Source organism: Anabaena azotica FACHB-119, assembly GCF_014697625.1.
Taxonomy (GTDB): Bacteria; Cyanobacteriota; Cyanobacteriia; order Cyanobacteriales; family Nostocaceae; genus Trichormus; species Trichormus azoticus_A.
In genome coordinates this window covers 1-54829 of record NZ_JACJSG010000029.1, presented here as the reverse complement: position 1 = coordinate 54829, position 54829 = coordinate 1, and the positions used below count along the sequence as shown (strand labels likewise).

71 protein-coding genes and 1 pseudogene (1 of these 72 cut by a window edge) are annotated in these 54829 nt (G+C 42.4%); 30 read left to right on the top strand and 42 right to left on the bottom strand.

The features are described from left to right. The 25 genes from H6G83_RS20585 to rplC all read right to left on the bottom strand — a co-directional run. Window positions 1–20, bottom strand: partial view of a DNA-directed RNA polymerase subunit alpha gene (locus H6G83_RS20585; RefSeq protein WP_190475719.1) — the 5' portion only. The gene continues 928 nt to the left of window position 1, outside the view; only the first 20 of its 948 coding nucleotides appear in the window; it begins with the start codon at window positions 18–20; the stop codon falls past the left edge of the window. 266 nt (window positions 21–286) lie between these two features. Next, window positions 287–682 carry a 30S ribosomal protein S11 gene (gene rpsK / locus H6G83_RS20580; RefSeq protein WP_096558115.1) on the bottom strand — a complete coding sequence of 132 codons (396 nt, stop codon included), beginning with the start codon at window positions 680–682 and terminating at the stop codon, window positions 287–289. A 54-nt stretch (window positions 683–736) separates the two neighbouring features. After that, on the bottom strand, window positions 737–1117 hold the full coding sequence (rpsM, locus tag H6G83_RS20575) for a 30S ribosomal protein S13 (protein ID WP_190475717.1): 381 nt from the start codon (window positions 1115–1117) through the stop codon (window positions 737–739). 115 nt (window positions 1118–1232) lie between these two features. Beyond that, entirely contained in the window at window positions 1233–1346 is a 114-nt protein-coding gene (rpmJ, locus tag H6G83_RS20570) for a 50S ribosomal protein L36 (protein ID WP_010998333.1), read from the bottom strand. A gap of 209 nt (window positions 1347–1555) precedes the next feature. Next, window positions 1556–1780, bottom strand: a complete 225-nt coding sequence (gene infA, locus H6G83_RS20565; RefSeq protein WP_006276978.1) for a translation initiation factor IF-1 — start codon at window positions 1778–1780, stop codon at window positions 1556–1558. A gap of 187 nt (window positions 1781–1967) precedes the next feature. Next, complete coding sequence (locus H6G83_RS20560; RefSeq protein ID WP_190475716.1) at window positions 1968–2522, bottom strand: adenylate kinase; 555 nt, start codon at window positions 2520–2522, stop codon at window positions 1968–1970. Continuing rightward, entirely contained in the window at window positions 2522–3835 is a 1314-nt protein-coding gene (gene secY, locus H6G83_RS20555; protein WP_190475714.1) for a preprotein translocase subunit SecY, read from the bottom strand. The genes H6G83_RS20560 and secY overlap by 1 nt, the downstream gene beginning before the upstream one ends. A 70-nt stretch (window positions 3836–3905) precedes the next feature. Then, window positions 3906–4352, bottom strand: a complete 447-nt coding sequence (gene rplO / locus H6G83_RS20550; RefSeq protein WP_190475712.1) for a 50S ribosomal protein L15 — start codon at window positions 4350–4352, stop codon at window positions 3906–3908. A gap of 67 nt (window positions 4353–4419) precedes the next feature. Beyond that, entirely contained in the window at window positions 4420–4944 is a 525-nt protein-coding gene (gene rpsE / locus H6G83_RS20545) for a 30S ribosomal protein S5 (protein WP_190475710.1), read from the bottom strand. A 174-nt stretch (window positions 4945–5118) separates the two neighbouring features. Next, window positions 5119–5481: a 50S ribosomal protein L18 gene (gene rplR, locus H6G83_RS20540; RefSeq protein WP_190475708.1), complete on the bottom strand. Its 363-nt coding sequence runs from the start codon at window positions 5479–5481 to the stop codon at window positions 5119–5121. Window positions 5482–5483: 2 nt separating this feature from the next. Next, complete coding sequence (rplF, locus tag H6G83_RS20535; protein ID WP_190475706.1) at window positions 5484–6032, bottom strand: 50S ribosomal protein L6; 549 nt, start codon at window positions 6030–6032, stop codon at window positions 5484–5486. A 96-nt stretch (window positions 6033–6128) separates the two neighbouring features. Beyond that, window positions 6129–6530, bottom strand: coding sequence for a 30S ribosomal protein S8 (rpsH, locus tag H6G83_RS20530; protein WP_190475704.1), 402 nt, complete (start codon window positions 6528–6530; stop codon window positions 6129–6131). Between the two features lie 20 nt (window positions 6531–6550). Next, window positions 6551–7099, bottom strand: coding sequence for a 50S ribosomal protein L5 (gene rplE / locus H6G83_RS20525; protein ID WP_190475702.1), 549 nt, complete (start codon window positions 7097–7099; stop codon window positions 6551–6553). Between the two features lie 98 nt (window positions 7100–7197). Next, on the bottom strand, window positions 7198–7551 hold the full coding sequence (rplX, locus tag H6G83_RS20520; RefSeq protein WP_190475700.1) for a 50S ribosomal protein L24: 354 nt from the start codon (window positions 7549–7551) through the stop codon (window positions 7198–7200). Continuing rightward, entirely contained in the window at window positions 7551–7919 is a 369-nt protein-coding gene (gene rplN / locus H6G83_RS20515; RefSeq protein WP_190475698.1) for a 50S ribosomal protein L14, read from the bottom strand. The genes rplX and rplN overlap by 1 nt, the downstream gene beginning before the upstream one ends. Window positions 7920–7931: 12 nt before the next feature. Continuing rightward, window positions 7932–8177, bottom strand: coding sequence for a 30S ribosomal protein S17 (gene rpsQ, locus H6G83_RS20510; RefSeq protein ID WP_190475696.1), 246 nt, complete (start codon window positions 8175–8177; stop codon window positions 7932–7934). Window positions 8178–8189: 12 nt separating this feature from the next. Continuing rightward, a complete protein-coding gene (gene rpmC, locus H6G83_RS20505) occupies window positions 8190–8411 on the bottom strand; it encodes a 50S ribosomal protein L29 (protein WP_190475694.1) in 222 nt (73 codons plus the stop codon). 3 nt (window positions 8412–8414) lie between these two features. After that, window positions 8415–8852 carry a 50S ribosomal protein L16 gene (gene rplP, locus H6G83_RS20500; RefSeq protein WP_190475692.1) on the bottom strand — a complete coding sequence of 146 codons (438 nt, stop codon included), beginning with the start codon at window positions 8850–8852 and terminating at the stop codon, window positions 8415–8417. Between the two features lie 81 nt (window positions 8853–8933). Beyond that, complete coding sequence (rpsC, locus tag H6G83_RS20495; RefSeq protein ID WP_190475691.1) at window positions 8934–9695, bottom strand: 30S ribosomal protein S3; 762 nt, start codon at window positions 9693–9695, stop codon at window positions 8934–8936. Between the two features lie 52 nt (window positions 9696–9747). Then, window positions 9748–10107 (bottom strand): 50S ribosomal protein L22, encoded by a 360-nt coding sequence (rplV, locus tag H6G83_RS20490; RefSeq protein ID WP_190475805.1) that lies wholly within the window; start codon window positions 10105–10107, stop codon window positions 9748–9750. Window positions 10108–10249: 142 nt separating this feature from the next. Further along, window positions 10250–10528 (bottom strand): 30S ribosomal protein S19, encoded by a 279-nt coding sequence (gene rpsS / locus H6G83_RS20485; protein ID WP_015113427.1) that lies wholly within the window; start codon window positions 10526–10528, stop codon window positions 10250–10252. Between the two features lie 97 nt (window positions 10529–10625). Beyond that, window positions 10626–11489, bottom strand: coding sequence for a 50S ribosomal protein L2 (rplB, locus tag H6G83_RS20480; protein ID WP_190475689.1), 864 nt, complete (start codon window positions 11487–11489; stop codon window positions 10626–10628). Window positions 11490–11495: 6 nt separating this feature from the next. Further along, entirely contained in the window at window positions 11496–11810 is a 315-nt protein-coding gene (locus tag H6G83_RS20475; protein ID WP_190475687.1) for a 50S ribosomal protein L23, read from the bottom strand. Further along, a complete protein-coding gene (gene rplD, locus H6G83_RS20470) occupies window positions 11803–12435 on the bottom strand; it encodes a 50S ribosomal protein L4 (protein WP_190475685.1) in 633 nt (210 codons plus the stop codon). The genes H6G83_RS20475 and rplD overlap by 8 nt, the downstream gene beginning before the upstream one ends. A gap of 57 nt (window positions 12436–12492) precedes the next feature. After that, window positions 12493–13128 carry a 50S ribosomal protein L3 gene (gene rplC / locus H6G83_RS20465; RefSeq protein ID WP_190475683.1) on the bottom strand — a complete coding sequence of 212 codons (636 nt, stop codon included), beginning with the start codon at window positions 13126–13128 and terminating at the stop codon, window positions 12493–12495. Between the two features lie 892 nt (window positions 13129–14020). Here rplC and ndhN point away from each other — a divergent pair. After that, entirely contained in the window at window positions 14021–14509 is a 489-nt protein-coding gene (ndhN, locus tag H6G83_RS20460) for an NAD(P)H-quinone oxidoreductase subunit N (RefSeq protein ID WP_190475681.1), read from the top strand. Between the two features lie 80 nt (window positions 14510–14589). On the opposite strand, the gene H6G83_RS20455 is transcribed toward ndhN, so the two are convergent. Then, window positions 14590–15417, bottom strand: a complete 828-nt coding sequence (locus H6G83_RS20455) for an ABC transporter permease (RefSeq protein WP_190475679.1) — start codon at window positions 15415–15417, stop codon at window positions 14590–14592. A gap of 141 nt (window positions 15418–15558) precedes the next feature. Between H6G83_RS20455 and H6G83_RS20450 the strand changes: the two genes are divergently transcribed. Continuing rightward, the gene (locus H6G83_RS20450) at window positions 15559–15879 is read left to right on the top strand and encodes a type II toxin-antitoxin system HicB family antitoxin (protein ID WP_190475803.1); all 321 of its coding nucleotides are present in this window, start codon (window positions 15559–15561) and stop codon (window positions 15877–15879) included. Window positions 15880–16126: 247 nt separating this feature from the next. Here the strand turns inward: H6G83_RS20450 and H6G83_RS20445 are convergent, their stop codons facing one another. Together H6G83_RS20445 and H6G83_RS20440 are read right to left on the bottom strand one after the other, a co-directional pair. Continuing rightward, the gene (locus H6G83_RS20445; RefSeq protein ID WP_190475677.1) at window positions 16127–16582 is read right to left on the bottom strand and encodes a pentapeptide repeat-containing protein; all 456 of its coding nucleotides are present in this window, start codon (window positions 16580–16582) and stop codon (window positions 16127–16129) included. Window positions 16583–16894: 312 nt separating this feature from the next. Then, the gene (locus H6G83_RS20440) at window positions 16895–17758 is read right to left on the bottom strand and encodes an alpha/beta fold hydrolase (protein WP_190475675.1); all 864 of its coding nucleotides are present in this window, start codon (window positions 17756–17758) and stop codon (window positions 16895–16897) included. 272 nt (window positions 17759–18030) lie between these two features. Between H6G83_RS20440 and H6G83_RS20435 the strand changes: the two genes are divergently transcribed. From H6G83_RS20435 to H6G83_RS20420, 4 genes are all read left to right on the top strand, one after another. Beyond that, a complete protein-coding gene (locus H6G83_RS20435; protein WP_190475673.1) occupies window positions 18031–18867 on the top strand; it encodes an endonuclease/exonuclease/phosphatase family protein in 837 nt (278 codons plus the stop codon). A 9-nt stretch (window positions 18868–18876) separates the two neighbouring features. After that, window positions 18877–20319, top strand: coding sequence for a cardiolipin synthase (cls, locus tag H6G83_RS20430; RefSeq protein ID WP_190475671.1), 1443 nt, complete (start codon window positions 18877–18879; stop codon window positions 20317–20319). Between the two features lie 225 nt (window positions 20320–20544). Then, window positions 20545–21582, top strand: a complete 1038-nt coding sequence (locus H6G83_RS20425; RefSeq protein ID WP_190475669.1) for an aldo/keto reductase — start codon at window positions 20545–20547, stop codon at window positions 21580–21582. A 95-nt stretch (window positions 21583–21677) separates the two neighbouring features. Further along, window positions 21678–22004, top strand: coding sequence for a hypothetical protein (locus H6G83_RS20420; RefSeq protein ID WP_190475667.1), 327 nt, complete (start codon window positions 21678–21680; stop codon window positions 22002–22004). Between the two features lie 391 nt (window positions 22005–22395). Here H6G83_RS20420 and H6G83_RS20415 read toward each other — a convergent pair whose 3' ends face one another. Continuing rightward, window positions 22396–24120, bottom strand: a complete 1725-nt coding sequence (locus H6G83_RS20415; protein WP_190475665.1) for a putative bifunctional diguanylate cyclase/phosphodiesterase — start codon at window positions 24118–24120, stop codon at window positions 22396–22398. Between the two features lie 856 nt (window positions 24121–24976). On the opposite strand from H6G83_RS20415, the gene arsM reads away from it, so the two are divergent. From arsM to H6G83_RS20395, 4 genes are all read left to right on the top strand, one after another. Continuing rightward, on the top strand, window positions 24977–25945 hold the full coding sequence (gene arsM / locus H6G83_RS20410) for an arsenosugar biosynthesis arsenite methyltransferase ArsM (RefSeq protein WP_190475663.1): 969 nt from the start codon (window positions 24977–24979) through the stop codon (window positions 25943–25945). A 15-nt stretch (window positions 25946–25960) separates the two neighbouring features. Further along, a complete protein-coding gene (locus tag H6G83_RS20405; RefSeq protein WP_190475661.1) occupies window positions 25961–26920 on the top strand; it encodes an inorganic phosphate transporter in 960 nt (319 codons plus the stop codon). 33 nt (window positions 26921–26953) lie between these two features. Then, window positions 26954–27961, top strand: a complete 1008-nt coding sequence (gene arsS / locus H6G83_RS20400) for an arsenosugar biosynthesis radical SAM (seleno)protein ArsS (protein WP_190475658.1) — start codon at window positions 26954–26956, stop codon at window positions 27959–27961. A gap of 833 nt (window positions 27962–28794) precedes the next feature. Beyond that, entirely contained in the window at window positions 28795–31176 is a 2382-nt protein-coding gene (locus H6G83_RS20395) for a phosphoketolase family protein (protein ID WP_190475656.1), read from the top strand. Between the two features lie 245 nt (window positions 31177–31421). Here H6G83_RS20395 and H6G83_RS20390 read toward each other — a convergent pair whose 3' ends face one another. Then, complete coding sequence (locus tag H6G83_RS20390; RefSeq protein ID WP_190475654.1) at window positions 31422–32750, bottom strand: GAF domain-containing sensor histidine kinase; 1329 nt, start codon at window positions 32748–32750, stop codon at window positions 31422–31424. Between the two features lie 279 nt (window positions 32751–33029). Between H6G83_RS20390 and H6G83_RS20385 the strand changes: the two genes are divergently transcribed. Both H6G83_RS20385 and H6G83_RS20380 read left to right on the top strand, forming a co-directional pair. After that, entirely contained in the window at window positions 33030–33347 is a 318-nt protein-coding gene (locus H6G83_RS20385) for a DUF3155 domain-containing protein (RefSeq protein ID WP_011318525.1), read from the top strand. Between the two features lie 60 nt (window positions 33348–33407). Beyond that, window positions 33408–33668: a hypothetical protein gene (locus H6G83_RS20380; protein ID WP_190475652.1), complete on the top strand. Its 261-nt coding sequence runs from the start codon at window positions 33408–33410 to the stop codon at window positions 33666–33668. A 232-nt stretch (window positions 33669–33900) separates the two neighbouring features. Here the strand turns inward: H6G83_RS20380 and H6G83_RS20375 are convergent, their stop codons facing one another. Next, window positions 33901–34431: a cofactor assembly of complex C subunit B gene (locus H6G83_RS20375; RefSeq protein ID WP_190475650.1), complete on the bottom strand. Its 531-nt coding sequence runs from the start codon at window positions 34429–34431 to the stop codon at window positions 33901–33903. Window positions 34432–34483: 52 nt separating this feature from the next. Continuing rightward, the gene (locus H6G83_RS20370) at window positions 34484–34831 is read right to left on the bottom strand and encodes a PadR family transcriptional regulator (protein WP_190475648.1); all 348 of its coding nucleotides are present in this window, start codon (window positions 34829–34831) and stop codon (window positions 34484–34486) included. A 662-nt stretch (window positions 34832–35493) separates the two neighbouring features. On the opposite strand from H6G83_RS20370, the gene H6G83_RS20365 reads away from it, so the two are divergent. The 10 genes from H6G83_RS20365 (at window position 35494) to rpsN (ending at window position 41355) form a co-directional block, all read left to right on the top strand. Next, the gene (locus tag H6G83_RS20365) at window positions 35494–36072 is read left to right on the top strand and encodes a DUF3611 family protein (protein WP_190475646.1); all 579 of its coding nucleotides are present in this window, start codon (window positions 35494–35496) and stop codon (window positions 36070–36072) included. Window positions 36073–36194: 122 nt separating this feature from the next. Next, window positions 36195–37499, top strand: coding sequence for a serine--tRNA ligase (gene serS, locus H6G83_RS20360; protein ID WP_190475644.1), 1305 nt, complete (start codon window positions 36195–36197; stop codon window positions 37497–37499). A gap of 215 nt (window positions 37500–37714) precedes the next feature. After that, complete coding sequence (locus tag H6G83_RS20355; protein ID WP_190475642.1) at window positions 37715–37951, top strand: type II toxin-antitoxin system Phd/YefM family antitoxin; 237 nt, start codon at window positions 37715–37717, stop codon at window positions 37949–37951. Beyond that, window positions 37927–38211, top strand: coding sequence for a Txe/YoeB family addiction module toxin (locus H6G83_RS20350; protein WP_313936590.1), 285 nt, complete (start codon window positions 37927–37929; stop codon window positions 38209–38211). The genes H6G83_RS20355 and H6G83_RS20350 overlap by 25 nt, the downstream gene beginning before the upstream one ends. 54 nt (window positions 38212–38265) lie before the next feature. Continuing rightward, a complete protein-coding gene (locus H6G83_RS20345) occupies window positions 38266–38463 on the top strand; it encodes a hypothetical protein (RefSeq protein WP_190475640.1) in 198 nt (65 codons plus the stop codon). A 38-nt stretch (window positions 38464–38501) separates the two neighbouring features. Continuing rightward, the gene (locus H6G83_RS20340; RefSeq protein WP_190475638.1) at window positions 38502–38744 is read left to right on the top strand and encodes a hypothetical protein; all 243 of its coding nucleotides are present in this window, start codon (window positions 38502–38504) and stop codon (window positions 38742–38744) included. Next, a complete protein-coding gene (locus tag H6G83_RS20335) occupies window positions 38737–39120 on the top strand; it encodes a PIN domain-containing protein (protein ID WP_190475637.1) in 384 nt (127 codons plus the stop codon). The genes H6G83_RS20340 and H6G83_RS20335 overlap by 8 nt, the downstream gene beginning before the upstream one ends. Window positions 39121–39214: 94 nt before the next feature. Continuing rightward, window positions 39215–40309, top strand: coding sequence for an RIP metalloprotease RseP (gene rseP / locus H6G83_RS20330; protein ID WP_190475635.1), 1095 nt, complete (start codon window positions 39215–39217; stop codon window positions 40307–40309). Continuing rightward, window positions 40306–40977 (top strand): endonuclease III, encoded by a 672-nt coding sequence (gene nth, locus H6G83_RS20325; protein ID WP_390822427.1) that lies wholly within the window; start codon window positions 40306–40308, stop codon window positions 40975–40977. The genes rseP and nth overlap by 4 nt, the downstream gene beginning before the upstream one ends. A 75-nt stretch (window positions 40978–41052) precedes the next feature. Then, window positions 41053–41355 carry a 30S ribosomal protein S14 gene (gene rpsN / locus H6G83_RS20320; RefSeq protein WP_190475631.1) on the top strand — a complete coding sequence of 101 codons (303 nt, stop codon included), beginning with the start codon at window positions 41053–41055 and terminating at the stop codon, window positions 41353–41355. 77 nt (window positions 41356–41432) lie between these two features. On the opposite strand, the gene H6G83_RS20315 is transcribed toward rpsN, so the two are convergent. After that, complete coding sequence (locus H6G83_RS20315; protein ID WP_190475629.1) at window positions 41433–41762, bottom strand: hypothetical protein; 330 nt, start codon at window positions 41760–41762, stop codon at window positions 41433–41435. Window positions 41763–41959: 197 nt separating this feature from the next. Here H6G83_RS20315 and aat point away from each other — a divergent pair, with 197 nt between their 5' ends. Together aat and H6G83_RS20305 are read left to right on the top strand one after the other, a co-directional pair. Then, window positions 41960–42535, top strand: coding sequence for a leucyl/phenylalanyl-tRNA--protein transferase (gene aat / locus H6G83_RS20310; protein ID WP_190475627.1), 576 nt, complete (start codon window positions 41960–41962; stop codon window positions 42533–42535). Window positions 42536–42795: 260 nt separating this feature from the next. Then, a complete protein-coding gene (locus H6G83_RS20305; protein ID WP_190475625.1) occupies window positions 42796–43035 on the top strand; it encodes a hypothetical protein in 240 nt (79 codons plus the stop codon). Between the two features lie 16 nt (window positions 43036–43051). Here the strand turns inward: H6G83_RS20305 and H6G83_RS20300 are convergent. Continuing rightward, window positions 43052–43355 (bottom strand): annotated as a pseudogene (locus H6G83_RS20300) (DUF2887 domain-containing protein); the annotation flags it as partial. Between the two features lie 1112 nt (window positions 43356–44467). On the opposite strand from H6G83_RS20300, the gene H6G83_RS20295 reads away from it, so the two are divergent. Together H6G83_RS20295 and H6G83_RS20290 are read left to right on the top strand one after the other, a co-directional pair. Further along, window positions 44468–44950, top strand: coding sequence for a papain-like cysteine protease family protein (locus H6G83_RS20295; protein ID WP_190475624.1), 483 nt, complete (start codon window positions 44468–44470; stop codon window positions 44948–44950). Window positions 44951–44980: 30 nt separating this feature from the next. Further along, window positions 44981–45628 (top strand): hypothetical protein, encoded by a 648-nt coding sequence (locus tag H6G83_RS20290; protein WP_190475622.1) that lies wholly within the window; start codon window positions 44981–44983, stop codon window positions 45626–45628. A gap of 415 nt (window positions 45629–46043) precedes the next feature. Here the strand turns inward: H6G83_RS20290 and H6G83_RS20285 are convergent, their stop codons facing one another. Continuing rightward, window positions 46044–46904, bottom strand: a complete 861-nt coding sequence (locus tag H6G83_RS20285; protein WP_190475620.1) for a PD-(D/E)XK nuclease family protein — start codon at window positions 46902–46904, stop codon at window positions 46044–46046. Between the two features lie 105 nt (window positions 46905–47009). On the opposite strand from H6G83_RS20285, the gene H6G83_RS20280 reads away from it, so the two are divergent. Further along, window positions 47010–48437, top strand: coding sequence for a phosphoglucomutase/phosphomannomutase family protein (locus H6G83_RS20280; RefSeq protein WP_190475618.1), 1428 nt, complete (start codon window positions 47010–47012; stop codon window positions 48435–48437). A 730-nt stretch (window positions 48438–49167) separates the two neighbouring features. Beyond that, on the top strand, window positions 49168–49443 hold the full coding sequence (locus tag H6G83_RS20275) for a LapA family protein (RefSeq protein WP_190475617.1): 276 nt from the start codon (window positions 49168–49170) through the stop codon (window positions 49441–49443). Between the two features lie 64 nt (window positions 49444–49507). Here the strand turns inward: H6G83_RS20275 and H6G83_RS20270 are convergent, their stop codons facing one another. Further along, window positions 49508–49786 (bottom strand): type II toxin-antitoxin system RelE/ParE family toxin, encoded by a 279-nt coding sequence (locus H6G83_RS20270; protein WP_190475614.1) that lies wholly within the window; start codon window positions 49784–49786, stop codon window positions 49508–49510. Beyond that, window positions 49776–50018 (bottom strand): CopG family ribbon-helix-helix protein, encoded by a 243-nt coding sequence (locus H6G83_RS20265; protein WP_190475612.1) that lies wholly within the window; start codon window positions 50016–50018, stop codon window positions 49776–49778. The genes H6G83_RS20270 and H6G83_RS20265 overlap by 11 nt, the downstream gene beginning before the upstream one ends. 92 nt (window positions 50019–50110) lie before the next feature. On the opposite strand from H6G83_RS20265, the gene H6G83_RS20260 reads away from it, so the two are divergent. Together H6G83_RS20260 and H6G83_RS20255 are read left to right on the top strand one after the other, a co-directional pair. Further along, a complete protein-coding gene (locus tag H6G83_RS20260) occupies window positions 50111–50401 on the top strand; it encodes a BrnA antitoxin family protein (RefSeq protein ID WP_242044713.1) in 291 nt (96 codons plus the stop codon). A gap of 98 nt (window positions 50402–50499) precedes the next feature. Continuing rightward, window positions 50500–50679 carry a hypothetical protein gene (locus tag H6G83_RS20255; RefSeq protein ID WP_190475609.1) on the top strand — a complete coding sequence of 60 codons (180 nt, stop codon included), beginning with the start codon at window positions 50500–50502 and terminating at the stop codon, window positions 50677–50679. 82 nt (window positions 50680–50761) lie between these two features. Here H6G83_RS20255 and H6G83_RS20250 read toward each other — a convergent pair whose 3' ends face one another. The 5 genes from H6G83_RS20250 to H6G83_RS20230 form a co-directional block, all read right to left on the bottom strand. Then, complete coding sequence (locus H6G83_RS20250; RefSeq protein WP_190475796.1) at window positions 50762–51541, bottom strand: MBL fold metallo-hydrolase; 780 nt, start codon at window positions 51539–51541, stop codon at window positions 50762–50764. A 1387-nt stretch (window positions 51542–52928) separates the two neighbouring features. Next, window positions 52929–53702: a 1-(5-phosphoribosyl)-5-[(5-phosphoribosylamino)methylideneamino]imidazole-4-carboxamide isomerase gene (gene hisA / locus H6G83_RS20245; RefSeq protein WP_190475607.1), complete on the bottom strand. Its 774-nt coding sequence runs from the start codon at window positions 53700–53702 to the stop codon at window positions 52929–52931. A gap of 119 nt (window positions 53703–53821) precedes the next feature. Beyond that, window positions 53822–54112 (bottom strand): DUF3593 domain-containing protein, encoded by a 291-nt coding sequence (locus tag H6G83_RS20240; protein WP_190475605.1) that lies wholly within the window; start codon window positions 54110–54112, stop codon window positions 53822–53824. A gap of 112 nt (window positions 54113–54224) precedes the next feature. After that, the gene (locus H6G83_RS20235) at window positions 54225–54527 is read right to left on the bottom strand and encodes a DUF2499 domain-containing protein (RefSeq protein WP_190475603.1); all 303 of its coding nucleotides are present in this window, start codon (window positions 54525–54527) and stop codon (window positions 54225–54227) included. A gap of 74 nt (window positions 54528–54601) precedes the next feature. Continuing rightward, window positions 54602–54829, bottom strand: a 228-nt coding sequence (locus H6G83_RS20230; protein WP_190475601.1) for a hypothetical protein, incomplete at its 5' end; no start/stop codon positions are given.

The following is a 54829-nucleotide window of genomic DNA, read 5'->3' as shown; positions in this document are numbered from 1 at the left end:
TCAATTTGAAACTGCGCCACGGAGTAGCCTCCCTTATTTAAGGTGCTGCTAGCAGGCAAACTTATTTGCCTCTCGAATTTACTTTATTGCCCTGAGCTTTATTAGTAGTATCAAACTGCCAACATCTCATGGCCGTACAGTTTGACTTGCTAATTAGCTTGGGGGTATTGATTATATTTGGGGTGATTTGGTTGATCGCAGCCCTCCCTTGTGGAAGAGCTGACACGCTTAATTGTCGTCCCAGCCGTCGGAAGTTCTCTTACTCTAATTGCTAGGGAATTTTGACCTATACGCGGCGGCGCTTGGGTGGACGGCAACCATTATGAGGAATGGGGGTAATATCGCGGATGAGGGTAATTTCTAGCCCAGCACCTTGCAACGCCCGAATCGCAGTTTCTCTACCTGCGCCTGGACCACTTACCATGACTTCAATTTGGCGCATTCCTTGGTCTATTGCGCGTCTAGCTGCGCTCTCAGCTGCGGTTTGGGCGGCAAAGGGAGTTCCTTTTTTCGCACCTTTGAAACCGCTAGAACCAGCACTAGCCCAGGAAATTACATCTCCGTTTTGATCGGTGATGGTGACAATGCTATTGTTGAAAGTAGATTGGATATAAGCCATTCCGTTAGGAACGTTCCGTTTCTGCTTCTTACTCCCAGTTTTCTTTGTTGGTTGTCTTGCCATATTATTTCAGTTAATCTAAGGTAAAACTTGCTAGTTGTAGCCAGCCGAGAAATATTACTTCCCTGGAGCCTTCTTCTTACCGGCTACTGTCTGTCTTCTACCGCGACGGGTTCTAGCATTAGTACGAGTTCTTTGCCCTCTTACTGGTAAGCCCATCCGATGACGACGACCTCTGTATGTACCAATGTCAATTAAGCGCTTGATGTTCATTGCTTCCAAGCGCCGCAAGTCACCTTCAACTTGATAGTTGCTTTCTACTTCGCCTCGCAGGGCTGCTACGTCGGCATCGCTGAGGTCTTTAACGCGGGTGTCTGGGTTAACCCCTGTAGCCGCTAGGATTTCTTGTGACCTTGATAGCCCAATTCCGTAGATATAGGTCAGACCAATTTCTACACGTTTGTCCCGTGGAAGGTCTACTCCGGCAATACGTGCCACGATGAATACTCCCTATTGTTGTCGCAGTTACTGATGGAAAAACGCGGTCAATCGCGTCAGTATTTTAGCTGGTGGTGATGTGGGTTAGCGTCAATACTCAACGCCCACGGTAATTTTATCCTTGACGTTGCTTGTGCTTGGGGTTGACGCAAATCACCATAACGCGCCCACGACGGCGGATCACGTTACACTTTTCACAAATCTTTTTGACCGAGGCTCTAACTTTCATGCCTTTAAAAATTGACTCCAAATGTTAGATTATAGCATTTCTAGGAATTTTTATGCAATTAAGTAAATGGGGTACACCCAAATAATTTGTTTTATGGTAAACTTCCTTAGATATATAGGGAAGAGGGGACAGGGGATAGGGTGAAAAGTAGCTTAGTGAATGTGTTTGTTCACTCAATTTGTACCTGATTTACCTGTAATTGGCTTTGTTTACTTCTTACGCAATCGGTAAGTGATTCTACCTTTTGTTAAGTCGTAAGGGGTCAGTTCTACTTTGACGCGATCGCCAGGCAAAATCTTGATGTAGTTACGGCGAATCTTGCCAGAGATGTGTGCTAAGACGTTGAAGCCGTTATCCAGGTCAACCCGAAACATCGCATTAGGCAAGGACTCGGTAACGGTTCCTTCCATTTCAATCAAATCTTGTTTAGACAAGTTTTTTCCTCAATTCAACAATTTTTTGTTCGGATGCAGCACTCATCTGCAAGAGAACATATTTTAAGAAATATATCAACCGTTTATTAATATATCTTAGCTAAATTAGGGACTGGGGATTGGGGACGGGGACTGGGAATTGAGCAAAATCCTTTAGTCTCTAGCCTTTATCCCCTAGTCTCTATTGTTATGAAGCTAAAGTGTGCTTCAATTCGTGGGTGACTTCTTCTTGGGATTGGTCGCCGTTGATGGTGACGAGTTTTTGGCGATCGCTATAATAATCAATCAAGGGTGCGGTGTCGTTACGGTAAATTTCCAAACGGCGACGAATTACTTCTTCAGTATCGTCTTTGCGTCCTCTGGACAATAAACGTGTCACTACAACTTCATCTGGCGCATCTAAATTGACTACCCTTTCGCCACCTTGACCAGTTTTTTGCAGCAATTCCTCTAGAAACGCCGCTTGTGTGACTTTGCGGGGGAAACCGTCTAATATCCAGCCAGATGTTGCATCTGCTTGTCCCAGCCGTTCCTCTACCAAGTCTTGCACTAACTGGTCAGGAACCAACTCACCGCTATCAACATAGCTTTGAGCTTTGATTCCTAAAGGAGTTTGCTCTTTCATGGCTTGGCGCAAAATGTCCCCAGTGGAAATATGGGGAATATTTAGATGCTGTGCCAAAATTTGAGCTTGTGTTCCTTTACCAGCACCAGGCGGCCCCAAGAAGATTAGTCGCGTCACTATTGTTTCACCATTCCTTCATAACGCTGAGAAATTACGTAAGTTTGGACTTGTTTTGCTGTTTCAATCGCCACACCAACGAGAATCAGTAAAGAAGTTGCACCTAATCCTCTAAATGTTGGTACACCTAAAGCTCTTTCTACAGCAGTAGGGATAATTGCCACCAAGCCCAAAAAGATTGCACCCAAGAAAGTTAGTCTGTTAATTACTCGCTCGATATATTCGCTAGTCGCTTTCCCTGGACGAATACCTGGAATACTAGAACCCATTTTTTTCAAGTTCTGGGCGACATCCACAGGGTTAACAATCAAAGACGAGTAGAAGTAGCTAAAGAAAACAATGGAAATTAAGTACACCAAAGCGTACACCCAAGAACCAGAACCACCTGGGCTGAGGTAGGTATTGACGATGTTCGCCAAATCTGGGTTTTTGGTGAAGTTAGCAATCAAAAGTGGCAAGCTGAGGATGGCTGCGGCAAAAATGATTGGCATCACACCACCGGAAATGAGGCGTAAGGGTAGGTAGCTACGTTGTTCTGCTAACACCCGACGACCAACTTGACGACGAGCAGAAATGATGGGGATGCGGCGGATACCTTCTTGCACGAAGACGATACCGACAATTGTGGCTAGAAATACCAGCACTAGCACGATGACGCGACCAACAATTTCTCTACCGCCGACCTGTACTAAATCGATGGTGTCACCCAAAGATTTCGGTAAGGAAGCAACGATATTGACAAAAATCAACAAAGATGCACCGTTACCAATACCACGTTCAGTGATCAGTTCCGATGCCCACATAACGAACATAGAACCAGCCGTGAGTGCGATCGCCGTTTCTGCTACAAATATTGGCCCTGGCTTTAAGGCAAATTGTTGCAGGAATAAAGCCGAGAAAGCTGTACTCTGAACTATTGCCCAACCCACAGTTACATAGCGAGTAATTTGGGAGATTTTCCGGCGACCAGCTTCGCCCTCATTTTTCTGTAAATTTTCTAAAGATGGTATTGCTGCCGTCAGCAATTGGATGATAATGGACGCATTAATAAAGGGCAGAATCCCTAAAGCAAAGACTCCCAAAGTTGAAAGTCCCCGCCCGGAGAATATATCCAATAAACCGAATATGGAATTATTGCCCGAAATGGCTTCGGCAAATCTAGGTCTATCAATTCCTGGGACTGGTAAAAAGATACCCAGGCGAACCAAAATTAAAATACCGACAGTTACAAGCAGCCTACCTCTCAGTCCGGCTGCTTGTGCCATCTGCATAAAAGTTTCTTGAGCCGTTGGGGCTTTATCTCGACTGATCATAGAGTGCTACCTTTATCGTTAAGCAGGCGCTGGAAGCGAGTTAGCTAGCTTGCAAGTGCGCTGTTAGGCTTCACCCTAAAACTTCACAACTGCCTCCAGCAGCCTCAATTTTGCTACGAGCTTGACCTGTGAAAGCTGCCGCTTTGACGTTGAGCGCTACGCCCAATTCCCCATTACCCAAAATTTTCAATGGGCCTTTAGCAGCAGTTAAAATACCTGCTTCTCTTAAAGACTCCAAAGTTACTTCTGTATTTGCAGGAAGTGAGGCTAACTTCTCTACATTAATCGTAGTGTAAACTTTGCGATTAACTAAAGGAAAGCCCTTCAGTTTAGGTATCCGGCGGTACAATGGCTGTTGACCACCTTCAAAACCCGGTCTAGTGCTGCTACCAGAACGAGATTTTTGACCTCTCATACCTAGACCAGCGCTAGCGCCTTGTCCAGCAGCAATACCTCTACCTACACGGCGGCGGCGTTTTTTTGAGCCTTTTTGAGGCTTAAGATCGTTGAGTCTCATAGTCTAAAATTTGTTAGTTGTTAGTTGTCAGTTGTCAGTTGCTTGAGAACTACAGATAAATGACAACTTAGATGTAGAGTTTTTCGATGGCAATGCCTCTGTCTTCGGCGACTTCAGCAAAGGTACGCAGTGTAGATAGGGCGTTAACTGCTGCTCTAGCGTTGTTGAGTGGGTTGTTAGAGCCGAGTTGCTTGGCGAGTACGTTACGCACACCAGCTAATTCTAATACTGTACGCACAGCACCACCAGCAATTACACCAGTACCAGGAGCGGCTGGACGCATCATCACTTTAGCACCGCCACCTACACCATCAATGGGGTGAGGGATGGAGTTAGATTTGGTGATGGGGATATCAATTAGGTGTTTTTTGCCGTCGGCTACACCTTTTTTTACTGCGCCAATTACATCAGAGGCTTTGCCTACCCCTACTCCTACTTGACCGCGTTCGTTACCAACTACCACGATCGCACGGAAGCTGAGTTTTTTACCACCTTTAACTACCTTGCTCACCCGTCGGATTTGAATTACCCGCTCTTGCCAGTTGGTTTCTTCTTTTTTTGCGCGGTTAGTTTTACGACGACCTGTTGCCATAATTTCTGCTCTCTATTTAGTCAATAGTGAGGTAGCGCGGTCTTGGGGGTTTCCCCCATAAGCGACTACCGTTCCCCGCAGGGGTTCTCGAAGAGTACCCGTAAGGGTCAATAGTCAATAGTCAATAGTCAATAGTCAATTACTTTTGACTTTTGACTTTGGACTTTTGACGATTTAGAAATCTAAACCAGCTTCGCGTGCTGCTTCGGCTAGTGCTTTGATCCGACCGTGGTATAAGTTACCACCTCTATCAAATACTACTTTGGTGATGCCTTTTTCGAGCGATCGCTGTGCAATCAATTTACCGATTTGGGCTGATGCTGTACAGTTAGCACCGGAGGACAAAGTAGACTTTACTTCTGGTTCTACAGTTGATGCTGCTACCAGTGTGTGATGCTGTGTATCATCAATTACTTGAGCGTAAATATGCTCATTAGATCGGAATACAGCCAAGCGTGGACGTTCTGGGGAACCATAAACTTTGCCACGAATGCGTCTATGGCGACGCTGTTTTGATTCTCTACGAGTAAGTTTCATGTTTACTTCTTACCACCCTTACCAGTCTTACCAGCTTTACGTCTCACCACCTCACCGGCGTAACGAATACCTTTACCTTTGTAAGGTTCTGGTGGACGAACGGCACGAATTTTTGCTGCTGTGTTACCAACAATTTCTTTGTCATAGCCAGTGACTATCACGTTGGTGTTGTTTTCCACAGCAAACTGAATCCCATCTGGTGGTTCAATTTGCACTTGATGGCTATAACCCATGTTGAGAACTAGGTTTCGCCCTTGAACTGCTGCCCGATAACCTACACCTTGAATTTCCAAGCGACGTTGGAAACCTTGGGAAACACCTTCTACCATGTTGGCAACCAGAGTACGGCTTAAACCGTGGAGTTGTCTGGAGGTACGAGTATCATCCCGACGGGTGACTTGTAAAGTATCACCTTCTTGGGTAACTGTGACGTTAGCAGGCAGTTGTCTTGAGAGTTCGCCCTTGGGGCCTTTCACCGCTACTTTTGTGCCGTCGATGGTGACTTGCACTTTGGCGGGTACTGTAATTGGACGTTTACCAATACGAGACATGATTTTTTATCCTTTGTCAGTTGTCAGTTGTCAGTTGTCAGTTGTCAGTTGTCCTAATGACTAATGACTAATGACTAATGACCAATGACCAATTAACTACCAGACGTAGCAAAGTATTTCACCACCCACGTTTTGCCGACGTGCTTCGCGGTCGGTCATGATGCCACTGGATGTAGAAATAATAGCGATACCAATACCGCCTAATACTCTTGGTAATTCTTTTCTGTTGGAGTAAACACGCAAACCGGGCTTACTGACACGCTTGAGAGCAGTAATCAGAGGTTGACGATTTTTACCTTTGTATTTCAGGGAGATTACTAGGTTACGTTTTACGCCATCTCCTTCTTCTGTAAATTCAGAGATGAAGCCTTCTTCTTGTAGCACTCTAGCAATGTTACGTGTCATTTTTGTGGCTGGCACTAGTGTAGTTTGATGCCTTGCCAAATTAGCATTGCGGATGCGCGTCAGCATATCTGCAATTGTGTCGTTAGCCGCCATCGTTCCCTCTTTAGATGAACTTATTGATCGCGAAAGGGCATTCCAAATTCTTTGAGTAAGGCGCGGCCCTCTTCGTCGTTTTTCGCTGTGGTGATGATAGAAATATCAAGACCACGGATTTGATCGATGCTGTCGTATTCGATTTCTGGAAAGATTAACTGTTCTCTTACGCCTAGAGTATAGTTACCACGACCGTCGAAGCTTTTGGGGCTGATACCACGGAAGTCTCTAATTCTAGGTAGTGCCAAGCTAATCAGGCGGTCGAAGAAGGAATACATCCTTTCGCCTCGCAGTGTCACCATGATACCTACAGGCATACCTTGACGAATTTTAAAGCCGGCGATCGCCTTCTTCGCTCTGGTCACTACTGGCTTTTGACCAGTAATTGTGGCAATTTCGGTTAAGGATGCTTCTAAGGCTTTAGCATTTTGAGCCGCTTCGCCCAAACCCCGGTTCACAGTAATCTTTACCAACTTGGGTACTTGATGTACGTTAGTGTATTGAAACTGTTGGGTCAGTTTGGGAACAATTGTCTCGTTATATATGGTTTTGAGTCTTGGTGTCGCCATAGTTTTTTGCCCTTCTCCCTGGGCTTGGTCAGGGATTTAATTCTGATTTTAGATTGTCAGTTTAATTGCGTATCTAAAATCTCAAGTCTGTTAATTCTCTAGCTATCGAGAATTTCACCAGTTTTCTTGAGTTTTCTGACTTTCTTGCCTTCGGCGGTGAAAGTGTAGCAGACACGACTAGCGACGTTTTGCTTGGTGGAATAAAGCATGACGTTGGAGCTGTGAATAGGTGCTTCCTGAGACACAATTCTGCCAGATTCGCCTTCTTGTTGGGGCTTAACGTGCTTAGTCTTAATGTTGACACCTTTAACGATGACTTTACTCAGTTGGGGTAGTGCTTTAATTACTTCCCCGACTTTGCCCTTGTCCTTACCAGCAATTACTTGCACAGTGTCGCCGGTTTTGACGTGCATTTTATGGAATTTAACGGTGGTGTCCTTCTTGGTAGCCATTACAGCACCTCCGGCGCAAGAGAAACGATTTTGGTAAAGTTTTTGTCGCGCAATTCCCGTGCCACAGGGCCGAATACCCTTGTACCTCTGGGATTACCATCTTTGTTGATGATGACGGCGGCGTTATCGTCAAAGCGAATTGTCATACCGCTATCGCGCCGGATGTGATGGCGGGTGCGGACGATAACCGCTTCCACCACATCGGATTTTTTTACAGCCATGTTAGGTGTAGCATCTTTGACGACAGCGATAATCTTGTCGCCAATGAAACCGTAACGACAGTTACCCGAACCTAAGACACGGATACACATCAATTTACGAGCGCCGCTATTATCAGCGACATTGAGATAGGTTTGGGGTTGAATCACAATTGGTCTCCCTTAAGCCTTGGTGTTGAGAATTTCTGCAACTTGCCAGCGCTTGGTTTTACTCAAAGGTCTGGTTTCTGTAATCCGCACGCGATCGCCCACTTTACATTTGTTTTCTTCGTCGTGTGCTTTATAGCGGCGGGTTTTAACTACAATCTTGCCGTACTTGGGATGGGGAGCGCGGTTTTCTACGGCAACTACTACCGTTTTCTGCATCTTATCGCTCACTACCAAGCCAACTCGTTCTTTGATTGCCATAATCTCCTACTTTTATTCTTGAGTCGCTTGACTTGCTGCCCTTTTCCGTTCACCTTCTACCGTTAACAATTGGGCTAGGCGATGGCGGGCATGGCGGAACTGGTGAGGCTTTTCTAGTTGTCTGGTTGCTTTTTGTAAGCGCAACTGAAACAGTTGTTTCTTAACAGCAGTAATTTCTGCTGCCAATTGTTCGTCGCTTAGTTCTCTAGCTTCTGAAATTTTGGGAAGTGGCATAACCTATTCCTGTTCCTGTTCCTGTTCCTCTATTTGAGGACGCACAATAAATTTGGTTTTGATAGGTAGCTTGTAAGCCGCTAGACGCATCGCTTCACGGGCGATTTCTTCTGTAACACCAGCGATTTCAAATAAAATCCGACCTGGTTTAACTACAGCTACCCAAAACTCTGGATTACCTTTACCGGAACCCATCCGGGTTTCCGCAGGACGCATGGTAACTGGTTTGTCTGGGAATATGCGAATCCAGATTTTTCCACCCCGGCGGATGTAACGAGTCATCGCCCGACGGGAAGCTTCGATTTGCCGAGAGGTGATCCAAGCTGGTTCTTGGGCTTGGAGTGCGAAATCTCCAAAATTCAGGGTACTACCCCGATGGGCTAACCCTGTCATCCGCCCGCGCTGTTGTTTGCGGAATTTAGTTCTTCTTGGACTTAACATGGTTTGTCAATTGGTAATTGGTAATTGGTAATTGGTAATTGGTAATTAGTATTTTTCCTATTACCCATTAGCCATGAGCTATTACCCTTCGTTGGATCTATCTTCAAACTGCTGGCGGCGGCGTTGTTGTTGACGACGGCGCGGTTCGCGTTCGCGTTCACGGGATGAGGGTGGCGGTGCGGCAATTTCTTGTCCGGGGATGATTTCGCCTTTGAATACCCAAACTTTGATGCCGAGAATACCGTAAACGGTTTTGGCGGTGCAGTAGGAGTAGTCAATGTCAGCCCGGAGGGTGTGTAGAGGTACTCTACCTTCTCTTGTCCACTCTGTCCGGGCAATTTCTGCACCGTTGAGGCGACCGCTAACTTGCACTTTAATACCTTGAATGCCGGCTTTTTGAGCGCGTTGAATGGCTTGGCGCACTACGCGACGGAAGGAAACACGACGTTCCAACTGTTGGGCGATAAATTCGGCAATTAGGTAAGCGTCAGCATCAACTCGTTGTACTTCGACTACGTTGATGCGAATTTGGCGATTTCCACCTAAGAGTGTTTGTAGTCCGGTACGCAGGGCTTCGATACCTTGTCCACCACGACCTACAACTACACCAGGGCGTGCTGTGCGTACTTCTAAATCGATTTGGTCGGCTTTACGCTCAATCCGTACTTCGGAAATACCAGCGTTATTTTGTGCGAGTCTACCCAGTTTTTGTTCTATATATTGACGCAGTTTGTGGTCTTCTTGTAGAAGTTCTGGATAGCGGTTAGGTTCGGCAAACCAACGGGATTGGTGTTCTTGGGTAATTCCCAGACGAAAGCCTACTGGATGAATTTTTTGTCCCACAAATGCTTCCTCTAAAATTTCTGACTTTAACGCAATTTTTTGTGTCTAGAACTTATTTAGCGTTGGCGTTAGCAGCCACAGCCAAGGTGATATGACACGTTGGCTTGCGAATTTGGTAAGCTCTACCTTGCGCTCTGGGTTGGAAGCGTTTCAACACTGGGCCTTGGTCAGCGTAAGCCTGGGTAATTACTAACTCGGTGCGGTCTAAGCCTGCGTTATGTTCAGCGTTAGCAGCAGCACTCCGCAGCAGTGTTAACACTGGCTCAGTGGCTCGATAGGGCATAAATTCTAGGATAATTAGCGCTTCCCGATAGGAACGCCCCCGGATTTGGTCGAGTACACGACGTACTTTAAAGGGAGACATTCTGATAAAACGGGCGATCGCTTTTACTTCAGTAGTATCAGTAGCCATAATTTTCTCCATTTGTCAATAGTCAATAGTCAATAGTCAATAGTCAATAGTTTTAACTGTTGACCCTTACGGGTTCGATAGTTGCTTTCCGACGCAAGGCTACAGGATCGCACTATCTCACTGTTGACTGTTGACTTAATGACTACCTACCTGCTTTTTTGTCAGATTTACCATGACCTCTGTAGGTACGTGTTGGAGCAAATTCTCCTAACTTGTGACCTACCATTTGGTCGCTGATAAATACTGGAACGTGTTGACGACCGTTGTGAACGGCGATAGTATGACCTACCATTTGCGGCAGAATTGTGGAAGCTCTAGACCAAGTTTTGATTACTTGTTTTTCGTTTCTATCGTTGAGCTTTTCAATTTTGCTTAGTAAATGATCGGCTACAAAAGGCCCTTTTTTAAGAGAACGACCCATAATTCAAAAAGTTTTGAGTTGACGTTTTGTGTTTTTAACTTTGAGTTTTGGGTGTTAATTTAGCTAACGCTACTCATCACTCAGCACTCAGCACTAATTAAGACTCACGACCACCACGACCGCGCTTAGATGATTTACGACGACGGCGTACAATCAACTTGCTGCTGGCTTTCTTGGGTTTGCGTGTTTTCTTACCCAAGGTAGGTTTACCCCAAGGAGTAACAGGCCCGGATCTACCGATAGGCGCTCTACCCTCACCACCGCCGTGTGGGTGGTCTACTGGGTTCATGACGCTACCTCTAACTTTGGGACGGCGACCTTTCCAGCGATTTCTACCAGCTTTACCAGCGCTTAAGTTTCTTGCGTCGGTGTTACCTACTTGACCGATGGTGGCGTAACATTCGCGGCGAATCAAGCGGACTTCACCAGAAGGTAGCTTGAGGGTAACGTAATTACCTTCTTTCGCCACAACTTGGGCTGTAGCACCAGCAGCACGGACGATTTGACCGCCCTTACCTGCTTTTAGCTCGACGTTGTGAACGCTTGTACCCAAGGGAATGTTTGCTAAGGGTAAAGCATTACCATCTTCAATGGGTGATTCTGGGCCAGCAATGATTGTTGTCCCGACTTTTAACCCGTTGGGATGGAGAATATACCGCTTTTCCCCATCTTCGTAGGAAAGTAGGGCAATCCGCGCGTTACGGTTGGGATCGTATTCTACAGCTATGACTGTAGCGGGAATCCCGCGTTTGTCACGCTTGAAGTCAATAATCCGATACAGTCTTTTGTGTCCACCACCACGGCGACGGCTGGTAATGCGGCCTTGGTTGTTGCGACCTTTTGCCCGATGTACGTATACCGTCAGTGACTTTTCTGGCTCGGTTTTGGTAATTTCCGCAAAGTCGGAAACTGTAACCTGCCTTGTACTGGGGGTATAAGGGCGATAAGAACGAGTACCCATGATAGTTTATACCTCTGGGAATAGAACTTGTCTGATTTTTTCTACATCCCCAGGTGCGACAGTGACGATCGCTTTTTTATATTGGGGTTTAAAGCCAATAAATTTACCAACACGTTTCTTTCTGCGTGGTGGCAATGCTGTATTGACTTTGACAACTTTGACTGCAAATAAGTCTTCAATTGCCGATCTAATTTGTGGCTTGGTTGCTTTAGGAGTCACTTCAAATGTATATTTGTTCTGCTCCATTAAGATGGTCGCTTTTTCTGTCAAGATGGGGCGACGGATCAAATCGGGCAGGTTGCGGGGGTCAAACTTAGCCATTGTAGACCTCCTGAATTTTTTCTAAGGCTGAGGTGGTGACAACGATTTTGTCAGCGTGCAGCAAGTCATAAACGTTGAGTTGATCAGCTGCAATGAGTTTTAAGTTCTCAATGTTACGAGCTGACAAATATACGTTCTCAGGAAATTCCGTCAAAATTAATAGGGTCTTGCTTTCCGGTTCTGCACCCCAGCGAGTTAGTGCTGCAACTAAATCTTTGGTTTTGGGACGGGATAGCTCGTTGCTAAATTCTTCTACTACAATCAAATCTTCCGCACGGCTAACAAATGCTGTCCGCAGTGCTAAACGCCGCTCTTTGCGGTTCATTTTTAAATCGAAATCTCTGGGTTTGGGTCCAAAGATTACACCACCACCACGCCATAATGGTGAACGGATAGAACCTGCACGCGCACGTCCGGTTCCTTTTTGCCGCCAGGGTTTACGACCACCGCCTCGGACTTCCGCACGGGTTTTGGTGCTGGCTGTTCCTTGACGGGCGTTGGTTTGTTGTCTTACTAGGGCGCGGTGTACGATATGTACTGCCGTTTCTTCTTTGGCAACACGCAACTCGAACGTTTTCTGTCCGACTTGCTCCCCTTGCCAATTTTTTACTACACTCTCTACCATTTTTTTGTCCTTTGTCAGTTGTCAGTTGTCAGTTGTCAGTTGGTTGTTGACTTGTGACTACTTGCCAACTTTTTTAGCAGGTACAATACTTAATAAAGCTCCTGGTTTGCCAGGAACAGCGCCTTTAATTAGTAGCAAGTTGCGCTCTGCATCAACGCGCACTACGGTGAGTTTGCGAATGGTAACGCGAGTACCACCTAAGCGACCTGCCATCCGTTTGCCGGGATAGACACGACCGGGGGTTGTACCTGCACCAATAGAACCGGGCGCTCTATGGTTTTTGGAACCGTGGGACATTGGCCCGCGTCCAAAGTTGTTACGCTTTTGGTTGCCTGCAAAGCCACGACCGATACTAGTACCGATCACGTCTACAAGTTGACCTGCACTAAAAATATCTGCTTTAATCTCTTGCCCTAACGCATAATCGCTAGAGGTATCTGTGTGATACTCTTTCAAATGCCGCAATGGGGGGGCGGATGATTTGGCTAAGTGACCTAGTAAGGGTTTGTTCAACGCCTTGGGTTTAACTTCGCCGTATCCTACCTGAATGGCTGCGTAGCCGTCGGTTGGTTTGGTTTTAACTTGGGTAACAACGCATGGCCCCACTTGCACGACTGTTACAGGAATTGCAACTCCTGCTTCGTCAAATATTTGGGTCATGCCCAGCTTGGTGCCGAGAATCCCTACAGACACAGTACTGGCTCTCCTTTATAGCAATCGGGTTTTCTAGACACACTGTGTGAACTCCGGTGATGTACGGACGAAATTAGGAATTTGTAAACGGCTTACGCCACGACAAATTCAACCGGACACAACAGGCGGTGTCTTTATTTGATAAATCTATTTAGTTGCACTCTCTTTCTTACCAGAACAGCCACAAGCATCTTCATTAAAAGAAGAGATAGCTTCTGGTATCAGGGCAAGCTTGTACAGCTTTGCGCTTTGTGCAGCAATGCTTTCGTCCGAGCATTTGCTTAGGCACTTTTCTGGCGGCAGTGCCTTGAGGGTTTCTCCCGATTTGAGACAACTGCCATTTAGTAGGGGACTTAAGCAGTTCTTACTACTCAGTATCCTTTAACTGAAGTCACGCTCAGTTTCTACTTCTCTAAACAAATTCAACCTTAATCTAAGGTGTTGCTTGTTTTTTGACTACAGGAGTGGGTGTAGTCGTTGCTTTGACCTAAAGCTTTTCTAGTTTATCAGTCTTTGATCACTTTTGCGAGTTTATCTACATAAACTTTTTGGCTTAGGCGATCGCGTCTTGATACTTTGATAGGCGATTTTGGTCACAATCTAATACTATAAACTATCTCATGGTTATTGTCTAGAAAATTTATAGATTGATTTTTCAACCACAGAGGCACGGAGTCACAGAGAGATGGATTTGAAGAAATTAACAGCCGATAATCAAGATTTGGAATATATATCGGTTCTTTTCCCTATCACTTGTCACCTGTCACCTGTCCCCTGCATAATTGAGGATTGCTTATCTCAGGTATAAGCTTCCTGATCTAACTTAATCTGACCTTTAAAGGTAAATAATAGAGATATCAAAGTGGGATAGGACAAAACCTCAAAAAACTATATGGCACTAATTACCACTGGCAACGGTTTCATTAAGGATCTGGAAAAATTTGGATCTTTAGGTGTTTATGTACCTCTGGAAGGAGGTTTTGAAGGTCGGTATCGGCGGCGGTTGCGTGCAGCTGGCTATACGACTTTGCAGTTTACCGCTAGGGGACTAGGCGATGTCGCTGCCTATCTTACAGGCGTTCACGGGGTTAGACCTCCCCATTTAGGGAAGAAAAGTTCTGGTAATGGTGCAGCAGTGGGTAATGTATATTATCTGCCACCAATTGTGGGTTCTCAACTAGAACAATTGCCACCCAAGTCTAAGGGGTTGGTGTTGTGGATTATTGAAGGGCATATTTTGTCTGATCAAGAAGTTGAGTTTTTGACAGAGTTACCGAAACTGGAACCCAAGGTGAAGGTAATTGTTGAGAGAGGAGGCGATCGCGCTTTCCGTTGGAAGTCTCTTAAAGATACTTTCTCTGATGCTTATCAGGCTGTGTAGGTGATAGGGGAGAGGTTACAGGTTACAGGTTACAGGTTAAATTTGCTGTCCCCTGTTCCCTGTCCCCTATACCCTAATTACTAGTCTTGTTGATGGGCGAATTTATAACCACCCCAGTAGGTAAGGGCGATCGCCATCACTAATAAAATCGGTATGCTATACCAGGGAAACTGAGATAAGGGAAAGTTAGCGGCGGCGCGTAAGCCTGTACTGGCGTAGGTGAGGGGGAGTAAATAAACTACGGCTTGGAATGCGGTTGGTAGGGTGCTGGGGTCAAAGAAGGTTGCGCCTAAGAAGGACATGGGGATAATGACAAAGTTGTTGTATAGCCCTACTGATTCTAGCGATCGCACTGATAAGCCGACAATTACACCTAACCCCGCGAATACGGCACAATTCAAAATTATGATCAGTAAAAATAAGGGATTAATAAAATTCCAGTTTCTCGTGATTATCAGCGCTACTAAAATTACCGAACAGGAAGTCATTAAACCACGCACCACTCCCGCCAGCATCTTACCAAGGTGCATTGCTAAGGGATTGATGGGGGTGAGCAATAATTCTTCAAAGGTTTTGCTAAACAGTCTATCTCCACAAATCGAGAATGTTGTCCCCGCAAAACTCACGGTCATGGATGATAAGGCTACCATGCCAGGCAACATAAACTCTAAATAACTATTGTAATTACCACTGATGCCAGCACCTGGTCTAATTGAATTACCTAGTCCTAGACCAAAGGCCAAGATATATATCAGTGGCGATATTAACCCAGACGCTGCTATTTGTGCTATTCTTACCCGCAATTCTAACCAATCTCCCCAAAAGATAGTTAAGGTATCGGCTAACAGGATTTGCAGTTGTGAATATTTAAATTTATTTCCCCAGATTAAAGATTTTTGAGATGTCACTTTTTTGAGTCAGGTAGGCAGTGTGTTGTAAATATTACTTTACATTATCTGACATCTCAATATCTGAGGGTGGAATTGAAGATAATTGACTGGTATATAAATCTTTTACTCTTAAGCTGGACAAGGGAGGCATGGGTGACGATGAGATATAAAGGATATGAAGCCGTTGTTGAATTTGACGATGAAGCCGAAATTTTTCATGGCGAAGTCATCAATATTCGAGATGTAATTACATTCCAGGGTGATAACGTAAAAGGACTGAAGCAAGCGTTTCACGATTCAGTTGATGATTATTTAGAATTTTGCCAAGAACGTGGCGAAGAACCTGAAAAACCATTTTCAGGTAAGCTGATGCTGAGAATTAACCCAGAGTTACATAAAACAATCGCTATCAAGGCAAAGAAAGAGGGTACAAGTCTTAATTCTTGGATAGAAAAATGCTTGTGTCAGTATGCTAGTTAACAGTAGGGTTAGTGTTTAATTTTTAAATATTCTATTTGCCGAAAAACACAAAAGACGGACAAAATGCCCGTCTTATTAAAGTAACAAGATTAACTTGCAAATATGCAGTGCTGAGATTTTGAAAACATTAAAGCAGGTTCTTATATCTCAATAATTTTGTAGGGATGGGTGATGACACCCAACTTTCTCTTACTTGTACTTACCCACCCCAATATGTGTTTCTTAAAGCCAGCTTGCTGAGTTTAACCTAATCCCAATCTGGAATTTGTGCGTCTTCACCACCAACCCCGATCGCCGTATTATAAATTTCTGCATCGGTGATGGTGAGGTTATCCATTGATGCACCATATACGTTGGAATCAATCACATGAGCGCGAGTTAGGTTCGCTCCATTGAGATTGGCTTTTTTCATGTTGACGTTGGTTAGGTAGGCTGAAGTTAAGTTAGCCCCTTTTAAGTTGGCGTTGGTTAAGTCAGCACCTTCCAGGTTAGCGCCCGAAAGGTTAGCGCCAGAGAGATTTGCTCCTCGTAAGTCAGCACCAATTAGATGAGCGCTGCTGAGGTTCATGCCTTTAAGATTACACCCGATACATTCCCCGGTGGATAGTAGCTTTTGTAAGTCTTGCGGATTTCCAGCGTTGACTGAGTTCGCCAAAAATAGGGGAGTTGCTAAGGCCACAGCCGCTAATAGCTTGAGTTTCATAAATATCCCCCTTTCTAGTTAAGTTGCGTCCGTTCTTTACCTCACATTTCTATTATCTCATTAAACTTCTGGAGAATGTTGATTTAAAGCACAGTTGCTTTTTATATATTAATTTTCTCATCACCATATTGGAACTACTATTGGGTATGGTTTTTAGCATTTTTTGGGGAAATAATTAGGCATAAATACTTGCATAAATTTTATGTTAAATCTTTTTAAGATATTACACCATTTAGTATATATGTATTAAGAAATAACTTAAGTATTTTCCTATTACTAAATGGTACAATATCAAACTTAATATTTAGTAATTTAAATTACCAGAAATTCCCGCATATACTGGATAACTAATTCGGGTTTTTCTTGCTGTACCCAATGCCCACAAGCGGGAATATACTTAATTTCCAGATTCTTGACATAGTTTTCTGTGCCGTAAGTGAGTTCTTTACCAAGGGCAGTATCGTTTTCTCCCCAAATCATCAGTGTTGGCACATCTAAAATGCCCCAATCTCTATTAAAGAATGAGTGTGAAAAAATATTACGATAGTAGTTTAACATTGCCGTGAGTGCGCCGGGTTTTGCTGCGGCTTTTTGATAGGTATCAAGGTCTGCTTGATTGAACGCATCTTTATTAAAAGCTGTACCTTGAATAGTTTTAGGGATGATTTGATAATCTCCAGATTGCAGGAGGAATTCAGGTATTCCCGGAAGTTGAAATAAAAATATATACGAGCTGCGGAGAAATTGTTGAGGGTTGAATAGACCTTGAGAAAATTTCGCTGGGTGGGGTAGGTTGAGGATAATTAACCGCTCTACCATGTTAGGGTGTGCATAAGCGAAAGACCAAGCGATCGCTCCACCCCAATCATGTCCGACTAAAATACATTTATCATGTCCTAATCCTCTAATCAGCCCTTCAATATCTTTGATAAATTCGTCCATAACGTAGGCTGACTGTTCTTTGGGTTTATCACTATCGTTATAGCCACGCAAATCAACCGCCACAACTTGGAAATGTTGAGCAAAAACGGGTATCTGATGTCGCCAGGAATACCAACATTCAGGAAAGCCATGTAACATTAACATTAATGGGCCTGTTCCTTGGGTAACGTAGTGCAGCTTCACGCCATTGGTAGTGATATATTCATGTTGCCAAGTCTCTTGAGTAACAGTCATAGGTTAGATTCCTTTGGAAAATGACAGGATTGTTTTTATATTGGTAAGCTTGGCAATTTAAAACATCTGTTCGCAGAGGTGTTGTTGCAGGGAATAGGTGACAAGTGATAGGTGGAAAACTCTTTTCCTATCTGGAAATTGCTATCTTGTGCCAATCTATATGTATAGGATTAATACTTGATGGATAAAGGATAGTAGGGTGGACGTTGCCCACTTTGTAGATAACACAGTACGCAGTCATCTGTCGGGAATAAATTAAAGGATGTTTAGTAATGTCTGATATTAAAGAAAATGTAGTTACTTTTGCTAAACAATTTCTACCTTATTACAGATTTATTCGCCCACCAGAATCGACAATTGATAGTAGCCATGTACTACCAACACAATTAAACAGCGACTCGATTAAGGTTTTAAATTGGAATATTGCTAAAAATAATTTTGAGAAATTTTGGTTTAAGGATTTCTTAAAACTACAGAGAGAATGCCAACCCGATCTGATATTTTTACAAGAGGTGCGTATGGGTTTGGGGGTGGAACAAATTGTTGGGTTTCACAATATGAGTTGGGCTTATGCGCCTAATTTTATTGATGCTCATCACCAAACTTATTCGGGGATTTTGACGGCGGCTAAAATTAGTGCGATCGCTAAAAAAGTTATTGTGACTAAACACCATGAGCCTCTGTTTAAAACTCCCAAGGTTTCCCTATTTACTGAATACTCTTTATCTCATCACCGAGAAACTCTGTTAACTATCAATAGTCATTTAATTAATTTTGTAGATTTAGATAAATTCAAAGCGCAATTACAGGAATTAGAGTTAGCCATCTCAACTCATACTGGGCCGATTATTTTTGCGGGGGACTTTAATACTTGGAGCCGCAAACGAGCGCTGCTGTTAGAGAAAACTGTCATGCGGTTGGGTTTAAAAGAAGCACATTTCGCCCCGGATGAAAGTAAGAAGATTAAACGGTTCCTTTTGTCACCCCCCTTAGACTATATTTTTTATCGAGGACTAAAAGAAAAGCGCAGCAGTGCTAAAGTTTTTGATGAAATCTTTTCATCCGATCACAAACCTTTACTGGCAGAATTTACTTATGACCATATATAAGAATTGAAGATGCTGGTAGACAGTAGCATCCTGGCTTTTTTTAGCGCAGCGACGGTTGTTGTTCATATTTTGGGAATTGCTCACGCTGCTCATGCGGTAATGAATGTGCGTTCTTCCCGTGGTGCGATCGCTTGGAGTATTTCTTTAATCACCTTCCCCTGGCTATCTATTCCGTTATACTGGATTTTAGGCAGAACGAAATTTCACGGCTATGCTGAAGCTTTGCGTTCAGTTTACGCCCAACATTATCAGCTTGTTCGTCAGGCTTACATCGAAATTACTCAATTTCAGGTAGCAGTTTCCGCGAAATTAGTATCATTGCAACTAATAGCAGAAGCTTGTATTGGTATTCCTTTTACATCAGGTAATAATGCCCAATTATTAATCGATGGTCAGCAGACTTATGCAGCCATGTTGAGTGCGATCGCATCTGCCAAGAGTTATATTTTGCTGCAATCTTACATTATTGTCAATGACCAAACTGGTAATCAGTTCAAAGATGCTTTAATTGCTAAGGCGCAGGAAGGAGTAGAAATTTATTTACTTTACGATGAGATTGGTTCAAGTAAACTTTCTCGCTCTTATATTAAATCTCTGCAAAAACATAACATTCAAGTCAGCGCATTTCACACCACCAAAGGTAGAGGTAATCGTTTTCAGTTGAATTTCCGCAACCATCGCAAGATTTTAGTAGTTGATGGTGAAATTGCATTTATTGGTGGCTTGAATATTGGGGATGAGTACCTGGGGAAAAATCGCCGTTTGAGTCCTTGGCGCGATACCCACATGATGTTACAAGGGCCGACTGTCCAAAGTTTGCAAAGTACCTTTTTACAAGATTGGTATTGGGCGACTCGTCAAGTCCTTGATGTGAATTGGGAAGTAAAACCTCACCTAGAAACTGATTTTACAGCATTAATATTACCCACAGGCCCCGCAGATAAACTCAAGGTTTGTAAACTTTTCTTTGTCAACGCCATCAATCAAGCAAAAACTCGCCTTTGGATTGCTACGCCCTATTTTGTCCCAGATGATTCGACTCTCACAGCTTTGAAATTAGCCGCAATGCGGGGTGTAGATGTGAGAATTATCTTACCCAACCGACCCGATCATTTATTGGTTTATCTGTGTTCTTTCTCTTATTACACAGAAATGAAGACGATGGATATTAAATTATATCGTTATAAGAATGGATTCATGCACCAAAAAATTATGCTCATCGACCATGATTTAGCAGGTGTGGGAACGGTTAACTTAGATAATCGCTCGTTCTTTCTCAACTTTGAAGTGATGGGTTTTATTGCTAATAATCAGTTTGCTAAAAGTGTAGAGGAAATGTTACAAGCTGATTTAGCAGCATCTGTGAACGTAGATTTTTCTGAGTATGATAGAAAACCTTTGTGGTTTAGTTTAGCTGTAAGAATATCGCGGTTGTTAACACCTTTGTTGTAAAAGGCAAAGCATAATGTCATAATCAAACCAACTGTAGGGTGCGTCAGCCCCAATAATTTCCTACAAATTCAAAGATTTTCCTCATCTGACACACCCTACCCCAAGTGCCAGTTGCGTAAGTCCTGTAAATTAATCTTGTTCTCCTTCATCAGTTAGATGTCCCTGAATATCCAAAATGCCAAGCTATGAAAGCAAGTTTTTATAGTATGCCAAAAGGATAAATTTGTGGATATTAGCAGACGAAATTTACTGAAGATATTTTCTGCTTCAGGTTTAGGTGCAGCCGGAGTGTTTGCTTCTCAAGCTTTAGCTAAACAAGTCCTAGCACAAAATCAATCTACCCCAAACCAGACCAAAAAAGGGGAAATGCTCTACAGACAACTAGGACGCACGGGAGAAAAAATATCTGTAATTGGTTTAGGCGGTCATCATATTGGTAGACCAAAAGATGAGCAAGAGGGTATTAAACTTGTTCGCACCGCCCTTGATCGCGGCATTAATTTTATGGATAATAGTTGGGATTACCATAACGGGGGTAGTGAGCTTCGCATGGGTAAAGCTTTACGTGATGGTTATCGTCAAAAAGCTTTTCTGATGACCAAAATCGATGGTCGCACCAAAGCGGCGGCGGCTAAACAAATTGATGAATCTCTCAAACGCTTGCAGACAGACCGCATTGATTTGTTGCAGCACCATGAAATCATTCGTTTGGAAGACCCAGACCGCATTTTTGCCCCTGGTGGTGCGATGGAAGCGGTGCTAGAAGCCCAAAAAGCTGGTAAGGTTCGCTACATAGGCTTTACCGGACATAAAGACCCCTTAGTGCATCTCAGAATGTTAGAAATAGCCAATCAAAATAACTTCCGTTTTGACGCAGTGCAGATGCCTTTAAATGTGATGGATGCTCATTTCCGTAGTTTTGAAAAGCAAGTTTTACCGATACTGGTAAAACAAGGAATTGCTGTGCTGGGAATGAAATCAATGGGCGACCAAACCATTCTCAAAAGCAATGTAGTTAAACCTATTGAATGCCTACATTATGTAATGAATCTGCCGACTTCAACTGTAATTACAGGCATTGAAAGTATGCCTATTTTAGAGCAGGCTTTTGAGGCAGTACGTACCTTTACACCTATGAGCCAAGCACAAGTCAGAGCGCTGTTAAATCGGACTCGTCAAGCAGCTCTGAAAGGTCAGTATGAACTGTTCAAAACTACTAGTCAATTTGATAGTACAGCCAAAAATCCTGAGTGGTTAGGATAAGTTTTAGTTATTTTCACGTCTTCACAAGAAAGCAACAGAAGTTTTGATTGGATTGGAGATTATGGGATAATATGTCTAAAATGCAGTAAATTAAGATGAATATCAAGCAAACCCTAGTCTCGATTATTAAAGTTGTATCTACAGTTCTCATCAGCAGTGCTATTGCTTTGGAAGCGTGGAATATCTATGCTGTAATCGCTAACATTAATATTCCCAGCATTTTAATTCCGATTTTTTGGGTTGAGCGTTTTATTGTTACCTGCCATTTTTTGGAAGGAGTAATAGCTGCTTTTTATGCAGGCGCTAAAAAAAAGATGCCAATCAAATATGGCATTTATACTTTTTTTGTGGGAACAGTTGGCTTGTTAGAATTGTTTAGCAAAGAACTGGAAGAAATATCTAATAAGCTGTCGCGCATCTAAGTTGCACATATAGGAATCAGATTTGATTTCTGTAAAAATATTCAGTATCTGTAGTGGCGTGTCAAGACTAAAATGTGGCAATAGATTGGGAAAAATTGAACGCAGATGAACGCAGATGAACGCAGATGATTAAAATGTTAGATTGGTGGCTAATGTACTATTTTAGCCTAGACAAGCCAGTAGGGTGCGTCATACCGTTTCTTAATGAAGATGCACTTTATTCTGCACTGTAGAGACGTTGCATGCAACGTCTCTACATCATTTTTTTGTGCAATTTCATAGAGAATCGGTATCAGTATTATCAACCCTGGCTGTACCAAGAAGATATTCATCCTGACGCACCTATTAATAGTCAATTTAAATAATTTATTTTTTGGTATTTTCTCAAGACTTAGGCGACGTTCGCCAAAGGTGGAGCGTAGCCCATTGCCTGTTTTTGCTGCAATAGTTCTGTGATTTTCTCGGCGGGAACAGGAACGCCAAAGTAATATCCTTGACCTTCATGACAGCCACGCTGTTGTAGATAATGACGTTGTTGTTGGTCTTCTATGCCTTCGGCTGTAATCTTTAATTGTAGGCTTTTTGCTAAAGCAATGATGGCATCAGTCACAGCAGCGCTATCAGGGTTAGAGGCTATATCTTGCACAAATGACCGATCAATTTTCAGCATATTTACAGGGAAGCGCTTGAGATAGTTGAGAGAAGAATACCCAGTACCGAAGTCATCTAGAGCTAGCCATACACCTAATTCTCGCAATTGTTTGAGGATTTTTGTAGAGTGGTTTATATCTGTCATTAAAAAGCTTTCGGTGACTTCCAGTTCTAGATAGGATGGTTGCAAACCACTTTCCTGCATGATTTGATGAATAAGTTCTACCAAATTTGCTTGTTCAAACTGTCTAGCTGATAAGTTTACTGACATCCGCATGGGTGGAAGCCCTGCAAGTTGCCAAGCACGGTTTTGGATGCAGGCAGTCCGCAATACCCATTCGCCAATTTTCTCAATTAATCCATTAGCTTCAGCAATGGGGATAAACTCGGTAGGAGAGATTAAACCTCTTATGGGGTGTTGCCAGCGTACTAAGGCTTCAACAGCCGTCATTTTTCCAGTTTGTAAATTAATAATAGGTTGATAATAAACTACAATTTCTTTTCGCTCTAATGCCCCATGTAGTTCATTCTCTAAGGCTAATCGTTGTTGTAGTTGGGTGTTAATATCTGGTGAATAAAACTGGTATTGGCTGCGTCCTTGTTGCTTGGCTTGATATAAGGCTATGTGCGCCTGTTGCAACAACTGATCTAAATCAAGAATACTATCGGGTTGATTAATTGTGATGCCAACGCTAGCTGTGAGTCGAATGTGGTTTCCTTGAATTAGGAAGGGTTTGTTTAATGTGGCCAATAGCAGTTGCGACAGCTTGATGATACTTTCAAATGAAGGTATTTCTTGGCGAGCGATCGCAAATTCGTCTGCATTCAAATGAGCTAAAATATCCGTCTGAGCAACACAACTTGTTAAACGCTGGGCTACTGCTCTTAATAGTAAATTACATTGCTCACGTTCCAGTGCATGGCTCATTCCTGTAAAATCATCAATTCCCAACACCATCACGGCTACCATTCTTTGGCTGTCTTGTGATTGAGATATAGTCTGATGGATACGTTCCTCCAATAACTCACGGTTGGGTAAACCTGTGAGTTCGTCATAATTACTGATATAGTCAATCAACTCGTTTAATTTGCGGAGAGCTTGTGATGTATCTGCCATCAGCGTACCTGCTTCATCAGCAAATTCCGTAGGTAAACTGGGCAAGGTTTTGTTGTTGAGATAGTCTCTTAGTGAGGCTGATGTTAAATTAATTGGTAGCAGCAGATGATGAAGCGCATAAAGGGTGGCTGCTGTACCAACTAAAGTTGCAAATACAGTAGTGGCTAATATTTGAATTGTCATCTGTCTAGAGTAGGAATTAGAGATGACGCAACTAAAAATTAATGTTAAAAGTGGAATATGAGTACCTAAAAATACCACCGACATAATTTTGGCGGTGTAACTTTTGTTGAGGAATCTGAAATTATTTAGAGTTGAGTATAAATAGAGTTTGTGATTTAACTGCATAGATCATTAATAGGGCTTAACAGTTGGCAAATCAGTACATCACTTTGATTTCACCATCAGTGGGAACAAAGCGATATGAGGTTATCTATTATGCTGCACTAAATAACAGTCTAATGTATAGGTACTTGTATATAGATTTAGTAAATATTCAGTTTAGGGTCATTTATATTAATTTCAAATTAAGTAATAATACGTAAATTTATATTTATAATTTGTAGAACTTTTAACTATAGTTATTGGCGATCGCCCATCTCATCAGTATATACTTGCGTTTTGCCTATTTTTACCTACGTAAATCAATTTAGGCATAAAACATGATTATTATAAAAGATAATTTTTTATGCTTACTTATTATCAGGACTTACGCAACTAGCACTTGGGGTAGGGTGCGTCAGATGTGGAAAATCCTTGAATATGTACGAAATTATTGGTGCTGACGCACCCTACAGTTAGTTTGATTATGACACTTGCGTAAGTCCTAATTATATATAGGACTCATACTTGATTTTTGAAATATTACGTAGGCCGATGCACTGCCCACCATATCATGGCTTTGCCGATGCACTGCCTACCCTACAGATACTACATATACTGAGATTTTTTCAGAAATCAAATCGGATTCCTATAGAGTTTGATTTTTTGCTTTTCATACGATTAATCTAATAGCAATTAATATAAAGCTGCATAGAATAATTGAACGCAGATGGACGCAGATAAACGCAGATAAATCAATGGATATAGGTTTTTACTTTAAAAAATTAGAGGTTTCTTCACTATCGGTAAAAACTGACTTCAATCTTCGTTATATTGAGAAGGCACAGACTAACTTTGATATCTAAGCAACATTAAGACCGCCATGACCTACTTAGAAACAGCCGCACAATTTTATAGCGAAGTTGCTCAAACGCCACAGGTGGGACTGTGTTGTGTTCAAAGTACACCCTTGCAACTACCAGGGTTAAAAGTTCCTTTGGCTATGCAGGAAATGAATTATGGTTGTGGAACTACGGTTCATCCTACGGAACTAGGCAAGCAACCCACAGTTTTATATGTTGGTGTAGGTGGTGGGTTAGAGGCGTTGCAGTTTGCTTATTTTTCTCGCCGTGCTGGTGCTGTAATTGCAGTTGACCCAGTTGCAGCGATGCGAGAAGCAGCAACAAGCAATTTAGCAACTGCGGTGGCGGAAAACCCTTGGTTTGACAAGAGCTTTGTCGAAATTCGGGAAGGAGACGCTTTCAACTTACCTGTAGCTGATGCGTCAGTGGATATTGTCGCCCAAAATTGTTTATTTAATATCTTTGAGCCGGAAGATTTAACCCGTGCATTAAAAGAAGCGTATCGGGTCTTAAAGCCTGGTGGACGTTTGCAAATGAGTGACCCTATTGCGACTCGTCCTATTCCTGCACATTTGCAGCAAGATGAACGGTTACGTGCTATGTGCTTATCAGGCGCACTTACCTATGAAGAATATACTCAGCGCATAATTGCTGCTGGCTTCGGTCAGATTGAAATTCGCGCCCGTCGTCCTTATCGCTTACTAGATACTCAAACTTATAACCTAGAAACACCTCTACTTTTAGAAAGTCTTGATTCTGTTTCGTTCAAAGTGGCTATTCCTGAAGATGGTGCTTGTATTTTCACAGGAAAGACGGCAATTTATGCTGGTTCTGAGCCATTTTTTGATGATGCAGCCGGACATATCCTACAACGTGGCATTCCGGCAACCGTATGCGATAAGACTGCTGCTAAACTAGCAAGTGTAAAGCCAACGGAAATAATAATTACGGATTCAACTTGGCATTATAGCGGTGGTGGTTGCTGTTAATTTATACTTCTGGAAATGTTGTTAATTAGTCTGTTTATTGCTACCCTGTTCCTAGCTTATGCTAATGGAGCTAATGATAATTTTAAGGGTGTAGCTACGCTGTTTGGTAGTCGCACAACTAGCTACCAAACGGCAATTTTGTGGGCGACTTCTACAACTTTTGCAGGCTCGTTAGCTGCTACCTATTTAGGCAGGAATATAGTTACAGAATTTACTGGCAAAGGTATATTACCAGATGCGATCGCCAATAATCCAGAGTTCCATTTGGCAGTGGCGATCGCATCTGGTTTAACTGTATTGATTGCTGCTATTTTCGGATTTCCTATTTCTACCTATCACAGCTTGATAGGTGCAATGTTTGGTGCTGGTTTAGTAGCCCACGGACTTCAGGTAAATTTTGCTATTTTAGGCATTAACTTTATATTACCCCTATTCTTGAGCGCTATTATCGCAATTCCCTTAAGTGCTGGAACTTACAGTTTAATTGATTACCTAAAAAATCGTTTCCACTGGCAATTAAATCAGACAATCACTAATATCCTGCATTATATAAGTGCTGGTATCTTCAGCTTCGCTAGAGGCTTTAACGATACAGCTAAAATTGCTTCTTTCATTTTGATTATCGATTATTTTTCTCTTGCCGGAGCTATGATTACTATAGCAATGGCTATGGGACTTGGTGGTTTACTCAACTCTCAAAAAATTGCCGAAACCATGAGTACAAAAATCACATCAATGAATCGTACTCAGGCAATATCTGCCAATATAATTACCAGTCTTTTATTGATTGCTGGCACTAATTACAGCGTACCTATAGCTACAACTCAGGTTAGTGTGTGTTCTATTTTCGGTGTAGGGCTAATTGGTAACAAAGCCAATAAATATATTTTTGCTCAAATTTTCCTAGCTTGGATTTTCAGCCTGCCCATTGCTACTATTATTGGTGGTATAACCTATAGATTGTTGCAAGGGTAGCATGATTTTTAACATCTTCAGGAGTAGTCATCAATGACAAGCATATCAAGCACTACCACCAATCCAAAAATCACCAATTTTCAATCTAAATTAGATGCTCCTTTAAGCAAACAAGATATTACTGTTTTACAAATTAACTTAGGTAAACGTTGTAATCTTGCTTGTACACATTGTCACGTTGAAGCAGGGCCAAAACGTACAGAAGAATTATCAGCAGAAATCTGTCAACAGTTAATCGAGTTAATTCATCGGTTTCCCCAAATTCAAACTGTTGACTTGACAGGCGGCGCACCAGAAATGAACTATGGATTTAAGCCGTTAGTCGAAGCCGCAAGTCAACACAATAAGCAAGTAGTTGTCCGTTCTAATTTAACTATTTATTTTGTTGATGGGTTTGGTGATTTACCTAAATACTTTGCAACTCATCAAGTCAGAATTGTAGCTTCCTTGCCTTGTTATTTAGCAGATAACGTTGACAAAATGCGAGGAACAGGTGTATTTGATGATTCTGTTAAAGCGTTGCAATGGCTAAATCAAGTTGGTTATGGGCATAACCCAAATTTAATTTTAGACTTGGTTTATAACCCACAATTACCAACAACTGAAAAATTCTCTTTAACTCCTGAACAGGTGAAGTTAGAACAAGATTATAAAAAGTTCTTACAAGAAAAATTTGATATTGTATTTAACAACCTTTTCACTATTACTAATATCCCAGTTGGCAGAACGAAACTTCACTTGGAGCGGAAAAAGCTACATACGAGTTATTTGCAGTTTTTAGAATCAAATTTCAATCCTCAAACAGTTGCGGGTTTAATGTGTCGCAATCAATTGTCTGTAGACTATCTAGGAAATATATATGATTGTGACTTTAATCAGATGATGAATTTACCAGCAAAAACTAGGAATGGGGAAATTTTAACTGTTACTAAATTACTCGAAAGTGGCAGTTTAGATGTAATTGATGAAATTCAAACTGCTAACTATTGCTACGGCTGTACTGCTGGTTATGGTTCTAGTTGTGGTGGTGCTTTAGTTTGAAATGTCAGTTCGTAGTCAAGGCTTTAGCCTTTTCTTCAGGACTAAAGTCCTTACTACAAACTTTGAATATATCAGCTAGTGGCAAGGCTAAAATAGTACATTAGCCAATAATCTAACATCTTATTCATCTGCGTTTATCTGCGTTTATCTGCGTTCAATTTATCCAAATCTATTGCCACATTTTAGTCTTGCCACGCCAGTAGGGTGCGTTAGCCCCAATAATTTTGTACACATTCAAGGATTCTCCACATCTGACGCACCCTACCCCAAGTGCCAGTTGCGTAAGTTCTGTATTGAGCAACTGATTTATAAATGTTTGGATTTTTAACTAGGCAGTGATTTTCTTAACAATAGCTAAAATCAATGTTAAAAATTACTCACTTCAATGTAAAGTCTGTTAACCTTTCATGCTAGCCAGTGATATCAATTCAAAGTTAACAAAACCTGATGATTAAAGGGTTCCTGCACTGAGGTGTTGCTGAATGGGGGGAATTAACATCTAACTTTTCACGTTATGTGGAAAAGTCAACGTCAGACCTAACCCCCCAGCCCCCTTCCCTACAAGGGAAGGGGGAGAAATCAAAGCCTCTCTCCTTGTAGGAGAGAGGTTTGGAGAGAGGTCTTCTAGATGCCGTGAAAAGTCAGAATTAACATAACAAAATTTCTTTAGGTTTATTTTAGAATGGTGCAAATGTTTGAAATTGACTGAATCAAACCGAAAATTCCAATTCAGTAAGGAAAAAATTTGTCACAGGTGAGATGACTCATCTATCGTAGGTTACTACACTGGCTTACTAGCACTGGCAAAACTGTTGTGTAATTGGAAATACATTATGACTTTAGCAAGTCCTCCACAAATTAAGCCTTTAACAGATGAAGAACTGCATAAAATAAACGCCTATTGGCGTGCAACCAACTATTTATCAGTTGGACAAATATATCTACTTGATAATCCCTTACTTAGAGAACCACTGAAAATAGACCATGTTAAGCCCCGTCTGTTGGGTCATTGGGGAACAACACCGGGACTAAACTTTATTTACGTCCACCTCAACAGGATTATCAAGAAGTACGACCAAAGTATGATTTACATTGCCGGGCCTGGTCATGGTGGGCCTGGACTGGTAGCGAATACATACTTGGAAGGGACATATAGCGAATATTACTCCAACATCTCCCAAGATGCGGTGGGAATGCAGAAACTGTTCAAACAATTCTCCTTTCCAGGCGGTATTCCTAGCCACGTTGCACCAGAAACTCCTGGTTCCATCCATGAAGGTGGTGAACTCGGTTATGCCCTAGTTCATGCGTTTGGTGCGGCTTTTGATAATCCTGATTTAATTGTGGCGGCTGTTGTTGGTGATGGTGAAGCAGAAACTGGTGCATTAGCTACTAGTTGGCATTCCAACAAGTTTCTCAACCCGGTTAATGATGGGGCTGTATTGCCAATTCTACATTTGAACGGGTATAAAATTGCTAACCCTACCGTACTTTCACGGGTAAGTCATGAAGAATTAGAAAGCTTATTTGTCGGCTATGGGTACAAACCTTACTATGTTGAAGGTTCTGATCCCGCAGTTGTCCATCAACAGATGGCAGCAACTTTAGATACCGTTATTGCCGAAATTCACAGTATTCAAAGAGAAGCCCGTGTACATGGGTTTACCAAGCGTCCCCAGTGGCCGATGATTATTTTGAGAACGCCCAAAGGCTGGACAGGGCCGAAAGAAGTAGATGGGAAGAAAACAGAGGATTATTGGCGATCGCACCAAGTCCCCTTCGGTAATATATCAGGTCAACCAGAACACCTGAAACTGTTGGAAGAATGGATGAAGAGTTACAAACCAGAAGAACTCTTCGATGCTAACGGCAGACTCATACCAGAATTAGCAGAATTAGCCCCAAAAGGCGATCGGCGCATGGGAGACAACCCCCACGCTAACGGCGGTCTCCTGTTGCGTGATTTAATTATGCCAGACTTTCGGGATTATGCCGTTGATGTTCCCAAACCAGGCACAGTAATTGCCGAAGCCACCCAAGTCACCGGAAAATTCCTGCGGGATGTGATGCAACGCAACCTAGACAACCGCAACTTCCGCATCTTCGGCCCTGATGAAACCGCATCCAACCGCATCAACGCCGTGTTAGAAGTCACAGACCGCACATGGGTAGCCGAAACTCTCCCCGAAGACGACCACCTCAACCCCAATGGACGAGTCATGGAAATCCTCAGCGAAACTTGCTGTCAAGGATGGTTGGAAGGATATTTGCTGACAGGTCGTCATGGTTTCTTCTCCTGTTACGAAGCCTTTATCCACATCATCGACTCCATGTTCAACCAGCACGCCAAATGGTTGAAAACCACCCGTCACATTTCTTGGCGTAGACCAATTGCTTCCCTCAACTATTTGTTAACTTCCCACGTTTGGCGACAAGACCACAACGGCTTCTCTCACCAAGACCCCGGTTTTCTCGACCACGTAACTAACAAAAAATCTGAGATTATCCGCGTTTATCTTCCCCCCGATGCCAATACCCTATTATCGGTGACAGACCACTGCTTAAGAAGCCGTAACTATGTCAACGTCATCGTTGCAGGCAAACAACCAGCCCTACAATATCTAGATATGGATGCAGCAGTAAAACACTGCACCAAAGGTATTGGTATTTGGGAATGGGCTAGCAACGACCAAGGCGGGGAACCAGATGTAGTTATGGCTTGCGCTGGTGATGTTCCCACTTTAGAAACCTTGGCGGCTGTGGATATTATCCGCAGCAACTTCCCCGACTTAAAAGTGCGGGTAGTCAACGTTGTGGACTTGATGACCCTACAACCCAAAACAGAACATCCCCACGGTTTAAGTTATAAAGACTTCGATACCATTTTCACCACCGACAAACCGATCATTTTCGCCTTCCACGGCTACCCCTGGCTAATACATCGCTTAACCTATCGCCATACCAACCACAACAACCTCCATGTGCGCGGTTACAAAGAGGAAGGAACCACCACCACACCCTTTGATATGGTTGTGCTGAACGACCTTGACCGCTTCCATTTGGTAATGGATGTAATTGACCGTGTACCAAAATTGGGTGCTAAAGCAGCTTACGTCAAGCAACATATGCAAGACAAGCTAATTGAACACAAACACTACATTTCTAAATATGGCGAGGATATGCCAGAAATTAGTGACTGGCAATGGCCGTATTAGAGGGTAGGACTTACGCAACTGGCATATTTTTTCTGTAGGGTGTGTGAGGAGCGATAATATTTGAACGTAGTCATGAGACTTGTAGCGTCACGCACCAACCACCAATTGTGACACTTGCGTAAGTCCTGAGAGGGTAGAAAACTCTTTTCATTGTAGTTTTAATCGGCGTTTATCGGCGGTTAATTATCTATAAATTTGAACTGTTGCCAGAAGCCTAATATTAACGGTTGACTGTTGAATCTAGACTAATGACTAACTGGCAACCAAATAATAAATGTTGTTCCTGGTGCTTTAGGTGAAGTTAATTTAGCATTAATTCCTGGGCTGAAAATCTCTATTTCGCCTTGCATTTGCTCAATTAATTGTTTAGCTATGGCTAACCCTAAACCTGTACCAGGAATTTCCGTTTGCGCTTGTACCCCTCGGTAATGTCTTTCGCCTAAATGGGCTAAATCTTCTGGAGGAATACCAGGGCCATTATCACTAATAGCAATTCCTTGAAACTTAGGTTTTTCTTGCCCGGCTTGAATATAAATCCTACCGCCTTGAGGCGTGTATTTTAAAGCATTATCAATAATATTGCACAATACTTCTTGTAGGGCTTTGATATTGGCTTTTACTATTGGTAAATTTGGCGGAATATCCGCTTTTAATTTAATTTGTCTTTCTTGGGCGATCGCTTTGGCAGAAACTAGCAACGGTGTTAACAAATCAGCCACATAACAATCGGTTACTTGTTCTCCTGTTCCCGGTAATAATAATGCTGGTTTGTCCTTATGAACAGTTGCTTCCACAACGCTATCATTTTCTGGTAATGAAAGTGTGGCTAAATCAGTTTCTGTCCAATCAATCACCTGTTCAAATTTTTGCAGCAATTCTTTGAGGCGATCGCTTTCCCTGACAATATTTTCCCCCACATCCCGATTTGGATCGCCTGGGCGCAGTCTTTTTAATAACAGCTTACCAAAAGTTCTTAAGGCTGTTAAGGGGTTGCGAAACTGATGTAAGAGGTTATCTAGTAAATCTTGCTGTTGTTCTTGGAGAATTTGCTGTTGATGTAGTTGATGTTGCAACCATGCTCGACGTTGATCCAAAATACAAGCGATCGCTAATGTTTGTCCTACCTTCTGCACTTGACTTTGCTCTTGTTCACTCCAGGGGCGATCGTCCCGGCTTGTTACCAATAATCCCATCATCACCCCCTCATGCGCTAGAGGTAAGACTATTTGGCGCTCATCAAGTAAGTATTCTTCACCAAAAGGCGAACTTTTCGCTTCTGGTGTTTCCTTGACTGGCGCTACTGTCAATAAATTGTCCTCTTGTTGAGGTAGCAACAGCACATCACCTACTTGTAACTGTTTACGTGCAGTTACTTCCGCAATCTCTTCCCCTGGTAGTATCACTGCTGTCTCTGGATAAACCACCACAGGAATCAGTTTCGCCTCTCCTGTGGGCGAGTCTACCAATTCTTGCGTTAGATAAACTACACTTAAAGAAGCACCTAGCCCTTGGGTAAGTAATGCTATTTGCTCTCGACATAGAGCCACAAAATCTGAACTGGCAGACATTAACATTTTTTAGCTCTTGCTCAGGATCACAGGATTTGAGGAAGATAAGAGACAACTCTTATTGTCCTCAGTCTATTTAATAAAGCTTAACTAAAACTTTTCATTCATGGTTTTTTTCGGGCAATGATGTACTAATTGGCTTTTTGTTTATCTACCGTCAATAGTAATATCTTTCTTGTATCTAAAGTTAAAAAACTATTGATCTTTTGAACTAGAACTTATATAATGACGACGGATTTTGTAGCTATCACTACAATCTATAGCTTGAAAGAGGAGGAAAATAGGTTGGCAAGGAGACGTAAGAGGAAAAGTCGTCGTCGCCAGGAAGGACGACGTATTTTGGAACATGTGCCTCAATATAGCATCGAAAGCGGCGAAGAGAAACCCGTGACAGCAGCCAGAAAATTTATTCAAGCTGAAGGTATCTTGCCACCGGCGTTGCTACTCGTAAAGCGAAACGAACACACTACAGATCGTTACTTTTGGGCAGAGAAAGGGCTATTTGGCGCTCAATACGTTGAAGAAAATCATTTCTTATTTCCTAGCCTCCGGGTGTTAGAGTCCCCCGCAGGTGCAGAACCAGTGGCAGTAGGCAGTCGCTGAACGATAGATGATGATCTTACGGATTAGGTGCAGCTTCTGACAATCATTTAACTGGCAAAAATGTTCAATTTATGCAAAAGTTCCAATTTTTTTAAGTTTGTAACTGATTTGCCAGTACAGCTAGTCCAAGCAATTGGAAAGTTAACTCTCAACAGACCAATTTGGTTTGTCTGGGTTGATTACTGGTTTCATGATGCAGAAGGAAATCAGCATAGAAAAAACAAAGCCCAGAAGCGAGAGTTGAACTTTACTTTCCTCCTGTGGATTGTTCAGAAACCTCTGTCAGCAGATTACTCTTTTCCCTACGACCTGATCGCGTAGGGAAAAAGAACACTAGTACAAATGGCGCAGGTAAAAAGCAAAGGGCAAACATTGGGTCATATCAATTCAAAGTTAAAAATCAAGAAGTCCCAATTTTGTGTAGGTTTCTGATTTTTAGAGAATTAATATGTTTGAGATTTAATTACGCCACCTAGTACTAGTGCTTCTTCCCATTGTTGCTGTCAAACTTTGGTAAGGTAAATAAATTGACAGACATCAGGCATCTACACACCTATTCAGCAGGCTTTAAAGGCAATACTTTTTGTAATTCAATTAGTTCGTCACGGTGAGCAACCACAGTGATTTTACTAAAAGATTGCTGCTGAGTAGTTTGGGGTTCTAGCTTAAGCAATACCTTTTCTATCCTGCCAGCTTTTCGCCAATAAAAAAGCCCACTGAAAGGCGCAAATAATACTAATCCAAAGAAAATATTACCGAATCCAGGCAACAGCAGCGCAAAAACCAAAGACAAACAAATTAAACCGACAGATGCTAGCAGCGTCAGGAATGCTGCTAAAAAGATGCTAGGTTTAACAAACCCTTCAAAAGTCACTTGGTTTTTGTCATGGTCTACTTCTGCCACTCGGTAAGACCGAGAACGAAAATACTCTTGCAATTGTGGCATAAAAACAGCTTCCTCTTGGTCAGATATTAATTTTGCTGTTTCTGTACGGTCTTTAGTCGATGCTCGAATAAAGAAGAACAACCCAACCGCTAGCAACAAGGTGAGTACAAACGTTGATGGCAGAATAGCAGTATCCATAAATAATTACTAATGTTCAATAGGAGGAGACTTATTCATTATTAATTATTAGTTAATTTGTCCTTCCATGAATGTAATTTTGCCAAAGCCGAGCTAATTCTTGGGCTTGCTGCTGCCATTCTGGAGAAACTTGATACATTCGTCTAGGGCGACCTCTTCCTTCCAACTTCTTCCAATACCCCGTAATAGCCTTATTGTCTTCCAGAAATTTGATCGCACTATAAAGCACAGTATCTGAAAGCCTATAGGTTGGGTGTTCAGTTTCTATTTGTTGAATTAACTCAGTTCCGTAAGATTCACCTTGAAGTAAAACATACAGAATGTAACAAATTGCTACTTCCTGGCAAAGGTAAGTTGGCGGAGGATTTTCAAAGAACTTATATATATCCTCAAGTTTCATAGGTTGGTGATGGCTAAAAGTATGGCTTTACTGCGGAATCTACAGGCTGTTAGTTAGTGTATAACACTACTACCAAAGAGGTAAGTATATAGCACTAATTGGACAAGATTTTTTTCGGCGTAAATAATAAATCATGACCCACGCCATAAAAAACGCAGGACAGATACGAAAGTTTGAGAAACGCACAGATAAGTGCGTCCCTACCTAGCTCTAAGTTAGTGTGGTGAGGAGCCATCAAGACAGTGATTTTATCACCATCTTAGTGTTAAATAATGCCGAGCTAGTTGAGAACTGCTGAAACGTAAGATGCTATCGAAGAAATTTTACAGGGAAAATGCTGTTTTGTCTGTAACTTTAATAAATAGTCATTAGTCAGTTGATAGGTGACAGGTGACAGGTGACAGGTGATAGGTGACAGGTGACAGGTGACAGGTGACAGGTGACAGGTGACAGTTGTTATTTACCCTTTCCCCTTTCCGCCTTCCCCTTTCCCCTTTCCCCTTTCCCCTTTCTCCCTTTCCCCCTTCCCCCACTCCCCACTCCCTGGAAAACTAGGAAATGCTTGGTATGAAAGGGCAAAATCGAGATAGTATTTTAGATCAGTGCCTAGCCCACAGTCTGGGCGAGTTTGTCATTTCCCTTTTGCTTCGTTGGTGAGCAGTATGTCACAAAACCCTGACGCGCCATCTTCCTCCACAAATCTCCGCGCGATCGCCGAGACTTTTCGCCTAATTGGTTGGATTAGCTTTTGGATTCAGTTAGTCTTAGGTGTTGTTTCTGGTGTAATTTTACTGTTATATGCTGCTTCTAGCCAGAGAACAGGGAGTGGTGGCAATAATGCAGGAGCAGGTTTTGGTATTTTTTTAGCTTTGGTGGGACTGGCGGCTTTGGGTGTAGGGGTTTATTTAGCCTTCCGTTACACTAGGCTGGGAAGACAACTAGTATCTTCCAATCCCAGTAACCGTCCTCGGAAAAGTGAAACCGTGCAGGTTGTGCGCTTCGGAGTGATAGTAAATTTGGTAGGAATACTCTTGACTTTGTTGGGCGCACAGGCGATCGTTGGGACTTTAGCAACAAGAGCGCTGACCCAAGCTCAATTTCTCTTCACAGCACAAGCTAATCAACCCTTTATCAGTGGTTTAGATATGTTTGTCGTGCTAGCTAATATCCAGGCGCTGACAGCGAATTTTGCCGGGCTAAGTGGCTCATTGTGGCTACTCAATCGCCTCAACCGTCCCTAAATTAATGTTTAGAGTAAGTAGAATCTTTCCCCTGCCAGTTTGCCAAAATTAATATATGCTGAAATCTTGTATGTTAACTGTATTGATAAAGAAAATCATAGGCGAAAAACTGAGAAAAATTTGTGCTGGATATTAAGCAAATACGGGAAAATCCGCAATTAGTTCAAGAACGGTTGAATAGTCGCAATGGTAAGTATGAGATTCAGCCGATATTGCAGTTGGACAAGCAACAACGGGAATTGGAAGCGAACCGCAGCCAACTCCAAGCCCGGAGTAATGAAATTGGTAAAATCGTCGGACAGAAGATTAAATCTGGGATAAGTCCTCAAGACCCGGAAATTCAATCTTTGCGGGATGAAGGTAATGCTGTTAAAGCCCAGTTAAGTGAACTAGAACCCAGGGAGAAAGAACTTAAGGCGGAAATTGAGCAACTTATACTCGCAATTCCCAATTTACCTAGTGATTCTACACCTGTAGGTAAAAGTGAAGAAGAGAATGTTGAGGTGAGACGTTGGGGTGATGAGTACATACCCCAGAACCCGAATATTCTCCCCCACTGGGAAATCGGCGAAAAGTTGGGTATTTTCAATGTGGAACGAGCTGTGAAAGTTGCTCAAAGTCGCTTTATTAATTTGATAGGGGCGGGTGCGGCTTTAGAGCGGGCATTGATTCAGTTTATGCTGACTATGCAAACTCAAGCTGGGTATGTGGAAGTTAGTCCGCCACTGTTGGTTAATAGTGCATCTTTGACGGCGACTGGTCAATTACCCAAGTTTGCGGAAGAAAGCTTTAGATGTGCTGATGATGATTTGTGGCTAATTCCCACAGCAGAAGTACCTGTGACGAACTTGTACCGGGGTGAAATTCTCGCTGCGGAAGATTTACCTATTTACCACTGTGCTTACACTCCCTGTTTCCGCCGGGAAGCTGGTAGTTATGGGCGGGATATGCGGGGGTTAATTCGCCTGCATCAATTCAATAAAGTCGAGTTGGTGAAATTTGTCGATCCCAGCAGTTCCTTTGATGAGTTGGAAAAATTGGTGGCGAATGCGGAAGCAATTTTACAGGCTTTAAAGTTGCCTTATCGAGTCATCAATTTATGTAGTGGTGATTTGGGTTTTTCATCGACGAAAACCTATGATTTAGAGGTGTGGCTACCTTCTTCTGGTAAATACAGGGAGATTTCTAGCTGTTCCAATTTTGTAGACTTCCAAGCGCGAAGGGCTGATATTCGGTTTAAAGAAGCTGGGAAGAAGGGGACTCAGTTTGTGCATACCCTCAACGGTTCCGGCTTGGCTGTGGGGCGGACAATGGCTGCTATTTTAGAAAATTATCAGCAGCCTAATGGGACAATTCAGATACCTGAAGTGTTACGTCCTTATCTTGGCAACCAGGATACTTTGGCATCCACCGTACTTAAAAATTAGCAATTGGTTCCAAAGTAACTTGTTGTCCTGTAATTTGGTCACAAAACTTACACACAGCCTTACAGGAATTAATCTCAACGCCAACAAAACAATCTAGATACTGGTTGATTAAGTTGTTACTTTGGGTTCCAATTGCTGATTAAATTGTGTGGTTCATATTGTCATTATAGTTTTGGTGGGCAATGCCCACCCTACTAATAAAAGGATGTAGAATGATGATTCCCATTAATGAAGCACAACAGCAGTTACAAGAATTAGTTGATTCAGTGAATCAGTCTCATCAACCTATTATTATTGCAGGCAAGAGTGGCAATGCTGTTTTGTTATCGGAAGCAGATTGGGCATCTGTACAGGAAACTCTCTATCTTCTGTCAATTCCAGGGATGCGAGAATCAATTAGGGAAGGTTTAGCAACGCCCATTGAGGAGTGCGATCGCAACTTAGAATGGTGATGTGGAATTTAGTTTACACTAAACAAGCACAGAAAGATGCTAAGAAACTAGCTGCTAGCAATTTACGAGATAAAGCGCAAACTTTACTCGATATTATTCAAATAAATCCTTTTGAAAATCCACCACCTTATGAAAAGTTAGTGGGAGATTTAGAAGGTGCATATTCCCGACGAATCAATATTCAGCATCGTTTAGTGTATGAAGTTATTGAGTCTGAAAAGACAGTGAAAGTTTTACGGATGTGGACGCATTACGAGTAGCGATCGCCCAAACTATAATAAGAAGGTAACAAAGTTAATGACGGCAAGATTCCTATGCTTAAAAGTTACGAAGCGATTTATGAGAATGGTAAAATAAAGTGGATATCAGAACAGCCTCAAGTTAATACTGCCCGTGTGATTGTTACCTTCATAGAAGAAATACCATCAAAGAAACGTCGCACTGCTCCTGCATCTATTGCAGGTAAAGGGAAAACATTAGGTGATATAGTTAGTCCTATAATAAATGAATAAAAATAATTATTAGAACGACTGATTCATCAGAAGTAACTATGAAGTCATTAGAAATAATTGTCACTATTACTAGCGATCGCCAATTATTAATCAATTCACCTGTAGACTTACCAGAGGGTGAATATAATGCTGTGCTTGTACTAGAAGATAAACCAATCCGTAGTAACATAGAAGCTTCTGTCAAAGAAGCCCAGGCTATTTTTAGAAAATATATTCCTGCTAGTAGAAAAATTTCTCAAGAGTTGATTGAAGAACGAAGAGTGGAGAGTTTGAGTGAGTGAAATTGTTGTTGATGCCTCTGCTATTTTAGCCTTGCTTAATCAAGAAAGTGGTAGCGAAGAAGTTTTGCAGTTTATTGGCAACGCAACAATTAGTACAGTCAACTTATCTGAGATAATAGCCAAGCTGGCAGAAGGTGGCATCCCTGAAGAAGATATTCAGCAAATTCTCTCTAATTTCCATTTAAAGGTAGTTCCGTTTGATGAAGAACAAGCATTGATAGCGGGAATGCTGCGTCCAGCTAGTAAACCAATAGGGCTGTCATTTGGAGACCGCGCTTGTTTGGCTTTAGGTATTGTTCTCAACAAGCCTGTCATAACCACTGATCGCTTATGGAGTAACCTGAATGTGGGAATTGAGATTCGAGTGGTACGTTAGCCCAGACTAAACTAGGATGCCTGCAATCTCTAGACCCGTTGTCAAGCTATTACAATAAAAAGATATATCCGCATATTTTTGATTAATTTGCTTTATGTCAGTTTTAGCAGCGATCGCAGTCTTGGCGGTATTAATCTTGGTACACGAGTTGGGACACTTTGTCGCCGCCCGTTCTCAAGGTATTCATGTCAACCGCTTTTCTCTTGGTTTTGGGCCTGTTCTGTGGAAGTACCAAGGCGCACAAACTGAATATGCTGTCAGGGCTTTTCCTTTGGGTGGTTTCGTTGGTTTTCCCGATGATGACCCCGATACCGATATTCCCCCCAATGACCCGAATTTGCTGCGTAACCGTCCTATTTTAGACCGGGCGATCGTCATCAGTGCAGGTGTCATCGCTAATTTAATTTTTGCTTATATGCTACTGGTAGCCCAGGTAGGCTTGGTTGGTATTGGTCAAGCCAGTCAGCCAGGGGTGTTAATTCAGCAATTAGCGCCAGAGGTGAGTGCTGTTGCTACCGATGCTGGACTCAAACCTGGGGATGTCATTCTTGCAGCAAATCAAAAGCAGTTCGGTACTTCCCTGCAAGAAATAGACGCATTAAGAGACATTATTAAAAATAGCCCAGGTAAATCTATTCAACTGCAAATTGCCCGTGGAGACGAAAGGCTATCAGTTAATGTTACTCCTGAAGCCAAACCAGCTGGTGGTAGCATTGGCATTGGGCTTGCGCCTAACGGTAAAGTAGAACGCCGTCCTGTGAGTATCACTAAAGCTTTTAGCGTAGGTGCTAGTGAATTTCAGCGCATTGTCATCATGACATTTAAAGGCTTTGGGCAACTAATTACTAATTTTGGCGAAACAGCCTCTCAAGTAGCAGGCCCCATCAAAATAGTCGAAATTGGCGCTAATATTGCCCAAAATGATACAGGCAGCTTGTTCTTTTTTGCAGCTTTGATTAGTATCAACTTGGCAGTCATTAATATTCTGCCTCTCCCAGCTTTGGACGGGGGACAACTAGCATTTTTACTGATTGAAGGTTTACGCGGTAAGCCCTTACCTAACCGCATTCAAGAAAGTGTCATGCAAACTGGTCTGGTGCTACTGTTGGGCTTGGGTATTTTCCTCATCGTTAAAGAAACCACCCAGTTAACTACGCAGTTGGAGTGGGTGCAAAAACTGTTCCAGTGATTACTACTAAGCGCAAATCTCTTCCTAAAAAGCAACGGGCGTTAGAAATTCTCTCGCGCCTGAAGCTTCTTTATCCTGATGCAACTTGTTCATTAAACTACACCACACCAGTACAGTTGTTAGTAGCAACTATTCTCTCCGCCCAGTGTACAGATGAGCGAGTCAATTTAGTCACACCTGCTTTATTTGGTCGCTTTCCTGATGCGCCTAGTTTAGCTGATGCTGACTTAACAGAGTTAGAAAACTTGGTACGTTCGACAGGGTTTTATCGCAATAAAGCGAAGAATATCCAAGCCGCCTGTCGGATGATTGTCAATGAGTATAACTCTGTAGTGCCTAATACAATGGAACAGTTGTTAAAACTGCCTGGTGTGGCGCGGAAGACGGCAAATGTGGTTTTAGCTCATGCTTATGGTATCAATGCTGGGGTGACTGTGGATACTCATGTGAAGCGCCTGAGTCAAAGGTTGGGTTTAACTAAGTATCCAGACCCTATCCACATTGAACAGGATTTAATCAAGTTATTACCCCAGCCCGATTGGGAAAATTGGTCAATTCGGCTAATTTATCACGGTCGCGCTGTCTGTAAAGCTCGTTCTCCTATATGCGAGGCTTGTGAATTGGCGGATTTATGTCCATCGAGGACGAAAACAATTATTGTTGGGTAGATGGATAAAAATAGAGGCGATTAGCCATTCCTAAATGTAGAATGGAAAATGCTGTCAAAATTGTTGAATTAATTTATGGCAAAGAAAAGTATGATTGAGCGCGAAAAGAAACGCGCTAGGTTGGTGGAAAAGTATGCTGCAAAGCGCGAAGCTTTGTTAGAAGAGTTCAGAACTACTGAATCTCCTCTAGATAAGTTAGAAATTCACCGCCAGATCCAACAGCTACCCCGCAATAGTGCGCCTAACCGTCGCCGTAACCGTTGCTGGGTTACTGGTCGTCCCAGAGGTGTTTATCGTGACTTCGGGCTATCTCGGAACGTCCTCCGGGAATGGGCGCACGAAGGTCTTTTACCTGGGGTTGTTAAGTCTAGCTGGTAGTTTATTGGTCATTAGTCATTAGTCATTAGTCATTAGTTGTTTACTATGGACTGTGGACTTTTGACTATGGACTAACTTTACTGTCCACAACAACGGTCTATACCTAGACTTTCTAAGAGTAGATCGCTGACGGCGTTGGCGATCGCAAACTCTCCATAAAAGCTTTTGGAAAAATCAAAGGCCTGCATCTCTGTGACAATGGCAATTACCAGAGAACCAAGGTCATTTTCACCTTCCATCCTTTGGCGGACAAAAATTTGGGCTGCGCGTTGAGCAATTTTTTGGTTGACTGCTTCGGGAATAAATTCTGTATCTAGCCACTTTAGCAAACGCTCTTGTAGCCATTCACCTTCAAGATTGGGATTGGCGGCTGGTGGTAGGGTAATGGGTGGTATTGGTTGTGTCATATTCAACAAACGCAGAGGAACGCTAAGGGAAACGCAGCGAAAAGTTCCTCGAAGCCGGGTTTCCCGGCGTAGGAACGCCACTTGCTACAAGCCGGGAAACCCGTCCAACGCAGTGGCTCAACTTTTCAAGACAGAGGAGCGCGGAGGATGAGTGATAACATCAGACTGCGTTCCTCTGATATTTTTTATTTTTATCTATGCAATATGATATCGCCTCTATTATTCAAGGCTATGCACAAGGCTATTTTCTCATGGCAGACGACAGCGATCGCCTGGGATGGTATGGTAGCCGCGATCGCACTTTGATACCCTTAGATGAGCGATTTCGCTATCCTAAATCGTTACAACGGGTTTTGAATCAAGAAAGGTTTTCCGTGGCGGTTAACCGAGATTTTGCGGCTGTTGTGGCTGGTTGTGCTAACCGGGATACTACTTGGATTTCTCAGGAATTACAAGAGATTTACTGGCTACTTTACCAAACAGGTTACGCCTACAGTTTTGAAACTTGGCAAGGTGATGAGTTAGCAGGCGGTATTTTAGGAATTGTCATCGGTGGTGCTTTTATCGGCGAATCGATGTTTTATCGCATTCCTGACGGTTCTAAGGTAGCGATGGTTAAATTAGTTGAAAGATTACGTCAAAGGCGGTTTGTTATGTTCGATGCACAAATGATGAACCCCCATTTAGAAAGATTTGGCGCTTATCGCATTCAGGATCAGGAATATAAAACTCTGCTGGAAAAAGCACTATTAACTTCTTGCACTCTAATTTAACAGTTATGGCAGGGGACAGGTGACAGGTGACAGGTGACAGAACAGGGATAGGGAATAGGTAATTGCTTTCTACCACTCCCCATTACCAATTACCAATTACCCATTACCAACCTCCAAGATATGATAAGTCTTTAAGCGCAAATAATTTCCCGTGCAAATTACTACCTCTTTCTGTGTAATTTTTTCTACCCTTTTAGGTGGATGAATGACTCTGTAAGGTTAAGTAGAAATTAGTTATAAATTTCATGGAGGTCAAGGAAATGGCTACAAGTAACGGAAATTCTCAACAACCTATCAGCAACTTAGAGTATGATTTTATTACCGTTTTACAAAGTAAAGCGGAAGCAGTTAGAGCTTATGACAAATACATCGAAGATGCACAAGCTGCTAACTCTAAGCCTTGTGTAGATTTATTCCAAAAATTGCGCCAGTCTGATATTGAGCAAGCACAAGAAATTCGTCATCATCTACAAGAAGTAATGCAGAAAGGCTCAATGTAATAATTAAAGGCAATAATATTACCACACAGTACCAGTCATCGTATTCAGACAGATTCCGGTTCAAATACATCATTGATTCGGTAAAAAAGCGATGATACAAAGCTTCTACTTTGCTGAATTTCAATTTCAGCAAAGTAGATAATCCTCTTGGTTGCACCCTCTGGAGGTAAAAAGACCCCATCAATGCGAAAGGAGGTTTCTTTCACCTCAACCGATTTAAATCGATAATTCTGCGCCTGTTCGGGGCGGTTATCAACGAGTTCAAAAATTAATGCAGGAAAGCGTTTAAATATTTGGTAATAGATGGAGTCGCGTTTCACTAAAATATTGCCAAAGATTAATTACTGACTCAGTATTTTATCATTGAAGTAACACAGTAATATATCTAATTTTGCGTAGCAGATAGTTAAATACTATTATTTATGAATCCAAAATAATCGAATTGGATCTCCGTCAAAATAATCTACTCTAATAAATTCAGAAGAATATTTGCTACTCATTTCAGATAAACACATATCTTGCACCTAGCCCTAGCGAATTGAATTCGCGGCTATACAAACCAAGTCCACCTACGCGGACTAACGTAAAATCAAGGGTTTGGAACCTGCGTAAGCAGGTTTTGTCTGTGTAGCCAAGCCACTGCGTTGGAAAGACAGCGCTGTGCGGAGGTTCCCTCCGTTGAAGCGACTGTCATCGGCTTTGCCGACTCCCTCAGTGGCGCGTGACTTCAGTCGCTTGGTGCAAGATGTGAATTTTCTAGATCCCGTGAAAAGTCATAATAAGTTGTATTCAGACATAATACTTCGTACATGAGTACGAAGTATTGCAATACGCCCCTACTCCCCACTCCCACCCCAAGATCGCCCATTGTCTGCAAATTTGTCAAACCCAGTTACCACAAACATTTGCCCTTGGCGGATGAGTCTACTGCACTGGCAAACAATTTCTAATAGTTTAAGAAAATTTACGTAAACGTATAGTTTGTATTTTCATTCATCTTCTGATAAATTAAAACCTATTAAGCTTAAAAATATACATTTCAAGCGACTTCCAATCTTTGCAAAGATCAAGAAATGCGCTTTTAGGTAGCGACTGTACTTACTGATGCAACAAAACTTCGCATTGGCATAATGTCTTGTGGCGTATATTGTTGTACTGAGTTGTCGTTTACGTGCCTATACATTGGAACAAGAAAAACCATGAACTTATTACGCAAACCTTCTCAAACAAGAAATGGTAACAGTGGTTTTGATTTGAATCTGGTCGGCTTTATATAGCTGGCTAGATCCAACTTCTGGACAATGCGACATAGCTTTTAGCATAAGAATACTTTATGCCAAGTATTTAGTCAGCAGTTTCTTAGCGAAACACAACCAGAAGTTTTTCCCATTACTTTGCTCAAGTTGAGCCATTTTGTAACAAAGGTGAATATATGGCAGAACTGAATTTCACGATCTACCCACAAAAAAATACTAACTGGTGCTGGGCTGCCTGCTCATATAGTGTTGCCAAGTTTTATGACCCAGCAACTGCTTGGACTCAAGCCACAATTGTCAATGCTGAATTAGGGCGCACAGATTGCGAAGTTAATGGTTCCTCTGCTGCTTGTAATAAACCCTGGTACTTAGACAAAGCACTTACAAGAGTCGGGTACTTCTATAAGTTTTACAGTGGTGTACCTAGTCTGGCAAGTGTCGAAGCAGAACTCGCTAATAACACTCCTATGGGTGCGCGGATTGGTTGGAACGGTGGTGGCGGTCACTTCGTGGTGATCTCAGGTGCAACTACCTCTACTGGGTACGTTACAATTCAAGACCCTTGGGGCGGTGTTACCAAGAATATAAAATACGACACGTTCTGCAAGTCATACGAGAATAGTGGTCAGCTGACGCACAGATACGAGACTAAATTATAAACTTGGTCATACAAATTAGGAGAGCAGCTCATGGGAATTAAAAAGAAAAATCCACCAGCTAAATCGGAACAAGCCTTAGTCGAAGGACTCAACAATCTACCTCCTGGACTAGCACGTTCCAAAAAAGGTCGTTTTTTTGCTGAAAGCGCCACTCAGTTTAAACCAGGTTCACCTAACGTAGTACAACACCCTGTTTATACTGTGAGTTTGCAAGAATTAGCAGAGAGCGGTTTAGCCAATGCTAAACAAATTAGTTGGCGCTATGTGTATCCTAAACGCAACAAAAATGACGATGAATTTGCAGTGGAAGTTGCGACCGATGAGACTGGACAAAACCATGCTTTCTTGAATACCGAAGAAGGGGATTTTGTACCAGGGACAATGTCAGCTATCAAAAAAGCTGAACGCCTAGAGCGATCGCAAAAACACGATTACGAATTGCGGGTGTTAAAAATTCCTAGTATCTATCTGTTTGCTTTGTGGCTCAAAGATGAACAAGGCAGTAATGACATCTTTGTCCCACTCGCGGAGGCCAGCCCACAACTAGCAGCTAAAGAAGAGTACTCTAAGGAAGAGTTTGAGAGAATCTTGCGCCAAGATGCTCAACAGCAATTGCAAGCACATGAGCAATTACAATTCCCGGAAGAAAATGAAGGTAGTACACCACCTACACCATAGAGTACTGATACTCGTTAATGAACTTTGAGCTACTATGGTGCGATTCTCTCATTCCACATTTAGCTAAATTATTTCCATAGTAACACAAAGTCCAAATTGAGAGTTAGTCCCGCGCCGCAGGTTTGCCTGCGGCGTGATATTGTTGTCGATGAGCCGTCTAACCGCGATCGAAAATCCGCACCGCAAATTATACCCAAGTGATTTATTTGTTTACAAATCAGGTCTAATTGACAAAATAACAGGCTGAAAAACTCATTATTTCGTGGGGTGGGGAGTGCAGGGAGCCACCTGCTTATTGAGAAGGTGCAAGATATCAGTTAAGAAGTCGGGGATCTGAAGATCACTAATTCTCACAAATCAAATAGGATTGCTATATAAAATCTATATTTTTCTGTAACCTGTGACCTGTAACCTATCACCTAACATGAGTTTTGATAATGGGTAAAGATTGTCCTTGAGTAGGTTGTGCCGAAAATTCGCAAATTGACTCAAAGGGGCAGAAGCGACAGTGATAACCAGGATTTGGGGGAAATATTTTACTAAAATCTCTAGCAGCATCTTGATATTGTTGTACGTCTTCGTAGTGCTTTTTGGCAATATTTATTAGCTCAAGCTTTAATTCTTCTAATTCATGCTTTTTGAGACTAATTAACTCTGATTCTTGACAGAGTTCTAAATTATAAAATGAGGCGACGGCTTCTTTACCTGGGTAAAGATAATGAGCGGCTAGTAAGTAAACTAAGGCTTGTCTTTTATCAAAAGCAGCTTTACCTGTTTTAAAATCTAATATATGTAAGGTGTGGCGGTCATCGGACTCAATGAAAACACAGTCCATCGCCGCATACAAGCGAAAACGGTCGTCTTTCTGTTCAATTAAAATCGGTTTGGGGAAGCCTTCATCGCCACGAGTTAATTGCAGTATTTTTTTGCCCAATAATAAAGGGGCGTTGTAATATTTCTTAAGAATTTGTAGCACTCTTTGTTGAATTTGCATCGTAGCGTTACTTAATTTCAACAACCGCGCTACCTGCTCAACTCCATCTGAGCGTGTTAACAGATGTCGATTATGATGAAACTCATAAACACCTTTTTGCGCGAGGATGCCAATTCGCTGCGGTGCGGTAGCATTCGCTAGTAGTGCTTTGACTTGTGGTTCGTTTTGACGCGCCTTGATAAACCCCCGTCTCATCTGGCAATGCCAACGTTCTTGCCCTGTGGCTGGGGCAACTAAAGACCAGAGGTGATAACTAACAAACAGTCGTTCGGGGGTTGACATTGGTCAAGAGCAGTGAGAAAAAATACGGTGGAGGATGCTTGCGACTAAGCACGCTTTGCGGGAAGCTTCCTATAGTGTTCAAATAGATGGGAGTAAGTGGCAGCCATGAGTGCTAGTAGTAATTCCGGCAAGATAAAGTTTGGTACTGATGGATGGCGAGGTATTATTGCCGATGACTTCACTTTTCCCAATGTGCGGAAAGTGACAAGGGCGATCGCAAGTTATCTGGAAACAGCCTACTCAAAAGATAGACCTGTTCTCATTGCCTACGATACGCGGTTTTTAGCTGATCAGTTTGCTCAAACAGCAGCTCAAGTCTTGGCTGACTTGGGCTGGAATGTGAAAATTACTGATCGGGATTGCCCCACACCAGTAATTGCTTATAATGCCCGTCACCTCAATTCGGCAGGGGCATTGATGTTTACGGCTAGTCATAATCCAGCACCATACTGTGGAATTAAATATATCCCTGATTATGCTGGGCCTGCCACTCCAGAGATTACTGATACTATTGTGGCAAATATCGAAAGTGCATCGGATGAGTTGCCATCTGGCAAGCCATCAGGTTCGATTTCTACTTTCGATCCCAAACCGGACTATCTCCAGTTTATTTACACATTGCTGGATGTGGAAAAAATTAAAAGCGCCCAACTTAAAGTCAAGTATGATGCGTTATATTCTACATCCCGTGGCTATTTAGATGAAGTTTTGCAACATAGTGGTACACAATTAGAAAGTTTCCACACTTGGCGCGATGTTCTCTTCGGGGGAGGAATGCCTGAACCCAAGGGGGAACAGTTGGTTGAATTGGTCGAAGCTGTCCGCAACGACCATGCAGATTTAGGGCTGGCGACCGATGGCGATAGCGATCGCTTTGGGATTGTGGATGAGTTGGGTAATGTCCTCACACCCAATACTGTGCTGTTAGTCCTGGCGCGTCATTTGATTAAAAATAAGGGCAAGAGTGGCGCTATCGTCCGCACAGTAGCTACAACTCACTTACTAGATAACTTTGCCGCTAAATACGGTTTGACGATTTACGAAACCCCTGTAGGCTTTAAATACATTGGGGAAAAGATGCGGGAAACTACCGTGCTGATTGGAGGTGAAGAATCAGGCGGTTTAAGTATTATTGGTCATATTCCCGAAAAAGATGGCGTTTTAGCTGATATGCTGATTGCTGAGGCGATCGCCTACGAAGGTAAGCCCCTGAGTCAATTGGTGAAGGAAGCGATCGCGGAAGCTGATGGTCCCTTGTATAACAATCGTCTAGACTTACACTTGACAGAAGCACACAAAAATGCTGTGATTGATTCCTTTACCAAAAATCCTCCTTCCGAGGTAGCAGGAATTAAGGTGAAGGAAGTCGGGCGTAAGGACGGAATTAAGCTGTATTTAGAAGAGGGTAGCTGGGTGTTGCTGCGTCCTTCTGGTACTGAACCATTGGTACGGGTTTACCTAGAGACTAACTCACCTGAGAAATTAACTCAGTTGGCGCAAGAGTTGGAAAGTGCGATCGCTAAGTTAGCTTAATCCGACAGAAGCCCCACGTCTCACCCGATAGGGGAGCGTGGGATGAATGGCTTTCTCGACGACGAGTTGACCTCCGACCGCTATCAACCGCTAGCTTGATCAGGGAGTGGGGTCGCTTAGGAGTCGCCAGTTTTTTGATTTGGCAACCTATCGATCCAGTCCTCAATAAGTTGCGTGACTGTTTTTTCTCTGTCCTGTGCATAAGCCTTGAGCTTGTCGTGCCGCCTAGAAGATATACGAATATGTCAGTCTTTTTTCTCCATGAATATGTACATAAGATGAACATATTTATGGTAATATGTAAATGGTCATTGACCCACCCACACGGCTGTAAACAACACGAAGTAGCGGTACGACGCTTGCGGAGGTAACGAGCGTGAGCAAGGGGGAAGAGAATTTACCACTGGGACGCACCCGTCACACTCCATGTAAATTCTCGGATTAACAATTAAACTGCCTGCGGGAGGCGGGCGGCTGCCTGGGTTCTGGCGCTTACCAGATAAAGGGGGTTTCCCCCAGAGATGCTATGTAAGACTCGGAGCGTTTTTGGTAACGCACATTGTTTTTACAATGTTCCTAACAGAGCAATGGCAAGTGAGACAGGAAGCCTACACTGTATACGTTCGCGGAGCGTTCCGCAGGAAAGTATCAGTGTAGGTACTTCACGATAAAAATCTCAGCCACAGATGAACGCCTGTGTTCATCTGTGTGTATTTGTGGTTAGTTGTATATGAAAACTTTTGCTCCTTTGATCACATCTGTAATTGTGGCTGTTTGGGTGGCGGCGATCGCAATTATTTCCGTCCAAAATGCTACGCCTGTATCTTTAAAATTCTTAACATTTCAATCGGTGCAAATACCAGTGGGTTTGGTGCTGGCTTTCAGCGCTGGTATTGGGTTAATTGCTATGGCTGTGTTGCAACCGCTTTGGGGTGTGGCTGGTTCTAGGGGTCGTTCTCGGTTGGAAGATGATGCTGAGTTTTTTGTGGATGATGAGGAGTTCTAGAGAGGGGTTTTTTAAACGCGGAGGGGCGCGGAGTGTTTTTAGAGGTATTGGAGGTAGTTTGGCTTTAGTCTGGATAGCGTTTTGAGGCGTGAAGAACTCGAAGAATTTCTACAGACTCCTCTTTTACGCGGTAGATAATAATGTATGGGGTGTTAGCAATGACGAGTTCTCTTGTACCTTCTACACGTCCAACTCGCCCCATGAAAGGATAATTCTCAAGTTGACTAACAGCAGTTTGAATCTTTAATATTAATTCTCCTGCTGCATCTGGGTTGTCTTTGAGGATGTAGCTGTGGGCTTGTTCTAAATTACGCAGCGCACGACGTAGCCATTTAATCTGCATTAGTCAGCCTAGCAAAAGTCGCGTTTACTTCCTCATCACTGGCGAAGTCGCCTGCGTCTGCTTCTGCAATCCCTTTTTGAATTTCTTCAATTTGCCATTGGTGCATTTCTAGATAAGCGTCTATGGCTTCATTGAGTACGTAACTGCGATCGCGGTTTACACCCTTCGCAATGGCTTCAAGCGCAGCTTTTTTCTCAGTATCTATCCGAAAGGTAATATTTTCTTTGCTCATAGTTTTACTAGATTGTTTTGCATATTATTATCTTGCAATATTTTGCCTTGCATTGCAACACACTAGTAATATTATGTGAAGAAAAATAAGCAATGGAAATCGATAATATCAATACCTCAATAACTGATTGGGATAGAATTGATGCTATGACCGATGAAGAAATCGACACTTCAGATATTCCACCCTTATCAGAGGATTTCTTTACGAAAGCCCAATTGCGGATGCCCAAGTCATCTGTAAAAATTACAGTTGAAATAGACCCAGAAACTTTTGCTTGGTTTCAAGCACAGGGAGATAATTATGAACAGCAGATGGCTGTGGCGTTAAAAATTTATGCAGAAGCACACAAAGCTTATTCAAAATCTGAAGAGAAGTCTGCTTAATACTCTATGAGAAAATAAGAAATTGTAGAGATAAGATTAATTTTACCTCTACAAAAGCTATATCAATATATTCACAAAATCAAAATGTCCATTCATGATTGGGGTCGTTAAGTCCTGCACGGACAGAATTTAAATTAGCTAAGTCCTTGAATGGGCTGGATTTAGCTATTTCTGTCATGGAGTTTAAAGCAAGGGCTAATTGTTCGTTATTACCAGATGCGATCGCACTATCAACCACCGCAAATAAAGAGCGATCGCAATTAATATATTCTGCTTAAATAGCCCTGGGGTTAGGGAGGATTATTAGACTTTAAAAATACGCCTTAGCCCCTAACCCCTATGTCCAAAAAAAATTAATAACTAAATCGTCAATACACGCTTTTTCAATTGTAATTCCACGCGATCGCCTGGATGCGGATCTAATACCTGTGTAGGCAAGTTATGTTTTTCTAGTAGCAGCCGGAAGTCTGCAATGCTGCCCTTGAATGTGATTATTTTGCTTAATAAGCCTTCATAGGTTGTTTCTTTGGCATTAGCTGTAGAAAGCATAACTTGTGGTTGCAACCATTGGGCTACTTCTAAGGCGCTGTTGCCACCCTTAATAAAGCTCCCAACAAGGGGTAGTACCGCATCAATAATAGGCGTAATGACTACATCAACTGGTGCTACTTGTTTTAACTGTGGAGAATGATTTCCGTGGGGTTCGTAGTAGAGGGTTAAGCCAGTTGCTAATTCTTTAATAAAATAACTATTCTCGACCAAAGTAGGGCCGACTAAAGAACCAGGAAAGGCTTTAATTTCTATCAAATTATTGAAAGTAAAACTTTCACCATGAGCCAAACTGGTAACAGAGGTGAAACCTAAACCTTGCACAACTTTTGCCGCATTGGGAGAAGCTACCACTGGAATATTCCGGTTAAGTTGCTTTAGTGTTGGTAGGTGAGCATGGTCTTCCAAACCTTGAGATAAGAGAATTAGGTCAATATTCTCTGGTATGGGGCGTTGTTGAGAACGGGAGCCTTTAAAGAACCAATCTAAATTTCCAAAGGTCAACACGTCAACCAGCCAAGGATCTATCAGTATTCGCTGTTCGCCTAATTCTAGCAGCCAGCTGTTGTTGTCAAACCAAGTTAAGTACATAGCCACAGGATAATAACGCTGATTTCATTGTGGCATTAGTGCGATCGCCTACTAGTGGCGTGGCAAGCCTAAACTTGTGCATAGCGCGAAAAATCTATCATCTTGTTCATCTGCGTTCATCTGCGTTCATCTGCGTTCAAATTTATCCAAACCTATTGCCACATTTTAGCCTTGCCAGTCCATTACACCAATTCCAAAAATCTCGGTAACACATCCATTATCTGTATGGGCGCACAGATGTGCATTAGTGTCAACTTAAGGAAAAATAAACAAGTAGAGGTAAAGTAGGGGAGTAAAGACAACAAAATAAGGAGTTGTCAAAATGGCTACTCCCCGGAAGAGAGGCTCGTAGTTAATCCGGTAAGCGTAAAAGCTGACAAAGCTAAAAGTAATAGCCAAAGTAATTAGGACTTACGCATAAAAACGAAAAATCAAGGGTTTGGGCAAGGGTGTAGGGGTATAGGGGTGTAAATCATTAAAACCCTTACACCCTTACACCCTTACCCCCCTACACCCAGTCTCAACAGATAACCTTGGTGCGTAAGTCCTGGTAATATTTGTCTATGAAACTAGTAACTATAAGTCAGAAGAAATTGTTAAATAAAAAGACGTAAATAATATTACGTCTTTTTATTTAAATACATTTGATATTTTATGGGTCTGTTTTTTTCGGTTTGCCATTATCTAATGGTCTTTTTCTATTTGGATTAACTGATTTGAGATTTTTATTAGATGGTTGGTTGGAATTAGGTTGTTGACTAGTCATAGGATAAAATTTGGTAATTGATGATAATTGTAACTACATCCAGCATATTACCGTTTCCCGAAATCAGTCAATAAATTTACTTAGAAAATAAAATAGAGACGTGATAAAATTTACGTCTCTACTGCAAAGGAAACCCATTATTTGTAGTTGTTTTCAGCAGTTATCAATGGAGAATATAATTTTTTCCTGTTTTGATTTAATTTTGATAGATGGTTGTGTCACTGATGGAGTGGTTGACAAGCATCTGTTTTAGACTTACAGGAAAATACTAATTTTTGATTAACTTATATACTCAACTACAACAGTGTTATTAGGGATTCCAGAAAAAATATTCTGGTGGTTGTGATTATTTTGCAAGGAGGGTTAAAACCGAATGGCACGCTTGTTAAGCGCAAATCCTTAAGTTATAAGGCTTTTAGGGTGTAAGGGTGTAAGGGTGTAGGGGTTGCACGGTCAAGAACTAATAATTAAATCAAAATGCCTAAAAAATACTGTTCTTCTTCTAACCCCTACACCCCTACACCCCTATACCCCTACACCCAGTCACAGTGAGAGTTTCACGTTATCTTAGTGCCATTCGGTTAAAACCCTCTCTACGAGACGCTACGCGAACACTACAAACTAGGCGAAGGAGGAAAAATCTAAGTTAGGTGGTATGTCTTGTATACGTCCAGGGCCGATCGCCTGCAATGCCTCTCTTAAGTTAATATCCCCAGTATACAAAGCACGTCCCACAATCACACCTGTGACACCTTGGGGCGACAATGCTAACAAACTTAACAAATCGGTAACGGAACTTACCCCACCAGATGCAATTACGGGGATGGTAATGGCGGCGGCTAGTTCTCGTAATGCGTCTAAATTTGGGCCTTGTAGTGTTCCGTCACGGTGGATATCTGTATAAATAATTGCGGCTGCACCTAGTTCTTGCATTTGTACAGCTAATTGGGTTGCTAAAACTTCTGAGGTTTCCAACCAACCGCGAGTAGCTACTAGTCCGTTACGGGCATCAATACCAATGATAATTTGTTCGGGGTATTGTTGGCAGAGTTCTTGTACAAGCTGGGGTTGTTCTACGGCGACGGTTCCGAGAATTGCCCAGCGTACACCTAAATTAAACACCTGTTCGACGCTAGAGCGATCGCGCAATCCGCCGCCTATCTCAATGGGTACAGAAATTGCTTGAGCGATCGCTTCAATTGCTGCTAGGTTTACTACTTTACCAGCTTTTGCACCATCTAAATCGACGATGTGCAATCTGGTTGCACCTTGATCCACCCACTGTTTAGCGACATCAACCGGATTTTCACTAAAAACTTGTGAGCGATCGTAGTCTCCTTGATAGAGTCGCACACAACGACCCTCAAGTAAATCAATTGCGGGAATTACGTCCATTTAAATTACCCTGTATTTAATCAAAAAGTGAGGAGTGGGAGGAGATGAGGGAGATGAGGGAGTAGGGGGAGAAAAGCTTGTAAACTTAGCACTTAGCATTCATAACTCAGCACTGATGTTTAGCTTTTCGCTTTTAATTGTCTGACGGCTTGCGCGAAACCCACCACAACTAGAATGTTAGAAAGCGTCAAAAAAACTTCAGCACCACCATGTAACCAATCTATATTGGCTAATTGTTCACCATAATGGACTTTGGCATAAATCCCGGCGGGAATAGTCACGCCTACAAAAACGAGAGTACCGTAAAATCCATACAGTGATAAACGTGGCATTAGTTTACTGCGGCTGATAAACCACAAGAAACCCAAATAGGGAAATAGGGAAAGGGCGAATAGGGTTTCTTTAGACATAATCTTATTTTAGTAATGGGTACTGGGTATTGGGGACTGGGGACTGGGTATGTCAGTCAACAGTTAACATAACCTGATAACTGATAACTGATAACTGTTAACTGTTAACTGATTAACCCTCTATTTTCGCCGATCGCCAAATCCACACGGCTGCTGCCCAAAGGGTAAAATTACCAACTAGAGTCATGGTAGCTTGCAGTGTGACTAACCATTCTAGAGATTCGGAATTGTCGTAATAATGCCATGTACAAGCACACATGGCACTCACTAATGCTGGTAACATTGCTAGAGACAATCCCCACCAACTACGGTTAGCAGTGAGTTCGCCGTAAGTCCAAATTAACCAGATAGCGGCTATCCACTCTATAACGCTAGAAACATGAATAATCCAAGTGGGAATTGATAAAGCGTGCATAATTAGTTATTGGTCATTGGTCATTAGTCATTGGTCATTGGTCATTAGACTTCTTGCATAAATCTTTTTCTGTCTCACGCATTCGCCGCTAGGCGTTCCCGCAGGGTAGGCGCATTCGCCGTAAGGCGTTCCCGCAGGGTAGACGCAAAGAAAAGAACGCTAAGAACGACTTTTGCAAGAGGTCTACTGTTGACATACTCACCGACGTTGAACGTCGGTGATTCTTGACAGTTCACAGCAACTAGCAACCGTTGTAGTCTTATGGTCGCTCCCTGTCCGTTTAAGGTCGTGCTGATGCCCCA

Excerpts from the sequence above, each read along its gene's own strand:
- H6G83_RS20235 (WP_190475603.1), bottom strand. The coding sequence starts at position 54,527 with ATGCACGCTTTATCAATTCCCACTTGGATTATTCATGTTTCTAGCGTT.
- H6G83_RS20265 (WP_190475612.1), bottom strand. The coding sequence starts at position 50,018 with ATGAGCAAAGAAAATATTACCTTTCGGATAGATACTGAGAAAAAAGCT.
- H6G83_RS20365 (WP_190475646.1), top strand. The coding sequence starts at position 35,494 with ATGTCACAAAACCCTGACGCGCCATCTTCCTCCACAAATCTCCGCGCG.
- rplD (WP_190475685.1), bottom strand. The coding sequence starts at position 12,435 with ATGGTAGAGAGTGTAGTAAAAAATTGGCAAGGGGAGCAAGTCGGACAG.
- H6G83_RS20420 (WP_190475667.1), top strand. The coding sequence starts at position 21,678 with ATGAATATCAAGCAAACCCTAGTCTCGATTATTAAAGTTGTATCTACA.
- arsM (WP_190475663.1), top strand. The coding sequence starts at position 24,977 with ATGACCTACTTAGAAACAGCCGCACAATTTTATAGCGAAGTTGCTCAA.
- H6G83_RS20395 (WP_190475656.1), top strand. The coding sequence starts at position 28,795 with ATGACTTTAGCAAGTCCTCCACAAATTAAGCCTTTAACAGATGAAGAA.
- H6G83_RS20290 (WP_190475622.1), top strand. The coding sequence starts at position 44,981 with ATGGGAATTAAAAAGAAAAATCCACCAGCTAAATCGGAACAAGCCTTA.
- aat (WP_190475627.1), top strand. The coding sequence starts at position 41,960 with ATGCAATATGATATCGCCTCTATTATTCAAGGCTATGCACAAGGCTAT.
- H6G83_RS20260 (WP_242044713.1), top strand. The coding sequence starts at position 50,111 with ATGGAAATCGATAATATCAATACCTCAATAACTGATTGGGATAGAATT.
- H6G83_RS20280 (WP_190475618.1), top strand. The coding sequence starts at position 47,010 with ATGAGTGCTAGTAGTAATTCCGGCAAGATAAAGTTTGGTACTGATGGA.
- H6G83_RS20475 (WP_190475687.1), bottom strand. The coding sequence starts at position 11,810 with ATGGCTAAGTTTGACCCCCGCAACCTGCCCGATTTGATCCGTCGCCCC.
- H6G83_RS20370 (WP_190475648.1), bottom strand. The coding sequence starts at position 34,831 with ATGAAACTTGAGGATATATATAAGTTCTTTGAAAATCCTCCGCCAACT.
- rplF (WP_190475706.1), bottom strand. The coding sequence starts at position 6,032 with ATGTCTCGTATTGGTAAACGTCCAATTACAGTACCCGCCAAAGTGCAA.
- H6G83_RS20345 (WP_190475640.1), top strand. The coding sequence starts at position 38,266 with ATGCTTAAAAGTTACGAAGCGATTTATGAGAATGGTAAAATAAAGTGG.
- H6G83_RS20305 (WP_190475625.1), top strand. The coding sequence starts at position 42,796 with ATGGCTACAAGTAACGGAAATTCTCAACAACCTATCAGCAACTTAGAG.
- H6G83_RS20445 (WP_190475677.1), bottom strand. The coding sequence starts at position 16,582 with ATGAAACTCAAGCTATTAGCGGCTGTGGCCTTAGCAACTCCCCTATTT.
- H6G83_RS20450 (WP_190475803.1), top strand. The coding sequence starts at position 15,559 with ATGAGATATAAAGGATATGAAGCCGTTGTTGAATTTGACGATGAAGCC.
- rpsH (WP_190475704.1), bottom strand. The coding sequence starts at position 6,530 with ATGGCGGCTAACGACACAATTGCAGATATGCTGACGCGCATCCGCAAT.
- secY (WP_190475714.1), bottom strand. The coding sequence starts at position 3,835 with ATGATCAGTCGAGATAAAGCCCCAACGGCTCAAGAAACTTTTATGCAG.
- H6G83_RS20340 (WP_190475638.1), top strand. The coding sequence starts at position 38,502 with ATGAAGTCATTAGAAATAATTGTCACTATTACTAGCGATCGCCAATTA.
- H6G83_RS20440 (WP_190475675.1), bottom strand. The coding sequence starts at position 17,758 with ATGACTGTTACTCAAGAGACTTGGCAACATGAATATATCACTACCAAT.
- rplE (WP_190475702.1), bottom strand. The coding sequence starts at position 7,099 with ATGGCGACACCAAGACTCAAAACCATATATAACGAGACAATTGTTCCC.
- rpsN (WP_190475631.1), top strand. The coding sequence starts at position 41,053 with ATGGCAAAGAAAAGTATGATTGAGCGCGAAAAGAAACGCGCTAGGTTG.
- rpmC (WP_190475694.1), bottom strand. The coding sequence starts at position 8,411 with ATGCCACTTCCCAAAATTTCAGAAGCTAGAGAACTAAGCGACGAACAA.
- H6G83_RS20285 (WP_190475620.1), bottom strand. The coding sequence starts at position 46,904 with ATGTCAACCCCCGAACGACTGTTTGTTAGTTATCACCTCTGGTCTTTA.
- rpsE (WP_190475710.1), bottom strand. The coding sequence starts at position 4,944 with ATGGCAACAGGTCGTCGTAAAACTAACCGCGCAAAAAAAGAAGAAACC.
- H6G83_RS20295 (WP_190475624.1), top strand. The coding sequence starts at position 44,468 with ATGGCAGAACTGAATTTCACGATCTACCCACAAAAAAATACTAACTGG.
- ndhN (WP_190475681.1), top strand. The coding sequence starts at position 14,021 with ATGGCACTAATTACCACTGGCAACGGTTTCATTAAGGATCTGGAAAAA.
- rpsQ (WP_190475696.1), bottom strand. The coding sequence starts at position 8,177 with ATGGCAATCAAAGAACGAGTTGGCTTGGTAGTGAGCGATAAGATGCAG.
- hisA (WP_190475607.1), bottom strand. The coding sequence starts at position 53,702 with ATGGACGTAATTCCCGCAATTGATTTACTTGAGGGTCGTTGTGTGCGA.
- H6G83_RS20315 (WP_190475629.1), bottom strand. The coding sequence starts at position 41,762 with ATGACACAACCAATACCACCCATTACCCTACCACCAGCCGCCAATCCC.
- cls (WP_190475671.1), top strand. The coding sequence starts at position 18,877 with ATGCTGGTAGACAGTAGCATCCTGGCTTTTTTTAGCGCAGCGACGGTT.
- rpmJ (WP_010998333.1), bottom strand. The coding sequence starts at position 1,346 with ATGAAAGTTAGAGCCTCGGTCAAAAAGATTTGTGAAAAGTGTAACGTG.
- rseP (WP_190475635.1), top strand. The coding sequence starts at position 39,215 with ATGTCAGTTTTAGCAGCGATCGCAGTCTTGGCGGTATTAATCTTGGTA.
- H6G83_RS20390 (WP_190475654.1), bottom strand. The coding sequence starts at position 32,750 with ATGTTAATGTCTGCCAGTTCAGATTTTGTGGCTCTATGTCGAGAGCAA.
- rplV (WP_190475805.1), bottom strand. The coding sequence starts at position 10,107 with ATGGCTACTGATACTACTGAAGTAAAAGCGATCGCCCGTTTTATCAGA.
- rpsS (WP_015113427.1), bottom strand. The coding sequence starts at position 10,528 with ATGGGTCGTTCTCTTAAAAAAGGGCCTTTTGTAGCCGATCATTTACTA.
- H6G83_RS20240 (WP_190475605.1), bottom strand. The coding sequence starts at position 54,112 with ATGTCTAAAGAAACCCTATTCGCCCTTTCCCTATTTCCCTATTTGGGT.
- rplP (WP_190475692.1), bottom strand. The coding sequence starts at position 8,852 with ATGTTAAGTCCAAGAAGAACTAAATTCCGCAAACAACAGCGCGGGCGG.
- H6G83_RS20355 (WP_190475642.1), top strand. The coding sequence starts at position 37,715 with ATGATTCCCATTAATGAAGCACAACAGCAGTTACAAGAATTAGTTGAT.
- H6G83_RS20380 (WP_190475652.1), top strand. The coding sequence starts at position 33,408 with ATGTTCAATTTATGCAAAAGTTCCAATTTTTTTAAGTTTGTAACTGAT.
- H6G83_RS20250 (WP_190475796.1), bottom strand. The coding sequence starts at position 51,541 with ATGTACTTAACTTGGTTTGACAACAACAGCTGGCTGCTAGAATTAGGC.
- H6G83_RS20270 (WP_190475614.1), bottom strand. The coding sequence starts at position 49,786 with ATGCAGATTAAATGGCTACGTCGTGCGCTGCGTAATTTAGAACAAGCC.
- rplR (WP_190475708.1), bottom strand. The coding sequence starts at position 5,481 with ATGAAACTTACTCGTAGAGAATCAAAACAGCGTCGCCATAGACGCATT.
- H6G83_RS20415 (WP_190475665.1), bottom strand. The coding sequence starts at position 24,120 with ATGCAGTTAAATCACAAACTCTATTTATACTCAACTCTAAATAATTTC.
- rpsK (WP_096558115.1), bottom strand. The coding sequence starts at position 682 with ATGGCAAGACAACCAACAAAGAAAACTGGGAGTAAGAAGCAGAAACGG.
- rplO (WP_190475712.1), bottom strand. The coding sequence starts at position 4,352 with ATGAGACTCAACGATCTTAAGCCTCAAAAAGGCTCAAAAAAACGCCGC.
- arsS (WP_190475658.1), top strand. The coding sequence starts at position 26,954 with ATGACAAGCATATCAAGCACTACCACCAATCCAAAAATCACCAATTTT.
- H6G83_RS20405 (WP_190475661.1), top strand. The coding sequence starts at position 25,961 with ATGTTGTTAATTAGTCTGTTTATTGCTACCCTGTTCCTAGCTTATGCT.
- H6G83_RS20375 (WP_190475650.1), bottom strand. The coding sequence starts at position 34,431 with ATGGATACTGCTATTCTGCCATCAACGTTTGTACTCACCTTGTTGCTA.
- H6G83_RS20435 (WP_190475673.1), top strand. The coding sequence starts at position 18,031 with ATGTCTGATATTAAAGAAAATGTAGTTACTTTTGCTAAACAATTTCTA.
- H6G83_RS20275 (WP_190475617.1), top strand. The coding sequence starts at position 49,168 with ATGAAAACTTTTGCTCCTTTGATCACATCTGTAATTGTGGCTGTTTGG.
- rplX (WP_190475700.1), bottom strand. The coding sequence starts at position 7,551 with ATGGCTACCAAGAAGGACACCACCGTTAAATTCCATAAAATGCACGTC.
- rplB (WP_190475689.1), bottom strand. The coding sequence starts at position 11,489 with ATGGGTACTCGTTCTTATCGCCCTTATACCCCCAGTACAAGGCAGGTT.